48 protein-coding genes (2 of these 48 cut by a window edge) are annotated in these 57,097 nt (G+C 72.7%); 28 read left to right on the forward strand and 20 right to left on the reverse strand.

Translation table 11 applies throughout. From position 1 onward, the window contains the following. Positions 1–719, reverse strand: partial view of a TadA family conjugal transfer-associated ATPase gene (locus AC5PYY_RS14990; RefSeq protein WP_493897585.1) — the 5' portion only. It extends 511 nt beyond the left edge of the window; only the first 719 of its 1,230 coding nucleotides appear in the window; its start codon is at positions 717–719; the stop codon falls past the left edge of the window. Positions 720–922: 203 nt separating this feature from the next. Here AC5PYY_RS14990 and AC5PYY_RS14995 point away from each other — a divergent pair, with 203 nt between their 5' ends. After that, entirely contained in the window at positions 923–4,813 is a 3,891-nt protein-coding gene (locus AC5PYY_RS14995) for a type VII secretion EssC family protein (protein WP_493897586.1), read from the forward strand. A gap of 76 nt (positions 4,814–4,889) precedes the next feature. Here AC5PYY_RS14995 and AC5PYY_RS15000 read toward each other — a convergent pair whose 3' ends face one another. Together AC5PYY_RS15000 and AC5PYY_RS15005 are read right to left on the reverse strand one after the other, a co-directional pair. Beyond that, on the reverse strand, positions 4,890–5,300 hold the full coding sequence (locus tag AC5PYY_RS15000) for a hypothetical protein (RefSeq protein WP_493897587.1): 411 nt from the start codon (positions 5,298–5,300) through the stop codon (positions 4,890–4,892). A gap of 313 nt (positions 5,301–5,613) precedes the next feature. After that, the gene (locus AC5PYY_RS15005; RefSeq protein ID WP_493897588.1) at positions 5,614–6,414 is read right to left on the reverse strand and encodes a GNAT family N-acetyltransferase; all 801 of its coding nucleotides are present in this window, start codon (positions 6,412–6,414) and stop codon (positions 5,614–5,616) included. Between the two features lie 366 nt (positions 6,415–6,780). Between AC5PYY_RS15005 and AC5PYY_RS15010 the strand changes: the two genes are divergently transcribed. After that, positions 6,781–7,365, forward strand: coding sequence for a PGPGW domain-containing protein (locus AC5PYY_RS15010; RefSeq protein WP_493897589.1), 585 nt, complete (start codon positions 6,781–6,783; stop codon positions 7,363–7,365). Between the two features lie 47 nt (positions 7,366–7,412). Here the strand turns inward: AC5PYY_RS15010 and miaB are convergent, their stop codons facing one another. Then, on the reverse strand, positions 7,413–8,960 hold the full coding sequence (gene miaB, locus AC5PYY_RS15015) for a tRNA (N6-isopentenyl adenosine(37)-C2)-methylthiotransferase MiaB (protein ID WP_493897590.1): 1,548 nt from the start codon (positions 8,958–8,960) through the stop codon (positions 7,413–7,415). A gap of 203 nt (positions 8,961–9,163) precedes the next feature. Here miaB and AC5PYY_RS15020 point away from each other — a divergent pair, with 203 nt between their 5' ends. Continuing rightward, entirely contained in the window at positions 9,164–9,586 is a 423-nt protein-coding gene (locus tag AC5PYY_RS15020; RefSeq protein WP_493897591.1) for a hypothetical protein, read from the forward strand. 156 nt (positions 9,587–9,742) lie between these two features. On the opposite strand, the gene AC5PYY_RS15025 is transcribed toward AC5PYY_RS15020, so the two are convergent. The 3 genes from AC5PYY_RS15025 to AC5PYY_RS15035 form a co-directional block, all read right to left on the reverse strand. Beyond that, the gene (locus tag AC5PYY_RS15025) at positions 9,743–10,429 is read right to left on the reverse strand and encodes a regulatory protein RecX (RefSeq protein ID WP_493897592.1); all 687 of its coding nucleotides are present in this window, start codon (positions 10,427–10,429) and stop codon (positions 9,743–9,745) included. Continuing rightward, a complete protein-coding gene (gene recA / locus AC5PYY_RS15030; RefSeq protein WP_493899391.1) occupies positions 10,429–11,493 on the reverse strand; it encodes a recombinase RecA in 1,065 nt (354 codons plus the stop codon). Before recA ends, AC5PYY_RS15025 begins: the two co-directional genes overlap by 1 nt. A gap of 311 nt (positions 11,494–11,804) precedes the next feature. After that, positions 11,805–12,932: an NYN domain-containing protein gene (locus AC5PYY_RS15035; RefSeq protein ID WP_493897593.1), complete on the reverse strand. Its 1,128-nt coding sequence runs from the start codon at positions 12,930–12,932 to the stop codon at positions 11,805–11,807. A gap of 267 nt (positions 12,933–13,199) precedes the next feature. On the opposite strand from AC5PYY_RS15035, the gene AC5PYY_RS15040 reads away from it, so the two are divergent. The 3 genes from AC5PYY_RS15040 to AC5PYY_RS15050 all read left to right on the forward strand — a co-directional run bounded on the left by AC5PYY_RS15040 (position 13,200) and on the right by AC5PYY_RS15050 (position 16,137). Continuing rightward, positions 13,200–14,471, forward strand: a complete 1,272-nt coding sequence (locus AC5PYY_RS15040) for an aspartate kinase (RefSeq protein ID WP_493897594.1) — start codon at positions 13,200–13,202, stop codon at positions 14,469–14,471. 5 nt (positions 14,472–14,476) lie between these two features. Next, the gene (locus AC5PYY_RS15045) at positions 14,477–15,643 is read left to right on the forward strand and encodes an aspartate-semialdehyde dehydrogenase (protein WP_493897595.1); all 1,167 of its coding nucleotides are present in this window, start codon (positions 14,477–14,479) and stop codon (positions 15,641–15,643) included. 110 nt (positions 15,644–15,753) lie between these two features. Further along, the gene (locus AC5PYY_RS15050; RefSeq protein ID WP_493897596.1) at positions 15,754–16,137 is read left to right on the forward strand and encodes a VOC family protein; all 384 of its coding nucleotides are present in this window, start codon (positions 15,754–15,756) and stop codon (positions 16,135–16,137) included. A 181-nt stretch (positions 16,138–16,318) separates the two neighbouring features. On the opposite strand, the gene AC5PYY_RS15055 is transcribed toward AC5PYY_RS15050, so the two are convergent. Further along, entirely contained in the window at positions 16,319–16,540 is a 222-nt protein-coding gene (locus AC5PYY_RS15055; RefSeq protein WP_493897597.1) for a DUF3046 domain-containing protein, read from the reverse strand. Next, positions 16,531–17,565, reverse strand: coding sequence for an AEC family transporter (locus AC5PYY_RS15060; RefSeq protein ID WP_493897598.1), 1,035 nt, complete (start codon positions 17,563–17,565; stop codon positions 16,531–16,533). The genes AC5PYY_RS15055 and AC5PYY_RS15060 overlap by 10 nt, the downstream gene beginning before the upstream one ends. Positions 17,566–17,633: 68 nt before the next feature. Here AC5PYY_RS15060 and AC5PYY_RS15065 point away from each other — a divergent pair, with 68 nt between their 5' ends. Beyond that, a complete protein-coding gene (locus AC5PYY_RS15065) occupies positions 17,634–19,559 on the forward strand; it encodes a carboxyl transferase domain-containing protein (RefSeq protein WP_493897599.1) in 1,926 nt (641 codons plus the stop codon). A gap of 280 nt (positions 19,560–19,839) precedes the next feature. On the opposite strand, the gene AC5PYY_RS15070 is transcribed toward AC5PYY_RS15065, so the two are convergent. Together AC5PYY_RS15070 and AC5PYY_RS15075 are read right to left on the reverse strand one after the other, a co-directional pair. Then, on the reverse strand, positions 19,840–21,789 hold the full coding sequence (locus AC5PYY_RS15070) for an ABC transporter ATP-binding protein (RefSeq protein WP_493897600.1): 1,950 nt from the start codon (positions 21,787–21,789) through the stop codon (positions 19,840–19,842). Further along, on the reverse strand, positions 21,786–23,759 hold the full coding sequence (locus AC5PYY_RS15075; RefSeq protein WP_493897601.1) for an ABC transporter transmembrane domain-containing protein: 1,974 nt from the start codon (positions 23,757–23,759) through the stop codon (positions 21,786–21,788). Before AC5PYY_RS15075 ends, AC5PYY_RS15070 begins: the two co-directional genes overlap by 4 nt. Positions 23,760–23,866: 107 nt before the next feature. Here AC5PYY_RS15075 and AC5PYY_RS15080 point away from each other — a divergent pair, with 107 nt between their 5' ends. The 6 genes from AC5PYY_RS15080 (at position 23,867) to AC5PYY_RS15105 (ending at position 33,589) form a co-directional block, all read left to right on the forward strand. Beyond that, positions 23,867–24,085: a hypothetical protein gene (locus AC5PYY_RS15080; protein WP_493897602.1), complete on the forward strand. Its 219-nt coding sequence runs from the start codon at positions 23,867–23,869 to the stop codon at positions 24,083–24,085. Positions 24,086–24,142: 57 nt separating this feature from the next. Then, positions 24,143–29,245: an Lhr family ATP-dependent helicase gene (locus tag AC5PYY_RS15085; protein ID WP_493897603.1), complete on the forward strand. Its 5,103-nt coding sequence runs from the start codon at positions 24,143–24,145 to the stop codon at positions 29,243–29,245. 158 nt (positions 29,246–29,403) lie between these two features. Further along, positions 29,404–30,297, forward strand: a complete 894-nt coding sequence (locus AC5PYY_RS15090) for a phosphotransferase (RefSeq protein ID WP_493897604.1) — start codon at positions 29,404–29,406, stop codon at positions 30,295–30,297. Further along, entirely contained in the window at positions 30,298–31,335 is a 1,038-nt protein-coding gene (locus AC5PYY_RS15095; protein ID WP_493897605.1) for an ATP-binding cassette domain-containing protein, read from the forward strand. It abuts the gene before it with no gap. A gap of 393 nt (positions 31,336–31,728) precedes the next feature. Then, positions 31,729–32,739, forward strand: a complete 1,011-nt coding sequence (locus AC5PYY_RS15100) for a hypothetical protein (protein ID WP_493897606.1) — start codon at positions 31,729–31,731, stop codon at positions 32,737–32,739. Then, on the forward strand, positions 32,732–33,589 hold the full coding sequence (locus tag AC5PYY_RS15105) for a DNA-formamidopyrimidine glycosylase family protein (protein ID WP_493897607.1): 858 nt from the start codon (positions 32,732–32,734) through the stop codon (positions 33,587–33,589). The genes AC5PYY_RS15100 and AC5PYY_RS15105 overlap by 8 nt, the downstream gene beginning before the upstream one ends. On the opposite strand, the gene AC5PYY_RS15110 is transcribed toward AC5PYY_RS15105, so the two are convergent. Continuing rightward, positions 33,583–34,983, reverse strand: coding sequence for a DUF6395 domain-containing protein (locus tag AC5PYY_RS15110; RefSeq protein ID WP_493897608.1), 1,401 nt, complete (start codon positions 34,981–34,983; stop codon positions 33,583–33,585). The two genes, AC5PYY_RS15105 and AC5PYY_RS15110, sit on opposite strands and share 7 nt — an antisense overlap. Before the next feature lie 52 nt (positions 34,984–35,035). Between AC5PYY_RS15110 and AC5PYY_RS15115 the strand changes: the two genes are divergently transcribed. Then, on the forward strand, positions 35,036–36,214 hold the full coding sequence (locus tag AC5PYY_RS15115) for an alpha-amylase family glycosyl hydrolase (protein WP_493899392.1): 1,179 nt from the start codon (positions 35,036–35,038) through the stop codon (positions 36,212–36,214). Positions 36,215–36,272: 58 nt separating this feature from the next. On the opposite strand, the gene AC5PYY_RS15120 is transcribed toward AC5PYY_RS15115, so the two are convergent. From AC5PYY_RS15120 to rimO, 4 genes are read right to left on the reverse strand one after another with little or no spacing between them, the layout of a single operon-like run. Further along, positions 36,273–36,608 carry a helix-turn-helix domain-containing protein gene (locus AC5PYY_RS15120; protein ID WP_493897609.1) on the reverse strand — a complete coding sequence of 112 codons (336 nt, stop codon included), beginning with the start codon at positions 36,606–36,608 and terminating at the stop codon, positions 36,273–36,275. Continuing rightward, positions 36,589–37,161 (reverse strand): CinA family protein, encoded by a 573-nt coding sequence (locus AC5PYY_RS15125; RefSeq protein ID WP_493897610.1) that lies wholly within the window; start codon positions 37,159–37,161, stop codon positions 36,589–36,591. Before AC5PYY_RS15125 ends, AC5PYY_RS15120 begins: the two co-directional genes overlap by 20 nt. After that, a complete protein-coding gene (gene pgsA / locus AC5PYY_RS15130) occupies positions 37,158–37,769 on the reverse strand; it encodes a CDP-diacylglycerol--glycerol-3-phosphate 3-phosphatidyltransferase (RefSeq protein ID WP_493899393.1) in 612 nt (203 codons plus the stop codon). The genes AC5PYY_RS15125 and pgsA overlap by 4 nt, the downstream gene beginning before the upstream one ends. Continuing rightward, entirely contained in the window at positions 37,769–39,352 is a 1,584-nt protein-coding gene (gene rimO / locus AC5PYY_RS15135; protein ID WP_493897611.1) for a 30S ribosomal protein S12 methylthiotransferase RimO, read from the reverse strand. The genes pgsA and rimO overlap by 1 nt, the downstream gene beginning before the upstream one ends. Before the next feature lie 129 nt (positions 39,353–39,481). On the opposite strand from rimO, the gene AC5PYY_RS15140 reads away from it, so the two are divergent. The 5 genes from AC5PYY_RS15140 (at position 39,482) to AC5PYY_RS15160 (ending at position 43,374) form a co-directional block, all read left to right on the forward strand. Then, positions 39,482–40,240 carry a hypothetical protein gene (locus AC5PYY_RS15140; RefSeq protein ID WP_493897612.1) on the forward strand — a complete coding sequence of 253 codons (759 nt, stop codon included), beginning with the start codon at positions 39,482–39,484 and terminating at the stop codon, positions 40,238–40,240. A gap of 53 nt (positions 40,241–40,293) precedes the next feature. Further along, a complete protein-coding gene (locus tag AC5PYY_RS15145) occupies positions 40,294–41,466 on the forward strand; it encodes an SGNH/GDSL hydrolase family protein (protein ID WP_493897613.1) in 1,173 nt (390 codons plus the stop codon). 53 nt (positions 41,467–41,519) lie between these two features. After that, positions 41,520–41,813, forward strand: coding sequence for a hypothetical protein (locus AC5PYY_RS15150; protein ID WP_493897614.1), 294 nt, complete (start codon positions 41,520–41,522; stop codon positions 41,811–41,813). A gap of 1 nt (position 41,814) precedes the next feature. Further along, positions 41,815–42,966: a dipeptidase gene (locus tag AC5PYY_RS15155; protein WP_493897615.1), complete on the forward strand. Its 1,152-nt coding sequence runs from the start codon at positions 41,815–41,817 to the stop codon at positions 42,964–42,966. A 144-nt stretch (positions 42,967–43,110) separates the two neighbouring features. After that, positions 43,111–43,374: a hypothetical protein gene (locus tag AC5PYY_RS15160; protein ID WP_493897616.1), complete on the forward strand. Its 264-nt coding sequence runs from the start codon at positions 43,111–43,113 to the stop codon at positions 43,372–43,374. A gap of 76 nt (positions 43,375–43,450) precedes the next feature. Here AC5PYY_RS15160 and AC5PYY_RS15165 read toward each other — a convergent pair whose 3' ends face one another. Then, positions 43,451–46,114 (reverse strand): DNA translocase FtsK, encoded by a 2,664-nt coding sequence (locus tag AC5PYY_RS15165; protein WP_493899394.1) that lies wholly within the window; start codon positions 46,112–46,114, stop codon positions 43,451–43,453. 521 nt (positions 46,115–46,635) lie between these two features. Between AC5PYY_RS15165 and AC5PYY_RS15170 the strand changes: the two genes are divergently transcribed. Both AC5PYY_RS15170 and AC5PYY_RS15175 read left to right on the forward strand, forming a co-directional pair. Then, positions 46,636–46,995, forward strand: coding sequence for a 2TM domain-containing protein (locus tag AC5PYY_RS15170; RefSeq protein WP_493897617.1), 360 nt, complete (start codon positions 46,636–46,638; stop codon positions 46,993–46,995). 17 nt (positions 46,996–47,012) lie between these two features. Next, entirely contained in the window at positions 47,013–47,390 is a 378-nt protein-coding gene (locus tag AC5PYY_RS15175) for a 2TM domain-containing protein (RefSeq protein WP_493897618.1), read from the forward strand. A gap of 34 nt (positions 47,391–47,424) precedes the next feature. Here the strand turns inward: AC5PYY_RS15175 and AC5PYY_RS15180 are convergent, their stop codons facing one another. Beyond that, a complete protein-coding gene (locus AC5PYY_RS15180; RefSeq protein ID WP_493897619.1) occupies positions 47,425–48,081 on the reverse strand; it encodes a TetR/AcrR family transcriptional regulator in 657 nt (218 codons plus the stop codon). A gap of 50 nt (positions 48,082–48,131) precedes the next feature. Between AC5PYY_RS15180 and AC5PYY_RS15185 the strand changes: the two genes are divergently transcribed. Beyond that, the gene (locus AC5PYY_RS15185; protein ID WP_493897620.1) at positions 48,132–48,644 is read left to right on the forward strand and encodes a 2TM domain-containing protein; all 513 of its coding nucleotides are present in this window, start codon (positions 48,132–48,134) and stop codon (positions 48,642–48,644) included. 27 nt (positions 48,645–48,671) lie between these two features. On the opposite strand, the gene AC5PYY_RS15190 is transcribed toward AC5PYY_RS15185, so the two are convergent. Then, positions 48,672–49,622, reverse strand: coding sequence for an endonuclease/exonuclease/phosphatase family protein (locus AC5PYY_RS15190; protein WP_493897621.1), 951 nt, complete (start codon positions 49,620–49,622; stop codon positions 48,672–48,674). A gap of 14 nt (positions 49,623–49,636) precedes the next feature. Continuing rightward, positions 49,637–51,322 carry a ribonuclease J gene (locus AC5PYY_RS15195; protein ID WP_493897622.1) on the reverse strand — a complete coding sequence of 562 codons (1,686 nt, stop codon included), beginning with the start codon at positions 51,320–51,322 and terminating at the stop codon, positions 49,637–49,639. Between the two features lie 58 nt (positions 51,323–51,380). Between AC5PYY_RS15195 and AC5PYY_RS15200 the strand changes: the two genes are divergently transcribed. The 6 genes from AC5PYY_RS15200 to AC5PYY_RS15225 all read left to right on the forward strand — a co-directional run. Then, entirely contained in the window at positions 51,381–52,220 is an 840-nt protein-coding gene (locus AC5PYY_RS15200; RefSeq protein ID WP_493897623.1) for an EamA family transporter, read from the forward strand. A gap of 70 nt (positions 52,221–52,290) precedes the next feature. Then, entirely contained in the window at positions 52,291–53,112 is an 822-nt protein-coding gene (locus tag AC5PYY_RS15205; protein WP_493897624.1) for a thymidylate synthase, read from the forward strand. Then, positions 53,109–54,116 carry a dihydrofolate reductase gene (locus tag AC5PYY_RS15210; RefSeq protein ID WP_493897625.1) on the forward strand — a complete coding sequence of 336 codons (1,008 nt, stop codon included), beginning with the start codon at positions 53,109–53,111 and terminating at the stop codon, positions 54,114–54,116. Before AC5PYY_RS15205 ends, AC5PYY_RS15210 begins: the two co-directional genes overlap by 4 nt. A 102-nt stretch (positions 54,117–54,218) precedes the next feature. Then, on the forward strand, positions 54,219–56,150 hold the full coding sequence (locus tag AC5PYY_RS15215) for an alpha/beta hydrolase family protein (protein WP_493897626.1): 1,932 nt from the start codon (positions 54,219–54,221) through the stop codon (positions 56,148–56,150). Next, the gene (locus AC5PYY_RS15220; RefSeq protein ID WP_493897627.1) at positions 56,132–56,734 is read left to right on the forward strand and encodes a GNAT family N-acetyltransferase; all 603 of its coding nucleotides are present in this window, start codon (positions 56,132–56,134) and stop codon (positions 56,732–56,734) included. Before AC5PYY_RS15215 ends, AC5PYY_RS15220 begins: the two co-directional genes overlap by 19 nt. A 38-nt stretch (positions 56,735–56,772) precedes the next feature. Then, a protein-coding gene (locus AC5PYY_RS15225) for a hypothetical protein (protein ID WP_493897628.1) crosses the window boundary here: on the forward strand, positions 56,773–57,097 show its 5' portion. The gene runs 998 nt beyond the window's last position; only the first 325 of its 1,323 coding nucleotides appear in the window; it begins with the start codon at positions 56,773–56,775; its stop codon lies beyond the right edge, outside the window.

The raw sequence follows: 57,097 nt of genomic DNA on the forward strand, positions 1-57,097 counted from the left end.
CGCAGGCCAACCTTCAGCTCGAAGACCTCCTCGCAGGTCACGACCCGCTCCTGGGCTGGGATGGCTGCTGTGAGGCAGTTCAGCAGCGTGGTCTTGCCGGCCTGCGTGCCGCCGGCGACGAGGATGTTGAGCCCGGCGACCACCGCCGCCTCGAGGAACCGAGCGGCCTGATCCGTGAGACTGCCGAGCCGGACCAGGTCGGACAGCTCGTCGGCCGCCACGACGAACTTGCGGATGTTGACCGCCCAGTGTCGACGGGTGATGTCGGGGATGACGACGTGCAACCGGCTGCCGTCCGGCAGGCTGGCATCGACGAAGGGGCTGCTGAGGTCGACGCGGCGTCCGGAACTCCGGAGCATACGCTCGACGAGGTCGTGGACCTGCTGCTCGCTGAGGATCGTCGGCGTGAGCTCGGAGCGTCCGCCCCGCGCCACGAAGACCGTGTTGGGCGAGTTGATCCAGATCTCCTCGACCGCAGGGTCGTCGAGGTAGGGCTGCAATGCGCCGAAGCCGGCCACCGACTCCAGCAGCAACCGCTGCGCCTCGTCCCGGTCGGCCACGGGGACAAGCCCTCCGACGAGCGCCCGGTCGTCGTAGTCGTCCAGCACCTCACCGATGAGGTCGCGGACGGCGTTGTCGTCGTGGGTCGGGTCGAGCCGTCGTCGCCGGATGAGCTCACGGACGTCGTCCTCGATGAGCTGCAGAGCCGTAGCGGACATCCCCACCTCCCCTGTCATGCCGCTGAGGGCCGCCCGGCCCGCAGACCTTTGTAGATGGCGGTCCGTCCTCAGGTAAAGGAACTTTGCCAAATCGAGATCAACTCCCTCCCAACCTAGGTGCTCGGACCGGGCTGTGCGTCGTCCCGGGCGTCGCCTGTGGATAACCCGGGCCGCGCAACCGACGGTCGTCCGACGATGTCTTCATGAGAGTGATGACGACGCTGCGGGTGGACCGGACGGTGCGTCACCTGGTCGTGGAGGCGCCCGAGGGTGCCACGGTCGGCGAGTTGCTCCGTCGGCTACGGCTCCGGTATGCCGCGCCCGTCGCGCTGGTGGAGGACGACGGACCGCCGATGGAGAGCGGGCTGCCTCCCACCGAGCGGCCGCTCATGGACGGCATCGCCCTGAGCGTGAAGGGAGCCGAGCCGGCCGCTACCCAGCGTCCAGGCCATGGTCTCGGAACCTCGGGTGTGCCGTGGGTCGTGGTCGCGACTGGCCCCGACGCGGGCGCAGCCGTGCCCCTGCCACCGGGCCGGGCGGTGACGGTCGGGCGTGATCCCACCTGTGAGCTCACCATCCAGGACCGCGGACTCTCCCGCCGCCATCTGCGCATCCGCCACGACCGGGACGGCGTGCGCATCGAGGACCTCGACTCGACCAACGGTGTCCGGTGGGAGCAGGTCGGCACCGGCGACGTCTGGGCACCGGGTGACCGGGCGCTGGTGGGGAGTTCCAGCCTGCTCCTTCTGCCGCGGCAGCCTGCCCCGGCATACCTCATCGAGCGGTCAGGATCCCTCGAGGTGACCGTCTGGCCTCGGGTGCCGCCCGAGATCGACCCGCAGGAGTTCGCCACGCCTGAGGTGGCCGCGCGGCGCACGGTGCGAGCGCCGAGCGTGTGGACGTGGAGCCTGCCCCTCGTCGTGGCGCTCGCCGTGGCGGTGCTGCTGCGTATGCCGTGGCTGCTGATCTTCGGTCTGCTGGGCCCGGCCATGGTCTTCGGTCACTATCTGGGTGACCGGAGACTGGCGCGACTCGAGCACGAGGAGGCTCGTGCGCAGCATCTGGCCGACGAGACGGCGAACGCTGCCGCGGCCAGGGCGGCCGCCCGCGACGAGCTGACCAGGCTGCGACACCGGGATGCCGGCACTGCTGGCGTCATCACGAGCCTGCTGCCCCGGCCCTCACTGAGCCTGTGGGAGTGTGCGGACGAACCGCTTGCGGTGACCCTCGGAGAGCATCGAGCGCCGTCGACCGTCCACCTGGAGGGCTCTCCGGTCCTGCACGAGGCCGCGCCGCTGGTGCACCAGTTGGACGCCCCGCTCGTGCTCGTAGGCGATCCCGTGGCCCGCGACAGCCTGGCACGGAGCCTGCTGCTCCAGCTCGCGACGCGGCATCCTCCGGACCAGTGGTCCTTGCTCGTCGAGGAGGCACCTGGGTTCGGCTGGGATCTGCTGGCCTGGCTGCCACAGACGACTGCCCATCCGTCCCACGACCCCGCCACCACCGTGCGGTGGGGCTCCGACCTCGCCCTGGCCGACGACCTGTCGACCGCGCCGCGGTCCGCGACCCGGGTCGTCGTGCATGGGTGGTCGAGCGCCGTTCTCCAGGTCCCGGGCCGATCCGACGTGGAGTTCCGCCCCGCCACGTTGAGCCTGCACCGGGCCCGCCGCCTCGCGAGGAATCTGGCGCCGCTGCGCCGCGGACTGGACGTACAGGCCGGCACTTCCGGGCACAATGCCCTGCCTGGCGCGGGTGCCAGCCTCGCCGATCTTGGCCTCTGGCCGATCGACTCCGGCGCGGTCCTGGAGGCGTGGCGGAGTCCCAGCCTGACGGTCCCGCTCGGCATCGATGGGGGCGGCCAGACGGCGTGGTTCGACCTCACGAGAGACGGCCCGCACGCCCTCGTCGCGGGCACCACCGGATCCGGCAAGTCCGAGCTGCTGCGCACCCTCGTCCTGGGCCTGGCCGTCCGCAGTTCTCCAGCCGACCTGGCCCTGCTCCTGGTCGACTTCAAGGGAGGATCCTCGCTCGGAGACTGCGCCGAGCTGCCCCACGTCACCGGCCTGGTGACCGACCTGGATCCGCACCTCGCGCAACGGGTGCTCCGCTCCCTGCAGGCTGAGCTCGGTCGGCGCGAGCGGGTGCTGGCGCAGGCCGGGATCCAGGACGCCCGTGACTGCCCCGACCTTCCCCGGCTGGTGGTGGTCATCGACGAGTTCCGCGTGCTCGCCGAGGAGGTGCCTGAGGTGATGGCGGGGCTCGTGCGAGTCGCCGCCGTGGGGCGCAGCCTCGGTGTGCATCTGGTGCTGGCGACCCAGCGCCCAGCCGGCGTAGTGAGTCCGGACCTGCGCGCCAACGTCAATCTCCGGATCGCCCTACGGCTGCGCGACGCGGCGGACAGCCTCGATGTCATCGAGTCGCCCGACGCGGCGCAGCTGCCCGAAGGGCGACCAGGGTTGGCCCTGTTGCGGACCGGTGCCGCTGCGCCGAAGACGATCCAGGTGGCCCGCGCCACCGCTCCCGGACGACCGGAAGGCGCGGCCTGGGCGATCGAGGAGTTCCCGGACGCCTGGGCCGCACGTCGCCATCGGGATCGAGCCGCCGCGGCCCCCGACGACGGGCACGTATCCGATCTCGTCGCGGCCCTGCGCTCCGCCGCCGAGGAGGCCGCCCTCACCCCACCGGCGGTGTGGCACCCTCCCCTCCCCGACGTGATCGAGCACCTCCCGGAGCGGCCGCGAGTCTGGGCCATCGCCGACCGACCGGAGCAGCAGCGCCGCGACGACCTCGTGTGGTCAGGGGGGCACCATCTCGCCCTCGTGGGTTCGGCCCGGTCCGGCCGGACCGTCGCGCTCCGGTCGCTGCTGGCCCGGCTGCCGCCCGCGTGGGTGGTGCTGCTCGATCTGGGTCGCGGGCTGGCGGGGACCGAGGCGGCACGCCACCCGGGGCTCTGCGCCCAGGTCGAGCCGGACGATCTCGCGCACGGCCTGCGGGTCCTGGACCATCTCGACCGCGTCGTGCGGGAGCGCCAGGCCTCATCCGAGGCGCTGCCGCCCCTCGTCGTCGTCCTGGACGGCTGGGACCGCTTCGTGGATCTCTTCGGCGAGCTCGAACGAGGCCGCGGCGTCGACATCGCCCAGCGGGTGCTGCGCGAAGGTGCGTCCGTCGGGGTCATCATGCTCGTGACGGGTGACCGCAGCCTGTTGCTCGGGCGCATGGCCACCCTCCTGCCCGAGACCTGGGCTCTTCGCCTCAACGATCCGGCCGACCTGCTCATGACGGGTCTCACGGCTCACGAGATCCCGCGTCATCAGCCGCCGGGGCGCCTGGTGTCGGTGCGCGACCGGATCGAGGCGCAGGTGGTGCTGCCTGCGGCCGAGGGGCTCGGGGCGACCGAGAGGCACGTGTCGGGCGAGGTGAGCGGGGCGGGCGAAGGGGGCGACGCACCCGCGGAAGGCGAGGCGAGCACGGCCGCCGACGAAGCCGTCCTCGCCCAGGCCCCCGACGGACCTCCACCTCTGGTCTGCCGGGCACTCCCCCGCAGGTGGTCCGGGCGGACCGCGGACGGGGCGAGCGCATGGGCGGTCGGGGGCGATGACGCCCTGCCGCTGGCGGTGCCCCCGGTCCCCCTGCTGGTCCTGGGTCCACCGGGTTCGGGCCGCACTGCCGTCCTCGAGGCACTCGACGACAGGCGCGGCAACCCGCTGGTCAGAGGCACGGACCCGCCGGGCCCTGATGAACTGCGTGATGCGCTGGAGCACCCTCCGGAGCACGCGTTGCTCCTGGTCGACGACGCCCACCTGCTCGCCGGGTCCGCCGTGGAGGACGTCATCATCGACGTCGTCTCCCAGGGTCTCCTCCGGCTCGTCGTATCGGCCGAGATCGAGGCGGGCGCGGGCACCTTCCGCGGCCTCGTGCCGCTGGCCGCACGGACCCGCACGGCCGTCATCCTTCAGCCGTCCGCGCCGTCCCAGGGTGCCCTCGTGGGTGTGTCGCTCCCGGTCGGAGACCTACCCGTCCCGGGGCGTGGCGTGCTGGTCCACAGCGGGCGGTGCACCAGGATCCAGGTGGCCGCACCGGCATCTGGCGGATGACCAGCATCCCGGCGAGAGATCGAGCGCGTAGTCAAGCAGCGCGAAGACGACCTGGCGGGCCCAGAACGGCCTGCGGTCAGTCGTCCAGTCGCCCCATGAGGAAGGTCGCGGCCACCGTCGTCACCCCGAGCAGCAGGACACCGAGCGCCACCCACCAGGGCGCGAACTGGAAGAGCGCGAAGCCCAGTGGCACGAGCAGGAAGTTGAACGCGATCGCGGGCGCCTGCGCCCGGGGATGGCGTCGCAGGAGGCCGCGAGCGGCATACCCGAGACCGATGACGAAGACCGCCATCGTCACCACCGACATGATGACGACCAGGAGATCCTGCCCCTGCCCGAGGGCGAGCTCCACGAGGTAGAACACCGCGAACCCGGCGATCACCAGCGCCTCGACCGCCACCAGGGCCGCCGCCAGCCGGCCGGCGGTCAGCTGTCGCGGGGTCGGGTCGGGCACCGGCGTGGGAGCCGAGGTATGCGGGGTGGTCACGTCTTCATCGTAGGTCGCCGTCCGCGTGACCGCGCCGGGGCCGGGCGCTCCTTCGGTGCCCCCGAGCCCCACTGTTGCCCCGAGGCCCCAAGGTTGCCGGCGAGCCCTACCGCTGCAGCTGGAGGGGCCGCGAGCAACCGTGGGGCCAGCCGGTCACCGTGGGGCCGGACCACGCTGCCGGAGTGAACACACCAGGCTGCCGGAGCGAACACACCAGGCTGCCGGAGCGAACACACCAGGCTGCCGGAGTGAACACACCAGGCTGCCGGAGTGAACACACCAGGCTGCTGGACCGAGCACACCAGGCTGCTGGTCAGGCGGGGAGGGTGATGCGGTCCAGCTCGCGGGTGTGGAAGTGGTGGGCGGTGGCGTAGCCGAGGTGCTCGTAGAGCCGGATGGCACCGGCGTTGTCGGAGAAGACGCTCAGCGTCGAGACGCCGGCCTCCGCGACCGCCCGGGCGGTCAGGGTCTCGGTGAGCAGCCCGCCGATGCCGTGCCCGCGCCGCTCGGGGCGCACGACGATGCCGGCGAGGTGCGGCATACCGGAGGCGAGCTCGTGCAGGCCACCGACGGCGACGATCTGACCGACCTCGTCGCGCAGCGCCAGCCACAGGGTCGCGAAGCCGTAGCCGGGGAAACCCATGTAGGGGTTCTCCCCGTGGGTGCGGCCGAAGGCCTCGATCAGGTCGGCGTCGTCGCGGTCGTGCATCTCGACGAGCTCCAGACCCTGCTCCTCCAGCCTGTCCGTGGGGGCGGCGGCCCCGGTGGCCCGCTCGGACCACATGAAGGCCCAGCGCCCCGACCCGGTGCTCGAGTAGGCCGGCGGGACCGACAGGGCGCGGTGGTCCTCGGTGGAGAACCACTCGAGCGCGACCCGGTCACCGGCCGCGTCGACGATCGCGGCGAGCGCCTGGCTCTCGGCGTCGGCGGGGGCTCTTGCCTCCACGACCGCGGCGCCACCCCAGTGGCCCGAGCCCGGGCGCCAGGGACCGACGCAGGCCCAGCCGTGCGGCCCGGCCATGGCCACGATGTCGTTGCTGGTCGCGAAGCGGACGAACGGGTCTCGGTCCGAGTGGATGAGCAGCTCGTCACGGTCGACCTGGCTCCATGTCACGGGGCGCATCTTCCCATATCTTCTGACCGCGCCGTGAGGATACGGCGACATTCGCGTGGCTAGTAGATGACGCAGGCTCACTGTGGCCACACCCCCGACTACCGGGCCTCCACCTCGACGTCCTGCACCCGTTCGACCTGCTCCTGCAGGAGGTCGGCCGGCACCGGGTGCTCGTGCCGCTCGGGGTTCTGCCGCACCTGCGCCGCCTGCTCGTCCGACCCGCATGATCCCGACCTCTCCCGGTTCCGAGGGAAAGCAGTGCCCTTCCATCGGTGTCGGCAGGTGGCAAGACAGGGTGGCGTCCGATCCCCAGGGAATGTCGTCGGCGCTCGCGACCCCGGCCCCGCTCCCCTAGGCTGATCCTCTGTGAACGCCGCCGCCAAACGCCTCGTCCTGGAGACCCTGGGGTGGCTCGTCCTGGTTGCCGGCATCCTCATGCTCCTGCTCCCCGGACCGGGCCTCCTGGGGACCTTCGCGGGTCTGTGGATCCTCTCGACGCAGTACGCCTGGGCCCGGCGGTGGACCAACCCGGTCAAGATGCGCGCGCTGCGTGGGGCGGCCGAGGGCGTCGAGACCATCGCACGCATCAGCTTCTCGGTGCTCGTGACCCTGGGTCTCGTCGGCGTGGCGGTGGTGTGGTTCATCTCGCCGCCAGCGCCCGGGTGGTGGCCGCTGGACGACCGGTGGTGGCTCTTCGGCGGACAGACCGTGGCGATCACCATGATGGTCTCCTGCGCCATCGGGATCGGGCTGCTGATGTACAGCGTCCGGCGCTTCTACGGCAAGCCCGAGGCGCGTGCCGAGATCGACCGGATGGAGGCCGACCACAATGCGGCGCTCGCCCGGCAGGAGCGCGAGGAGGCCGAGGAGGAGACGGCCGAGGCCGCGCGGGAGGCGCAGGAAGCCGACCGCATCGCCGATGCCTCCGAAGACCAGGCCCGGGCCCGCTGATCCCGCAATCCTGCCGCGGCGTCGCGCGGCGTCGCGCGGCGTCGCGCTCAGTCCGTCGCGCAGCAGGGGGCCGTGGTCACGTCGAGTGCTGGCGGCGCCCCGATCGTGGGTATGCCGAGGCTCACCGCAGGCTTGGTCACCGCTCCCGGAGTGGCACCGTCCTGCAGCGCTGCCCAGGCGTCGCCGCCGGGGGTGCGGCGCACGGCATACCGCCCGCCCTGCACACCGGAATCGGCGACCAGGTGGTGCGGCGCGCCATAGGTGACCTCGACCGTGACCGCGTCGCCGGGCCGCGGCGCGGGAGCGTCGCTCCCCTCCGGGACCGCGAAGTGCACCAGCCGGTTGTCCCGCGCGCGCCCCGAGAGCCGGTGGGTCTCGGCGTCCTTGCGCCCCTCCCCCGGGGCCACGAGCACCTCGACCGCGCGCCCTTCGAGCTCCCGGTTGCCGGCCCAGGACATCTCCTCCTGCACCTCGATGAGCCGGTCGAAGCGCTCCTGGACGACCTCCTTGGGGATCTGGTCGTCCATCTCGGCCGCCGGGGTCCCCGGGCGGATGGAGTACTGGAAGGTGAAGGCACTGGAGAAGCGGGAGGCCCGCACGACGTCCAGTGTGTCCTGGAAGTCCTGCTCGGTCTCCCCCGGGAAGCCGACGATGAGATCGGTCGTGATCGCCGCGTCCGGGATCTGCTCACGGACCCGGTCGAGGATCCCGAGGAAGCGCTGGGAGCGGTAGGAGCGCCGCATCGCCTTGAGGATGCGGTCCGACCCGGATTGCAGCGGCATGTGCAGACTCGGCATGACGTTGGGCGTCTCCGCCATGGCGCTGATGACGTCGTCGGTGAAGGCCGCCGGGTGCGGGCTGGTGAAGCGCACCCGCTCCAGGCCCTCGATCTGGCCGCAGGAGCGCAGCAGCTTGCCGAAGGCCAGCCGGTCGCCGAACTCCACGCCGTAGGTGTTGACGTTCTGGCCTAGCAGAGTGATCTCGACGACGCCCTGGGCGACGAGGGCCTCGATCTCGGCCAGGATCTCGCCGGGGCGCCGGTCCTTCTCCGTGCCGCGCAGACTCGGCACGATGCAGAATGTGCAGGTGTTGTTGCACCCGACCGAGATGGACACCCAGCCGGAGTAGGCCGAGTCCCGTCGGGTGGGCAGCGTCGAGGGGAAGGTCTCGAGCGACTCCAGGATCTCGACCTCGGCAGCCTTGTTGTGCCGAGCGCGGTCGAGGAGGGCCGGCAACGAGCCCACGTTGTGGGTGCCGAAGACGACGTCCACCCAGGGCGCCCGCTCCACGATCGTGGAGCGGTCTTTCTGCGCGAGGCACCCGCCGACGGCGATCTGCAGGTCCGGGTTGGCCTGCTTGGCCGGTCGCAGCTGGCCGAGGTTGCCGTAGAGCTTGTTGGCGGCGTTCTCCCGTACCGCGCACGTGTTGAAGACCACCACGTCGGCGACCTCGGGGCGCTGCGGCTCGGGCACGCTGGCCAGATCGACATACCCGGCCGTCTCGAGGAGACCGGCCAGCCGCTCGGAGTCGTGGACGTTCATCTGGCACCCGTGGGTGCGCACGTCGTAGGTCTTGGTGCTCGCTGTCACTGCCATCGCACCCTCCAGGATACGGCGTCGAGGTGGCCCGGCAGGCATCCGAGCCAGCCCGGAGGGCATCCGAGGCGGCCCGCGGCGACTGCGGCATCCGGCCACCGAGGACACGCGGGCCGTCGGCGGCCCCGAGCCGGCCAGACCCTGCCGCCCGGACGTCCGCGGCGCTACAGTGCTCAGCACGACGCAGGCGAAGGAGCACCGTCATGAGCGACCAGGCCGACCGGGAGACCATGGGCGACGATCTCGGCGTGTGGAGCGTAGACGCTGAGGATCAGCTCCAGCCCGAGGACACGCTCGACGGGCAGGGCGACGTGCTCGACCGGGGATACGTCACCAGCGACCACTACCACGGGTCGAGCGCGTTCGGAGTGACGGCCGCGGAGCAGTCGCAGGAGGAGACGATCGACCAGCGCGAGCGCCAGGAGGAGTCCCAGCGCTGGGCCGAGCGGCACCGTCCCGACGGCGAGGCGGAGCGCATCGCGCACGAATGCCGCACCACGAGCTGGGACTCCCCCGAGGAGTCCGCCATGCACTACCACGACCCGGACGACAACCCGGCCGATTCCGAGCTCACCGAGGTCGAGTGGGACCCGTCGGACGAGGTCCCCCGCGACGAGGAGGAGTAGGAGTAGCGCGCGGGCCGCGATCTTGGTGCGGCCGGGTGGCTGCGGGGGTTGGCGGAAGCATCGTTGGCGTCTGCGGGCAGGGACGACCAAGGGCCTGGCATGCATGCCAGTCTCGTCCGCGACCCATCCGGCTCCGTGCCTTGCTCCTGGTGGGAATCAGTCCCTCCCGTGCTCCGGTAGCCCGTCGAGCGCCTCCCGGATGACCTGGTAGGACACGCCGGAGCCGTAGCCCTTGCGCGCCAGGAAGCCGGCGAGCCGCCGCGTCTGGACCTCTCGGTCGAGGCCGCGCATGGTCCGCAGTCGACGGGCGACGAGGGCGCGCGCCTGCTCGCGCTCGTGCTCGGGATCGACGTCCTCGAGCGCGGCGTCGACGACCTCGTCGGCGACGCCCTTGTGGCGCAGCTCCTGCCGGAGGGCACCGGCGGCCAGCCCCTTGGTCTCCTGCCGGGAGCGCACGAACATCTCGGCGTAGGCCTCGTCGTCGACCAGGCCTACTTCTCCCATGCGGTCGAGCACGCGGGTGGCCACCTGCGGGTCGCAGTCCTTGTCGCGCAGCTTGTCCTCGAGCTGGCGACGCGTGCGGGGCCCCATGGCGAGCTGGCGCAGCACGATCTTGCGGGCCACCGCGTGCGGGTCGGGCTCGGCCTCCCGCGTCGTCGTCCGCCCCGATGGGCCCGCTGCCTCGGCAGGGCCGGCACGACCGTCTAGGCCCTCCCGGCCACCGGCCCCGCCTTCAGGCCCGGCACCAGGGTCGGCACCTCCGCGGAGACCGTAGGCGCTGGCAGCCGACTCGGCGGCCGCCAGCGCTTCCCGGGCCGCGGACAACCGGTCCGCGGTCGCCATCAGAAGTCGACCGAGACCTCACCGGTGACCGGGTCCACCCCGTCCGGCAGGTCGTCGGAGGCGACGGCGGGCGCGGCGCCGATCCCGAGCTTGGCCTTGATGTCGCGGTCGATGGTGTCCGCGATGTCGGGATTGTCCTTGAGGAACTGCCGGGCGTTCTCCTTGCCCTGACCCATCTGGTCGCCCTCGTAGGTGTACCAGGCCCCGGACTTGCGGACGAAGCCGTGCTCCACGCCCATGTCGATGAGGCCACCCTCGCGCGAGATCCCCTGGCCGTAGAGGATGTCGAACTCCGCCTGCTTGAACGGCGGCGACACCTTGTTCTTGACGATCTTGGCGCGAGTCCGGTTGCCGACCGCGTCGGTGCCGTCCTTGAGCGTCTCGATCCGCCGGACGTCGATCCGCACCGAGGCGTAGAACTTCAGCGCCTTGCCACCGGTCGTGGTCTCCGGCGAGCCGAACATCACGCCGATCTTCTCGCGGAGCTGGTTGATGAAGATCGCGGTGGTGCCGGTGGAGTTGAGGGCTCCGGTGATCTTGCGCAACGCCTGGCTCATGAGCCGCGCCTGCAGGCCGACGTGGCTATCGCCCATCTCGCCCTCGATCTCGGCCCGGGGCACGAGTGCGGCGACGGAGTCGATGACGATGATGTCGAGCGCCCCGGAGCGGATCAGCATGTCGGCGATCTCGAGCGCCTGCTCACCGGTGTCCGGCTGGCTCACCAGCAGGGCGTCCGTGTCGACCCCGAGCTTCTTGGCATACTCCGGGTCGAGCGCGTGCTCCGCGTCGATGAAGGCGGCGATGCCGCCGCCCTTCTGGGCGTTGGCGACCGCGTGCAGAGCCACCGTGGTCTTACCGCTGCTCTCCGGGCCATAGATCTCCACCACGCGTCCACGGGGCAGCCCGCCCACGCCGAGCGCCACGTCGAGAGCGATGGCACCGGTCGGGATGATCTGGACCGGCGGACGGTCCTCGTCACCGAGACGCATCACGGAGCCCTTGCCGTGCTGCTTCTCGATCTGGGCCATGACCGTGTCCAGGGCCCTGAGCTTGTCGTTCTGCATCCCGGCGGACCTGGTGGATCCGGCCGTCTTGCTTGCCTGCGGCATGTCCTGCTCCTTCGTCTCGTGGCGGGCGCGCCTACCTTCGACCGACCTCTGCGGGACCATCCGGTTGGGTGGCTCCGATGTCTGCGTCAGACGCTAGGCGCCCCCTCCGACAGACCCCACCGGCACCACACGATCTGTGGACGACGGGACCCGCCCGGGGCACCATGTGGATGACCCTAATCGAAAATCTGTACGAGACCTCACTGCGACACGCAGCGGCGTGTCGACGGGTCCAGACGGGAGCGGCGAGCAACCGCCACCCGCGCTCAGGGCGCGGTCACGACATACCCGGAACCGCGCCGCTCCAGGTCGACCAGGCCGGCGGCCGAGGCCCCCTTGACGAACTGCAGGAAGGAGCCGTAGCCGAGCGGCTTTTCCGAGAACCCGTCACGACGCTGGCGGACCTGGTCCTTCAGGCCCGAGAGCGCCACGCCCGAGCCGTCGTCGAGCCCTGAGACGGTCTCACGCAGCAGCAGGAAGGCGTCCTGCCGGCCGCCCTCCTCGGGCAGCGTGACCTCCGGATCGCCCTTGGCGGGGCCGGGGCTGAGCTCGATGATCCCGCGCCCGGCGAGGTGGTCCAGCAGCTCACCGAAGGCGCGGAAGCCGTGCGCCGCCTCGGAGAAGGTCGAGTCCTTGCGCACGAGCGTGCGCTTGAGCACCGAGGCCGTCACCGCCCCGCCCGAGCTCCGCTGCAGCCCCGACACGGTCTGCGCGACGAAGGAGGCCAGGTCGCTCGAGGGCTGATCGACCGCCGTCTCCTCGGCGTCCTCGACCACGTCCTCGACGTCCTCCGCGTCGGCGGCGGCGTCCTCCCCTGGGGCCGAGCCTGCACCCCCGCCGGAACTGGCGGCGTCTCGGCGCCCGCGACGGGACCGGCCGCGTCCGCGAACACTCTGCTCGGCGTCCTGGGCCTCGGCCGGCACGACGCCGTCCAGGTCGTCGTAGTAGAGGAACTCGTCACAGGCGGGCGGCAACATCGTCGAGGTCGAGTCGCGGACCCCGAAGCCGATCACCCGCTTGTTGAGCTCGCGCAGCTTGTGCACGAGCGGGGTGAAGTCGCTGTCGCCGGTGCAGATCGCGAAGGTGCTGATGTAGTCGCGCTCGTAGGCCAGCTCGATCGCGTCCACGGCCATCTTGATGTCAGCGGCGTTCTTGCGGGAGGCGCCCATACGCTGAGTCATCTCGATGAGCTCGACGTGGTTGCGCGTGAGCATGCGCCGGTCCTCGTCGAAGTAGGACCAGTCGGCGTACGCGCGCCGGGTGACGACCCGGCCGCGCTCCGCGAGGGCGTCGGCGACGGGCCGCAGGTCGAAGGGCACGCCGAGGTGGTCACGCGAGCCGAGCGCGAGGTTCTCGTAGTCGATGAGCAGCGCGATCCGGTCCTCGTCATCCATGGCCCCGAGGGTATGTCGTACGCGGGCCCGCGACCATTCGCGACGCCCGGTCGGGCGTGGGGCAACCCTTCGCGACGCTCGGTCGGGCCCAGGGCAACCCTTCGTGACGCCCGGTGGGGCGTGGGGCAACCCTTCGCGACGCTCGGTCGGGCGTGGGGGAACTTCCCCGGCGTCAGGCGCACCGCCGCTCGCCCCCTAGACTGGCGCCCGGGGTCGGGACGCCGGCGTCTCCCCTGCCCACGCCATACCCCCTGCACAGGAAGTCCCATGGCTCTGCTCGTGATGAAGTTCGGCGGCTCCTCGGTCGCCGACGCCGAGGCGATGCGCCGCGTCGCCCAGCGGGTCGTCGCCGCCCACCGGGCGGGCGACCAGGTCGCCGTGGTCGTCTCCGCCATGGGCGACACGACCGACGACCTGCTCGACCTGGCCGGCCAGATCTCCCCCGGCACGCCGCCGCAGCGGGAGATGGACATGCTGCTCTCGGCCGGCGAGCGCATCTCGATGGCGCTGCTCGCGATGGCGATTGAGCAGCTGGGGGTGCCGGCGCGCAGCTACACCGGTGCCCAGGCCGGGATGCGCACCGACACCGCGCACGGTCGCGCCCGGCTGCTCGACGTGCAGCCCGACCGCGTCCGCCGCACGCTCGACGACGGCGCGGTCGCGATCGTGGCCGGCTTCCAGGGCATCTCCACCGACGACGACATCACGACGCTCGGTCGGGGCGGCTCGGACACCACGGCCGTCGCGCTGGCCGCCGCGCTCGGCGCCGACGTGTGCGAGATCTACACGGACGTCGACGGTCTCTACACCGCCGACCCCCGCATCGTCCCCAGCGCGGAGCGGGTCACGCGGATCACCATCGAGGAGACCCTGGAGATGGCGGCGCACGGCGCCAGGATCCTGCACCTGCGCGCGGTCGAGTACGCCCGTCGCTTCCAGGTGCCCCTGCACGTCCGCAGCAGCTTCTCCGACCGGGAAGGCACCTGGATCCTCGTCGGACGACCCCTCACGGAGGACACCATGGAAGAGCCCATCATCTCCGGCATCGCCCACGACAAGTCGCTCGGCAAGGTGACGGCAGTCGGCATACCGGACCGACCGGGCGCCGCCGCCGCGGTCGTGGGCGCCGTCTCGAAGGCGGGGGTCTCGATTGACATGATCGTGCAGAACGTGTCCACCTCCAACGCCGAGACATCCGACATCTCCTTCACGCTCCCGGAGACCGATGGCCAGACCGCCGTCGCGGCCGTGCGCGAGCTGCAGGAGCAGATGGGCTTCGCCGACGTGCTCTTCACCAGCCACGTGGGCAAGCTCTCGCTCGTCGGGGCCGGGATGCGGTCCAACCCCTCGGTCGCGAGCCGACTCTTCTCCGCGCTCGCCGACGCGGGCGTCAACATCGAGATGATCAGCACCTCCGAGATCCGCATCTCGGTGATCTGCGACCAGTCCGATCTTGAGGACGGGGTGCGGGCGGTGCACACGGCGTTCGACCTGGACGCCGCGGAAGAGGCCGTGGTCTACGGCGGGACGGGACGGTGAGCACGATGAGTGAGGTCGATGTGAGCGCGCAGTGTGAGCCGTCGCAGCACCCAGACACGACCGGGACCGAGGCGTCGGCCGGGCGCCGGCTGCACGTGGCGATCGTCGGTGCGACGGGCCAGGTCGGTGCGGTGATGCGTCGGCTGCTCGCCGAGCGGGACTTTCCGGTCGCCTCGGTGCGCTACCTCGCCTCGGCCCGCTCTGCCGGAGGCACCCTGGAGTGGTCCGGGTCGGCCCGCGGCGCCGAGGGGTATGACGTGGCGCGCGACATCGAGGTCGAGGACGTCGCGACGGCCGATCTCTCGGGCATCGACGTCGCGCTCTTCTCCGCCGGCGGCAGCGCCTCGAAGGAGCATGCGCCCCGGTTCGCGGCTGCTGGTGCCGTCGTGGTCGACAACTCCTCAGCGTGGCGGATGGACCCGTCGGTCCCGCTCGTCGTGAGCGAGGTCAACCCCGACGACCTGGCCCTCGCGGTGGACGAGGGTGGCCGCCGGATCGTGGCCAACCCCAACTGCACCACGATGGCGGCGATGCCGGTGCTGCGGCCCCTGCACGCCGAGGCCGGACTGGAGCGGTTGCGGGTGGCGACCTACCAGGCGGTGTCGGGTTCGGGCCTCGCCGGAGTCAGCGAGCTCGCGGACCAGGCGCGCGCCGCCCTCGGCGGCGATCTTCCGGTGGAGGCGCTCACGCACGATGGGTCAGCCCTCCGGCTCCCCGAGCCGGCAGCCTACGTCGCGCCGATCGCCTTCAACGTCCTGCCGATGGCGGGCGACCTCGGGGCCGACGACGAGACGACCGAGGAGATCAAGCTGCGCAACGAGTCGCGCAAGATCCTCGGCATACCGGAGCTGGCGGTGTCGGGCACCTGCGTGCGGGTGCCGGTGTTCACCGGCCACAGCCTCGCCGTGCACGCCGAGTTCGCCGAGCCGATCACCCCGGAGCGCGCGACCGAGCTGCTCGCGGAGGCGCCAGGCGTGGCGCTGGCGGACGTGCCGACGCCGCTGCAGGCGGCCGGTCAGGACCCGTCCTACGTCGGGCGCATCCGGGTGGACCAGTCCGTGCCGGACAGTCGCGGCCTGGTTCTCTTCATCAGCAGCGACAACCTGCGCAAGGGCGCGGCCCTCAACACCGTCCAGCTGGCCGAGGTGCTGCTGGAGCGCGCCCACCTCTGACCGGCAGCCCCGTCTGCCGACTCCGGCAGCCCCGTTTGCTCACTCCGGCAACCCGGTCTGTTCACTCCAGCAGCCCGGACTGCTCGATCCGGCGCGCCTAGACTGCCGAGATGGCCTCGACCCGCCTCTACAGCACCGTCTTCGACTGCCAGGATGCTCTCGCGCTCTCGCGCTTCTGGGCCGCCGCCCTGGGGTGGGAGTTGCGCCAGCAGGAGCCGGGGTGGGCCAGCGTCGGTGATCCCGACGGGACCCAGCGCCTCGGCTTCGGGCCGGTGCCGGAGGGCAAGGCGTGCAAGAACAGACTCCACCTCGACCTGCTGCCGGAGCAGGGGGTCAACCGCGCGGCGGAGCGGGCACGTCTGGAGAGTCTCGGCGCCCGGCTCCTGGAGACCGTCAGGGCGGACGGAGTCGTCGCCCACGACGTGATGGCCGACCCCGAGGGCAACGAGTTCTGTCTCCTCGAGCCGCACCCGGGCTACTTCGCTGCGGAGTGACCAGACCACCCTCGGTGCGCCCATCGAGGCTCTCGGACCGAGCAGACGAGATATCCCGGGGCTCTAACGTGTCAAGCGGCGGTTGGTTGGCGGTGTGCCCAGGCGGGGCTGCCGGAGTGGACAGACCGGGCTGCCGGAGCCGGCAGACGGGGCTGCCGGATAGGGCAGACGAGGCTGGCGGTCAGGATCGGGGTGGGGTGTCGGGGAGGTGGTGGTGCTCGGGGGAAACCTGCATGTCCCGGCACACGGCCTCCCACACCCTCCGGGCAGGTTCACCCTCCTCCAGGGCTGCCTCCGCGGTGCGCCCCCCGAGACTGCCGAGCGTCTGCGTGCGGGCCACGATCGCGCCATACCCCTGGCCGAACTCCTGCTCGACCAACGCCCAGAACTCGCTCAACCGCATTGGTTCAGGCTACGTGGCCCAGGACGCGCAACCGGTCGGAGCCCCGCATCAGAGGCACGACGGCGGAGCGCGCCCACCACCGACAGGAGCGGCAGGCTGCCCACCGGCTCCCTCAGGTGAGCACCGCGGTGACGAGCAGCATGACCGGCAGCGAGAGCATCGTCGTGAGGAAGACACCGTCCCTGGCGATGCGTTCGCCGCGGCCGTAGGCCACGGCGAGCACGTAGACGTTCTGCGCCGTCGGCAGCGACGCCATGACGACCGCGGCCAGCACCTCCTCGGCGGCGAGCCCGAGCACGGGGCCGGCCACCAGACCCGCCACCACCGGCATGAGGAGGAGCGACGCCGACCACCGCGAGGGGCTCGGCGAGGCCGCCCTTGCCCGGCAGCGGCGAGAGCCGCAGCGAGATGCCGAAGGCGATGAGCATGCACGGCACCGCCAGGCCCCCGATGAGCTCGACCGGTGCCAGGAGCAGCGCCGGAGGCGTCCACCCCACGAGGTTGACCATCAGACCGAGCACCGTGCCGATGGTGAGCGGGTTGGTCGCGGGCGAGCGCAGCACGCGGCGCCACTTCACCCGTCCTCCCTGGGTGGCATCGAGCGCGGCCAGCCAGGCGGGCTGGAGGAAGAGCAGCTGGAGGAAGAGGATCGGTGCCGACCACGAGGCGTCGCCGAGCACGTAGATCGCGATCGGGATGCCCAGGTTGTTGGCGTTGACGTAGCTGGCTGCCATGCCCCCCATCACCGCGTCCGTCCACCGCCGCTGCAGCACCAGCCGGGCGAGCACGAGGTATGCCGTCGCGCACACCGCGACCGCGATCACGGTCGCGACGAGGAAGCCGGAGAAGATCACCCGGACGTCCGCGCGCGACACGATGAGGAACAGCAGCGCCGGCGAGCCCACCCAGAACGTCAGGCGCGCCAGCATCCGCTGCTCGTCGCGCCCGAACAGGCCCGTGTGCGCCAGCAGCCAGCCCACCGCGACCACCGCCGCGATCAGCGAGAACCCCTCCAGGACAGCCACCACGAGGGTCCATGATCCGCCATGGTGGATGCCAGGGGGACCACACCCCTGCTGCTAGCGTTCGGCCCATGGCAGAGCCCCGGGACACGCCCGACCCCTCGGACCCTGAGACCGACGTCGACGAGGTCTTCGGCGAGGGTGGCGTCACCCCGGACCTGCTCGACCGTCGACCGGTCGTCCCCCGCACCGTCGCCAGCCTCTACGAGTCCCGGCCCGGGCTCAACCCCACCCGGGCGATCAACACCTTCGTCGACGCGGTCTCTCTGCAGGAGCGCTTCGGCCACCTGCGCGTCGTCGACGACCTCATCGGCCTGCAGCGCCGCGTCGGCGACACCATCGAGCGCTACACCGACAAGCTCCGCAACGCCGAGGCCCGCAGCGAGCGCAGCGAGTCCGCCCGCTTCGGCATCGGCCACTTCGGGGACGAGCGCGCGGTCGTGTATGTCGTGGACTGGGCCTTCTTCGCCGGATCGCTGGGTGAGGTGGCGGGCGAGAAGTTCGTCCAGGCGGCCGAGCTCGCCGAGCGCGAGGGGCTGCCGCTCATCAGCATGGGTGCCTCTTCGGGGGTCCGGCAGCACGAGAACGTCCTCGGCCTGGTGCAGATGCAGCGGATGGCGGCCGCCGCCAACAAGTTCCAGCACACGACCAACCGGCCCTACATCTCCGTCCTCGCCGGCCAGGTGTGGGGTGGGATGTCGGCCAGCGCGGTGCCGGTCGCGGACCTCATCGTGGCCCTGGAGGGCACGGACTACGGCTTCGCCGGCCGCCGCGTCATCGAGACCTTCGAGGGTCGTGAGGTCCCCCGCGGACTCCAGAGCGCCGAGGCCAACTCCCTGGACCGCAACGTCGACGTGCTCGTCAAGGACGTCGACGAGCTCATCGAGTTCGTCGCCCAGGTCCTCCGCTCGGGCCGCACCGGCCACCGGCTGCGTGACGGCGACGGCGGCGAGGACCTGCCCGAGACCGGGTCCCGGCAGGTGACAGCGGGACCTGAGGGCTTCTCCGCGGCGCTGTGGGAGCGGCAACAGGTCGAGGAGACCGTGGACATCCCGCGCGACCGCCGAGACCGCGCGAGCGGCTCGCCCCGCGAGGCGCTCATGGCGCGCTACAACGAGATCGCCGCCGGCGCCGGGCGCCTGGACACGGAGTTCCTCCTGCGGCATGTCTTCGACTCGGCCGTCCCGTTCTACAACCACGTGCGCTTCGAGGACGACAAGACCTACCCCAGCATCATCGCGGCCCTGGCGTCGCTGGCCGGGCAGTCGTTCATCGTCATCGGTGACCAGCCGTCCTACACCATCACCGGCGGCTACGTCGGCAAACGGCCGCCGAACCCCAGCCCGGAGGACTTCGAGTATGCCGTCCGCATGATCACCGCGGCGGAGCGGTGGGAGTTGCCCGTCGTCTTCTTCACCGACACCCTGGGGGCGATGCCCTCGATGGCGGCCGAGCGCCGGGGGCAGTCGCGGGCGATCGCGCAGAGCATCAAGCGGGCCGCGTCGCACCCCTTCCCGACGGTCTCGGTCATCACGGGGGCGATGGGCAGCGGCGGCGGCCTGGCCACGACGCCCTTCGGTCGCGAGACGATCATGTTCGACAGCGCGCTGGGCTTCGTGTCCGAGCCCCGGTCGACCGCCTCCATCCTCTACAGCGTCGCCAACCCGAGCGTGGAGCAGGTCGGGATGACGCTGGAGACGATGAAGGCCTCCGCCCTCGACCTCAAGGCACAGGGCCTGGTCGACACGATCGTGCACGACGCGGACAACCCAAAGGCGACGGTGCGGGAGCTGCGGGCGGCTATCATCGCCGGCTACAACTCCCAGCACGGGCTCAACCCTCGCCGCCTGCGCCGCCAGGCCGACGAGCGGCTGCGGCCACGCACCCTGGGCAAGCTGGCGACCGAGGAGCGGCACACCCAGGAGGAGCAGCAGCAGCAGTCGGCCGACGCACCCTCGATTCCCAGTGCGCCGGAGGGCGACGCGACCGCCGACTGACCTGCATCGTTGGTCAGCCGGTCCAGGACCGCCGGCGAGCGACTCAACCGCGCAGTGACCTGCACGTAGGTCAGCCGGTCCAAGCAGGCCCGTGGCTGGCGGCCTGTCGCACCTAGATGCTCGCCCGGCGTGTCGGGCCCAGGACAGGTACACCCTGCGGCGTGTCGCTCGCCCCGACGTGCATCCCGCAGCAGGTCTGCCGCAACAGATATAGCGCCGCCGGCTGGTCGCAGCAGACGTGCCGCGCCAGGCACGCCGCAGCAGGAGCACCCCGACGGCGTCAGCTGGTCCAGGCGCGCCAGAGCGCGGCATACTCCCCGTCGGCCGCGATGAGCTCGTCGTGGCTCCCGAGCTCGACGATCCGGCCGTCCTGCACGACCGCGATCCGGTCGGCGTCGTGGGCGGTATGCAGCCGGTGCGCGATCGCGACGACCGTGCGCCCGGTGAGCAGCGCGCTCATGGAGCCCTCCAGGTGGCGGGCGGTCCGCGGGTCGATGAGGCTGGTCGCCTCGTCCAGCACGAGCGTGTGCGGGTCGGCGAGGATGAGCCGGGCAAGTGCAATCTGCTGCGCCTGCGCGGGAGTCACCTCGTGGTGACCCGACCCCAGGACGGTGTCCAGGCCCTGCGGCAGCGCCCGCACCCAGCCGAGCGCGTCCACCGTGGCGAGCGCGCGCCATACCCCGGCCTCGCCGGCGCCGTCGCGCGCCAGCTCGACGTTGTCGCGCACCGACCCGCGGAAGACGTGGTGCTCCTGCGTGACCAGCGCGACCTCGGTGCGCAGCAGCTCCAGCGGAAGCTCGGTGAGTTCCACCCCGCCGACCGCGACCGTCCCGCCCGTCGGCGCGTGGATGCCCGAGATCAACCGTCCCAGGGTCGACTTGCCGGACCCCGAGGGTCCGACGATCGCCAGCCGCTCCCCCGGCTCCAGCCGCAGGTCGATGCCGTGCAGCACGTCGTGGCCGGGGCGGTAGGCATAGCGCAGCCCGTGCCCGACCAGCGTGCTGCCCTCGGGCCGGTCCTTGCCCGCGGTGCGGTCCGGCGGCACCTCGGCGATCCCCAACAGGCGGGTCGTCGAGGCGACACCGACCTGCAGCCGGTCGATGGTGCCGACGAGCCGGTCGAACGGGCCGTAGAACGTCTCGATGTAGAGCATCGCCGTGGTGATGTCGCCGATCGTCACCGCGTCGCGGGAGTAGAGCCAGGCGCCGACGACCAGCGTGATGACCCGCGGCAGCGAAAAGGCCATGTCCATCACGGCGAAGAGCACGTTGCGCAGCACCAGCCCGTAGCGCTCGGCCTGCGAGGAAACCTCGATGTCGTCGACGCCGGCGGAGCGCCGGTCCTGCTGCATCCGGTAGGCCTCGACCGTCCGGGCACCCTCCACCGTCTCGGTGAGCGTGGTGTTGATGTCGCTGTAGGTCGCGCCCTCCAGCAGGTAGCCGGCCGGCGCCTGCTGCAGGTAGCGCCGGACCTGGAACAGCGACAGCGACGCGGTCACCAGGGTCGGCAGCGCCAGCGCCCACGAGTTGAGCACCATGAAGACCACGGTCAGCAGCACCGTGACGACTCCGATGATGAACTCAGGGAGCGCCCAGCGCACCGCCCCGCTCATCGAGCCGACGTCGCGGGTGACGCGGGTGACGAGGTCGCCGGTGCTGGCCGACTCCACCTTGCCCAGCGGCAGCCGCAGCACCGCCCGGATGACGTGCTCGCGGGCCTGGGCGAGCACGCCCTGGCCGAGCACCGCCGCGAGCCCCTTGGCGGCGAAGGTCAGGACCGCCTGCGCCACCAGGACCACGACGACGAGCAGCACGAGATCGCGCACCACGCCCGGCGCCGGATCGCCGCCGGACAGGTCGACGGCGTCGACGAGCCGGCCCAGGAGCAGGGGCACGGCCAACCCGGCCGCGGCTGCCAGACCGTTGGCGAGGGTCACGAGCACGACGAGCCGGGAGCGCTCGCGCAGCAGCCCGCGCAGGTAGTCCACGACCGTGCGCGACCTCGCCACCGGCAGGCCGCGGTCCGGGTCCAGCGCCGTCATGAGGTGCGCCTGCGCCCGCTCGCGGCGCAGCGCGTGCCGCTGCCACAGCAGCCGGTGCCGGTCCCGGAGGCCGGTGGTGCCGGGGTCCGGTGGGTGCAGGAGATCCGGCACGACCGGGGCCCGGTCGTCCGCGTCGCGCCAGGTGCGCGCGGAGCGCGCGCGCAGCTCGGGGTCGAGCAGGTCGCTCACGGGGTCACCTCCGTGTCCTGGGCTGTCGTGCCGGTCGTTGTCGATGTCGATGTCGATGTGCCTGTGGTGCTGTCGGCCGCCGCGGTCTCGGCGTCGTCGCGCAGCACGGTCGAGCGGTATGCCTCGTGCTCGGACACGAGCTCGTCGTGCGTGCCGGTGGCGACCACCTGGCCGTCGACGAGGAAGGCCACCTCGTCGGCGTGGTGCAGCAGGAGCGGGGATGCCGACATGACCACCGTCGTCCGGCCGCGGCGGTGCGCGGGCAGCCGGTCGGCGATCCGGGCCTCGGTGTGGGCGTCCACGGCTGACGTCGGCTCGACGAGCACGAGCACCGGGGGGTCGGCCGCGAGCGCCCGGGTGAGCACCAGCCGTTGGCGCTGGCCACCGGAGAGGCCGCGCCCGCGCTCGTCGAGCACGCCTTGCCAGCCGCCGGGCAGGATGTCGTAGACGTCCTCGGCCGCGGCGGCGTGCAGCGCGGCCTCGGCCCGCTCGCGGCGCAGCGTGCGGTGCGGGTCGACGGCGTCCTGCAGGGTGCCGGCGAAGACGTGCGCGGCCGTGTCGCTCACGAGCACCAGGGAGCGCACCTGGTCCAGCGGAAGGTCGGCCAGGTCGGTGCCGCCCAGGGTGACTCCCCACGCCCCCTGTGCGCGCTCGGCGTCACGGCTCTCCAGGTCGGCGCGGACCCGGGAGCGCTGCGCGGCGGCCCGGCGGGCGGCGCGACCGGTGGCCTCGTCGTCGCCGGAGGGGACGGTGTCGCCGGCGGGCAGGTAGCGGCCTAGGCGGTCGGCCAGGCGGGCGCTCTCGTCGGGCAGCGCGCTGACGACCACCGTCAGCCGGCCAGGCCGCACCCGCAGCCCGGAGGACGCGTCGACGAGCTCACCGGCCACGAGCCCGCGGAGCTGGTCGGGCTCGAGCGGGGCCCGCTCCGGCCACGGGTCGGTGGTGCCGAAGACGCCGATCGTCTTGCGCGCGGAGACCACCGAGCGGGTGATCTGCTGGGCCGCCTCGAAGACGACGCGGATCGGCTGGACCAGGAAGAGGGCATACCCGAGGAAGGTGATGAGCTCGCCGATCTGGAGGTCGCCGTCACGCACCCGCTGCACGCCGAGCACCATGAGCGCGACGACGAACAGGCCTGAGAGCAGCACGCCCACGGCCTCGACGAAGGCGCCCCACGAGCCGGCCTGCACCCCGGCCTGGCGCACCCGCTGGCTCTGCCGGGCGTAGTTGGCGCCGAAGATCCGCTCGCCGCCGATCCCGCGCAGGATGCGCAGGCCCGCGACGATGTCGGTCGCCATCGAGGTCAGCTCGGAGTCGCGGCTGCGCTCCCGGGTCTGCGCGGCGGCCATCGGGCGCAGCAGGACCGAGGAGACGAGCGCCAGCACCGGCGCCACGAGCAGCACGACGAGGCCGAGCGGCACCGAGATCTGCAGCACGATGACCGCGACGAGGATGTAGGCGACGACGTTGCCGACCAGGCGGGAGAAGATCTCGATGAAGTGGCCGAACTGGTCGCCGTCGCTGCCGTTGACGCTGAGCACCTCACCGGTGGGTGCGCGCCGCGGCATGACGTGCCCCAGCCGGGTGACCTGGTGGGTGACCAACCGGGTCTGGCCGTAGCCGGCATACAGCCAGGAGCGGACGACGACGGTGTGGTAGAAGACACCGCTGCTCGCGCCGACCAGGGTGATGAGCAGCAGGACGCCGCACCACAGCGCGGTGCGACCGGCGTCGCCCACGCGGATGCCCTCGTCGACCGCCTGCCCGAAGACCCACGGCGTCAGGGCGGTGGGCAGCATCCAGAGCAGGCTGCACAGGCACCCGACGAGGACGAGGTCGCCCTGCTGGCGCAGCAGCCACCACAGGAAGCGCACCGGCCCCCGGGTGTCGGGTATGCCGATTCCTGCCCGGTGACCGGCCCCGTCGCGGGCATCGGTCCAGGCGGTGACGGTGGGTGGGAAGTCGCGCATGGCGTCTCGCAGCGTAGGCGGGACCCCTGACAAGCCACCACCAGTTTTTGCCGACGACCGGCTGGTGAGAGGATGAGCGTGTCGATCTGTGGTGCACAGGAGGAAACGTGAGCTCTACGCAGGACCTGGCCTGGTGGCAGAAGCTGCTGATCGCCCTCAAGCTGTGGCGCCCGCCGCACCGCACCGAGCACCACGAGAAGAAGGAGCTCGAGCGTCCGGAGATGCCGCCGGTCACCGGCGCCTACGGCAACCGCGTCGTCACGGCCACGCGGCGTCGGCTCGTCCCGCAGCGCGCGGACAAGCCGATCACCAGCACGATGGACTGACCGGGAAGGTCTGTCGGTGCCCCGTGACACAGTGACGGGGTGAGCGATCCCCATCCCGTGGCTGTGTCACGTGGCACCGCCCCCGGCACGTCTGCCGTCCTTGACGCCGGCGAGGTGCTGAGCCGGTTCTCTCCTCCCACCCGCGCGTGGTTCGACGCGTCCTTCGCCGGGCCGACCCCAGCCCAGCTCGGTGCGTGGGACGCGATCAGCCGCGGCGAGCACACCCTCGTCGTCGCCCCCACCGGCTCCGGCAAGACGCTCTCGGCCTTCCTGTGGGCCATCGACCAGATCACCGCGCACCCGCGGGCGGCGCGACCGGCACGTCCCGCCCGCGGTCGACGCGGGAAGGGCGGGCAGGAGCCCGCCGCTCAGCCGGAGGAGCCGGGCCGCTGCCGGGTGCTCTACGTCTCCCCTCTCAAAGCGCTCGCCGTCGACGTGGAGCGCAACCTGCGCAGCCCGCTGGTCGGCATCGGCCACGCCGCACGCCGCCTGGGCCAGGACGCGCCCTCGGTCAGCGTGGCGGTGCGCTCCGGCGACACCCCGGCCACCGAGCGCCGCGCCTTCGCCAAGGACGGCGCCGAGATCCTCATCACCACCCCCGAGTCGCTCTTCCTGCTCCTCACCTCACAGGCCCGCAGCGCCCTCACCGGGGTCGAGTCGGTCATCGTCGACGAGGTGCACGCCGTCGCCGGCACCAAGCGGGGGGCGCACCTCGCGCTGACCCTCGACCGGCTGGACCACCTCCTCCCCCGCCCCGCGCAGCGGATCGGCCTGTCGGCCACGGTGCGCCCGGTCGAGGAGGTGGCGCGCTACCTCGCCGGCGGTCGCCCGGTGAGCACCGTGCAGCCGCCGTCCACCAAGAGCTGGGACCTCGAGGTCGTCGTCCCGATCCCCGACATGGCCGACCCGGGCGCCACCGAGCGGCCGGACGCACCCGGGGGCGGCCCGGCGCAGCGGGGCACGGCGTCCGACGACTGGACCGGACAGAAGGTCGACGCCGCGGACGACGACGCCGAGGGCGACGACACCGGCGACGCGACGCTCGACGAGGGTCTCGATGACACCGGGGGTGCCGACTCCGGCGACGACCTCCCCCTCGGCACCGGGCCGGTGCTGCCCGACCTGGAGGGTGGCGGGCAGCTCGAGGAGGACGTCTGGGCACCAGCCCCCGACCCGGAGGAGCGCGCCTCGATCTGGCCGCACATCGAGCGCCGGGTCACCGACCTGGTGTCGGCACAGACCTCGACGCTGGTCTTCACCAACTCCCGGCGGCTCGCCGAGCGCTTCACCTCCCGGCTCAACGAGGAGTGGGACGAGCGGTACAGCGAGGATGAGCCGGAGGAGGACGCCGAGGCCGGCGACCGGCATACCTCGCGCTCGCCCGCCCAGGTGATGGCCCAGTCCGGCTCGGGCGGGGCAGCCCCGCCGGTGCTCGCGCGGGCCCACCACGGGTCGGTGAGCAAGGAGCAGCGCGGCGAGATCGAGGACGCGCTCAAGACCGGGCAGCTGCCCGCCGTGGTCGCCACCAGCAGCCTCGAGCTCGGCATCGACATGGGTGCCGTCGACCTCGTCGTGCAGGTCGCGAGCCCGCCGAGCGTCGCCTCCGGGCTGCAGCGCGTCGGCCGCGCCGGGCACCAGGTCGGCGCCACCAGCCACGGCGCCTTCTTCCCCACGCACCGGGCCGACCTCGTGCAGACCGCCGTCGTGGTCGACCGCATGCGAGCCGGCGCGATCGAGCAGCTCTCGGTCCCCAGCAACCCGCTCGACGTCCTCGCCCAGCAGGTCGTGGCGATGCTCGCGATGGAGGACTGGTCGGTCACCGACCTCTTCGAGCTGGTGCGCCGCAGCGCCTCCTACGCCGCACTGCCCCGCTCGCTCTTCGACGCGGTGCTCGACATGCTCGCCGGGCGCTACCCGGGCGAGGACTTCGCCGACCTGCGCCCGCGGATCGTGTGGGACCGCGTCACCGACACCCTCAGCGCGCGTCGTGGCGCCCAGCTGCTCGCGGTCACGTCCGGCGGCACCATCCCCGACCGCGGGATGTATGCCGTCATGCTCGCCACCGGCGAGGGCCCCGGCCGCCGGGTGGGCGAGCTGGACGAGGAGATGGTCTACGAGTCGCGCGTCGGCGACGTCTTCACCCTCGGCACGACGAGCTGGCGGATCGAGGACATCACCCACGACCAGGTGCTCGTCACGCCCGCACCGGGTCAGATCGGCCGGCTGCCGTTCTGGAAGGGCGAGTCGCTCGGGCGGCCCGCCGAGCTGGGCGCGGCCGTGGGCGAGTTCGTGCGCCGGATCGCGGGCCAGCCGCAGGAGGACGCCCGGGGCGAGCTCGCCGAGCGTGGGCTGGACCGCTTCGCCGCCGACAACCTCGTCACCTACCTCGCCGACCAGCGCGAGGCCGTCGGACACCTCCCGGACGACCGGACCATCGTCATCGAGCGCTTCCGTGACGAGATCGGCGACTGGCGGGTCGTCGTGCACTCGCCCTGGGGCAGCCCGGTCCACGCCCCCTGGGCGCTGTGCCTGGCGGCCCGGATGCGCGAGCGCTTCGGCACCGAGGTGCAGGCGCTGGCCGCCGACGACGGCATCGTGCTGCGCCTGCCCGACCTCGGCGGCTGGGACGACCCGGGCGAGGGCATACCGTCTGGCGGGACGCCGGGAGAGGGCATGCCCTCCGGCAGCGACGCACGGCGCGACGGCGGCGACGCCGCGCGGCTGGACGCCGAGATCGCCGAGCTGCTGACCCTCGACCCGGACGAGGTCGCCGACCTGGTGACCCAGGAGATCGGCGGGTCGGCGCTCTTCGCCTCCCGCTTCCGCGAGTGCGCCGCGCGGGCGCTGCTGCTGCCGCGGCGCAACCCGGGCAAGCGGCAGCCGCTGTGGCAGCAGCGGCAGCGCTCGGCCCAGCTGCTCGAGGTCGCCGCGCGCTACCCGACCTTCCCCATCGTCCTGGAGGCGGTGCGCGAGTGCGTGCAGGACGTCTACGACGTCGACGCGCTGCGGGAGCTCATGCGCTCCCTGGCCTCCCGCCAGGTGCGGCTCGTCTCGGTCGCCACCCCGCGGCCCTCGCCCTTCGCGTCCTCGCTGCTCATGGGCTACATCGCGCAGTTCCTCTACGAGGGCGACTCGCCGCTGGCCGAGCGGCGAGCGGCCGCCCTCTCCCTCGACGCCGGGCTGCTCGCCGAGCTGCTCGGCCGGGGCGAGGGCGCGGCGCTGCGCGACCTGCTGGACCCCGAGGTCGTGGCCCGGACCGAGGCCGAGCTGCAGCGGTTGGCGCCCGACCGGCAGGCGCGCGACGCCGAGGAGGTCGTCGACCTGCTGCGCGTGCTCGGCCCGCTGAGCCGCGAGGAGGTGCGCGCCCGCACCGTCGAGGAGCGGCGCGCGCAGGTGGACGGCTGGATGGACTCGCTGGTCGAGGGGCGACGCGTGATCGAGGTGCGGGTCGCCGGGGAGCAGCGCCTGGCGGACGCGCAGGACGCCGCCCGGCTGCGCGACGCGCTCGGCGTGGCGATGCCGGTCGGGGTGCCCGCCGCCTTCCTCGAAGGGGTGGAGGACCCGCTCGCCGACCTCGTCGTGCGGCACGCGCGCACCCACCCGCCCTTCACGCTGGAGTCGCTCGCGACCCGGCTGGGGCTCGGCAGCGCCGTCGTGCGGGACGCGGTGCGGCGGCAGGTCTCGTCGGGCCGGCTCGTGATGGGGGCGCTCGCGCCGTCGGGCACCGGGGAGGACGATGTCTGCGACGCCGAGGTGCTGCGTCTGCTGCGCCGCCGTTCGCTGGCGGCGCTGCGGCAGGAGGTCGAGCCCGTCACCCAGGCGGCGTATGCCCGCTTCCTGCCCCGCTGGCAGTCCGTCGGCGAGCTGCGCGGGCTGGACGGCACGCTGCGCGCGGTCGAGCAGCTCGCCGGCGCCCGGGTGCCCGCCTCCGCGCTGGAGTCGCTCGTGCTGCCCGCCCGGGTCGTCGACTACACGCCGGCGCTGCTGGATGAGCTGATGAGCTCTGGCGAAGTCCTCTGGCAGGGGCACGGCTCGCTGCCCGGTGACGACGGCTGGGTCTCGCTGCACCTCGCCGACACCGCGCACCTCACGATGGCGGTGCCCGAGGGGGGTCAGGCTGATGCGCTCGTCGAGGAGGAGCGGGCCGGGGCCGTGCTGGAGGTGCTGGAGCGGGTCGTGGGCGGCGCCTACTTCTTCCGCGCGCTGAGCGACGCCGTGGGCTCGCTCGACGACCAACGGCTCGCAGGCACGCTGTGGGACCTCGTCTGGGCCGGCCGCGTGAGCGCCGACACCTACGCCCCGGTGCGGGCGCTGCTCGCCGGTGGTCGCACCACGCACAAGTCGCGGCGTGCCCCCTCGCGCGGGGGGCGGTGGTCGCGCACCTCGGTCGCCCTGTCCGCCTCGTCGGCGTCGTCCGGCTCCCGGACGGGCCGTCCGTCACGCCCGAGCCGGTCGGGGCCACCCACGACCGTGGGCCGCTGGTCGCTGCTGCCGCCGGTCGAGACCGACCCGACGGTGCGCGCCCTGGCGGGCGCCGAGCAGCTGCTCGACCGCTACGGCGTCCTCACCCGTGGCTCGGTCGTCGCCGAGGGCGTGGCGGGCGGGTTCGCCGGGGTCTACCGCGTGCTCTCGGGGGCCGAGGAGGCCGGTCGCGTGCGGCGCGGGTACGTCGTCGAAGGGCTGGGTGCCGCGCAGTTCGGCAGCACCGGTGCCATCGACCGGCTGCGTGCTCTGGACCGGCAGCGCTCGGAGAGCCCGGCGCCCGGCGAGGCGGAGGCCGTGCTGCTGGCGGCGACCGACCCGGCCAGCCCCTTCGGCGCGAGCGTGCCGTGGCCCGCGCTCGACGACGAGGTGACCCACCGCCCGGCCCGCAAGGCCGGGTCGATGGTGGTGCTGGTCGATGGCTCGCTCGCGGTCTACCTGGAGCGCGGTGGGCGCAGCGCGCTCACCTTCGCCCCGCCGCCCGAGGCGCAGCCGGAGCAGGTCTGGCGCTCGGTGGCCGGCGCCCTGGTGGCCGCGGTGCGTCGCGGCACACTCGGCGGCATCACGATCGCCAAGATCGACGGTGGCGGCGCCCTGTCCTCGACGCATCCGCTGACCGGGGCCCTGGCGGACGCCGGCTTCCACACTGCCCCGCAAGGCCTGCGGCTACGCCGCTGACCCGGGCGCCACCCCGGCGTGGCCCCGGTCATGCACGCCAGAGCCGGGAACTCGCCCGACCCGAGCGGCCCTGGCGTTCACGTGAACGCTGGAGCCGTTCGCGGCCCGCGAGTCGCCGGCACGATCAGTGCGCCTGAAAGGCGCCCTAGCCTGGGGCGATGCACGAGCCGCCGCAGGACGTCAGCACCGACGAGGTGCTGCAGCGGGTGCGGACCCTCTGGGATCCCGAGGTGACGGCGCTGGAGCACCTGGCCGTCGGTTTCGGCGGCTGGCACTGGCGGGCGGACGCACAGGGAGAGCCGCGGTGGTTCGTGACCCTCGACCCGCCGCTCTGGCACACCGTGGAGTCCGCCGAGGCGACGTATGCCGCGGCCGCCTCCCTCGCGGCCACCCTGACCTGCGTGCACGCGTCCGTGCCCTCCGCGCAGGGGCGCTTCACGAGCCCGCTCGGGCCGGGATGGCTGAGCCTGACCCCGTGGGTGACCGGGCGCCGACCGACGACGATCGACGCCGACGCGGTGCGGGCCGTGCGCGACTTGCACGCGGCACCGTCACCCGAGGGCATCCTGACCTGGGAGCCGGCCGTGCGCCCCGAGCTCGTCGACGAACTCGGGGCCTGGACAGCCGAGCCGTGGACCGCGGGGCCGCTCGGCGAGCCCGCCCGGCGCGCGCTGCGCGCCGGGTGGGCGGACGTCGGGTGCGGGCTCACGGCATACCTGCGCCTCCTCGACCGGCTCGACCCCTCCGCCTATGTCCCCACCCACGGCGAACCCGGCGTGCACAATCAGTGGCGGGCCGACGACGGTCGCCTGCTGCTCCTCGACTGGGAGACGCTGCGGCTCGCACCTCGAGAGCGCGACGTCCTCGCCGGGTATGCCGACCTCCTCCCGCACGACCCGGCGTTGCTGGACCTCGTCCGGCTGGAGTGGCAGCTCAGCGAGGTGGGCTCCTATGCCGAGTGGCTGCGCGGCCCGCACCAGGACGACGCCGACACCCGCACCGCGCTGGGCGGGCTTCGGGAGGAGCTCGCCGGGCTGGCTGCGACGCGATGAATGCGTGGCGGCGAGCCGCCACGGCACGTAGGGTGCGGCCCATCTGGAATCGCAGGGGTCCGCGACCTCGTCGTCCAGGTCGAACGCGCCGGCGAGGCGCTGGCGCGCGGCGACGACGGCACCGGTGCTGCCCTCGCCACCGCGCTGGAGTCGGCCCGACGGCACGACGCGTGGGAGATCGACCACCGGACGGACAACGTCGTGCACGGGCTCGGTCTCGCACACCTTCCCCGCCGGCGCACCGCAGCCGACCTGTCCGGGGGTCAGCTGTCCCGGCTCTCGCTCGCCTGGACGCTGCTGCGCAACCCCGACACGCTGCTGCTGGACGAGCCCACCAACCACCTCGACGACGCCGGGACGGCCCTGCTCACCGAGCTGCTCAGCACCTGGTCCGGCCCGGCGCTGCTCGCGAGCCACGACCGGGCCTTCCTCGACGAGACGGCCACCACGATCCTCGACCTCGATCCCGCGCCGCTGGCCCAGGCACGGGTGGCCGACGACCACGACTTCCCCGGCTCGGGGTTCGGACTCACCCGGTCCACCGGCAGCTACACGGCATACCTGCAGCAGCGACGGGACGAACGGGAGCGGTGGGTGCGCCGCTACCCCGACGAGCAGCAGGAGCGGGAGCGGCTGCGGCGAAAGGTCCGCGAGGAGCACACGGTCGGTCATGCCGATCGGGCGCCGCGCACCGAGGCCCGGGCCAGCAAGAAGTTCTACGCCGACCGCAACGCCAAGGTGGTCGCCCGGCGGGTGAACGACGCCAGCACCGCCCTGGCCCGCCTCGAGCGGGAGCAGGTGCGCAAGCCACCGGCCCGGCTGCGCTTCCACGGTCTCGGCGCACCGGGCAGCACCCGGCGGGACGGCGCGGGCCCGATCCTCACCGCGACCGACGTCACCGTGGCCGGGCGGCTGCGACCCGTCTCGCTCGCGCTCGGCACCCCAGGCCGACTGCTCGTCACCGAACCGAACGCGTCCGGCAAGTCCACCCTGCTCGCCCTCCTCGCGGGGCAGCTCGAGCCCGACGGCGCTCGCTGACGACAGCCCCGCGGCTGCGCGTCGGCCTGCTCACCCAGACCGTCGCCCGAGCGCACGACGGGCTCACGGCGCGGCAGTCGTATGCCCGGGCCGTCGGTCAGGAGCTGGCGGCGCGTCACCCATTGCCGAGCCTCGGCCTCGTCGCCGGTCGCGACCTGGACCGCCGGGTGCGGGAGCTGTCGATCGGGCAACGGCGGCGACGGTCCTGGCCGACCCGCCGGACCTGCTGCTGCTGGACGAGCCCACCAACCACCTGTCCCTCCTGCTCGTCTCCGAGCTCGAGCTCGGCCTGCCCGACTTCCCGGGTGCCGTGGTGGTGGCCAGCCACGACCGGTGGCTCCGCGAGGACTGGGTGGGTGAGCGGCTCGAGCTGCCCGGCGAGACACTGGAGCGGTGACCACGACCCCCATCACCCGGCGCACCGGGCTGAACCGCACCCTGCTGCTGCGGGCAGGTGCGCCGTGGCACCGGCACCGGGCGGGACGGGTCCTCGGTGCGACCGGGCTGTCCGGCATCGTCGCGGACGCCGCGGCCCGGGCGGCGGTGGCCCTCGACGACGCCCCACGGGTCATCCTCGACCGCACGCTGGTGGCTGGGGAGCAGTGGGCCGAGGCCGTCGCGGAGCAGTGGACGGACGCGCTGGCGCACCTGCTGCAGACGTTGCGCTCCCCCACCGACGACGACCGGGCGGCACGGGAGGAGTGGGGCGAGGAGGACTGGGCGCGCTGGGCGTCGGTGCGGCAGGTCGTGCTCTGCGGCGGGGTCGTCGCCGGCGAGCTCGGGCGTCGGGCATCCCGGGACCCGCGCGTCGTCGCGCAGCGCGCCGAGCTGGCCCCCGAGCCCGGCCGCGCACCCCTGCTGGGTCTGGCCGCCGGGCTGGCCGACGGGCTCGTGCTCGACCTTGGTCACAGCAGCATCAAGGCCGCGGCGGTCCGCGACGGTGTCCTCGCGAGAACAACGGGTATGCCGGTGCCCTGGCGGCCGTTCGACACCAGCACGTGGCCGTCGCCGGACACCGTCCTGGGTCTCGTGGTCGAGGCCGCGCGGGACGCCATGGACCCATCCGCTCCCGGCAACAGAGACCTGGAGGTGCGCGTGGCGATCGCCAACTACGTCGTCGACGGCCTGCTCGACGACGACCCGACCTACGGCACCCTGCGCTCCCGCGGGCCGGACCCACGCCGGGTCCTCGGGAACGCGCTGACCCGGGGCCTGCGTCGCCCCTGCGCGGTGACCGTACTCCTCAACGACGGTGCCGCCGCCGCACTCGGGGTGCGGAGCACGCAGCCCGCCGCGGACGCGCGAGAGGGCCCCGGCCGCCACGACGACCAGGGCCGGGGGGAAGCGACGACCGCCGTCATCAGCATCGGAACCTCGCTCGGTCTGGGGTTCGCCGATGCCTGAGGGTGACGCGGTGTGGCGCACCGCCCGACGGCTGCACCAGGGGCTGGCCGGCGTGGCCCTGGAGGGATCGGACCTCCGGGTGCCGGCGCACGCGACCGCCGACCTGTCCGGCCGCCGCACCCTCGAGGTCGTCCCCCGCGGCAAGCACCTGCTGCACCGGGTGGAGGGGGACATCACGGTGCACAGCCACCTGCGGATGGAGGGCTCCTGGCGGGTGCACCCGGTGGGGCGGCGGCACGCGCTGGGGCGACGGCATACCGTGCGGGCGCTGCTGTGGACGCCGCAGCGGGTCGCGGTCGGCGACTCCCTCGGGATGCTCGAGCTGGTGCGGACCAGCGAGGAGCACCGGGTCGTGGGGCACCTCGGCCCCGACCTGCTCGACCCCGCGTACGACGCGGACACGGCCCTGGGCAACGTGCGCGCAGACCCGGGCCGCACCATCACCGAGGCCTGCCTGGACCAGCGCAACGTGGCGGGCATGGGCACGATCTTCACCGCCGAGCCGCTCTTCCTGCTGGGGATCAACCCCTGGACGCCCGTCGGGGACCTCGCCGAGGAGCAGGTGGTCGAGCTGCTGGCGACCGCCCGGCGGCTGCTGGTGCTGAGCTGCCGGACCGGCCGCACGACCATCACGGGCCGTGGGGACGTCAACGGCGACGACGCGTGGGTGCACGGCCGGATGGGGCTGCCGTGCAAGCGCTGCGGCACGACGATCCGGCTCGCCCCGATCGGCCAGCAGCCGCAGCAGCGGGTGATGTTCTCCTGCCCGACCTGCCAGGGCGGCCTCGCCCCCACCGACGACGGTCGGCCCCAGTCGCCGCTCGGCCACGGCCGGCGCCCGACCTACTGAGGCCCGCGCCCGACCCGCCGACGGCCCGAGAGGGCGCGGCGCACCCGGGCGCGCACGACCCGACGCACCCGGCCGACGGCACGCGGCAGCAGGTCCTGCGGGGGGTGGGCGGCGAACCACGCCTCCAGCCCGCCCTGCGCCCGCGAGCGGTCCAGGCCGCGCACGTCGTAGGAGCGCACGGCGGCCTCCTCCTCGGCGCTCATGGGCGGCGCGACCCGGTGCAGGCGCTCGGCCACCTTCCGCCGATAGCGCTCCGGCACGAGCGCCAGCGCGGGCTCGTAGGACCGGTCCAGCCAGTCCATCGGGTCCGGGCCGGTCTTGGCCGCGACCAGCCGCATCAGGGCGCTGTCGCCGCCGTCGGCGAGGTAGCGGTGGACCGTCCGAGCGATCACCGGCTCGACCTTGATCGGGTCGGCCAGCAGATGGCCCCGCGGCTCCTGCCCACGCCACTGCCGCTCCAGCGCCGGGGCGGAGGGCCAGGCGCCGGTGACCGCGCCGGCGAGCAGGGTCTTGCGGGCGCACTTGGCGCACCGCCCGCAGGGACGCCCGAGCCGACGGCCGCGCACGCACGACTGCGCCGCCTCCCCGAGCGGATGGGTGTGCACGATGCGGCTGGTCACGACCTCGGACACCCCGGCGACCGGCACGCACACCTCCAGCCCCACCGCGGCGAAGACCCCGCCCCACTCCTTGAGGAAGGGCGAGTCGGCGAAGTCGCGGTAGTAGCCACGCTGCAGCCGGTAGGTCGCCTCCAGCGGCGCGCCCCAGGCCACGGCGTCCAGCCGGTCGCGGTCGGCGTGGAGCAGCAACGGCACCGCCGTGGTGAAGTCGTGCGGGAACCCCATGGCGGCGCGGAGGTACTCCACGTCGCTGCGGACCACCTCCACCGGCCACCCCTGGGTGCGCAGCCGCTCGCACGACTCCTCGGCTGCCCGGGTGACGAACATCGTGGCCCGCGGGTCGCCTCGCGGGGCCCGCCGCAGCAGGTGGTAGGACCGGGTGCTGCCCGGCATGACCGCGAGCGTCGCGACGCTGTCGGTGCCACCGCTGAAGCACAACCCGGGCGCCCCGTCTTCCTCGGCGGGTCTCCCGCGCGGCGCCAGGTCACGGTCCACCGACGTCAACCGCAGGCCCGGCCCCTCGCGCAGCGCCCGGGCGAGGACAGGACTCGCCGGCACCGACGTGGTCACCGGGACCTTCCGAACGATCCAGGGCCGGGCCGAGAGGACAGCTGAGAGCACGAGCAGGTCGGGGTGCACCTCGCCCAGGCGCACACCCACCTCGAAGCACGCGGTATGCCGCGCCAGGGCGCCCTTGCGCTCGTCCGGCTCCCCCGCGCCGGGCACCAGCCGGACCTGCACGCGGCCGGGCTCGTGCGTGATGTCGAGGTGCATCAGCGCGCTCGGGCGACGGTGGCGGGCATGACCCCGGAGCGTACCCGCCCGGCTGCGCGGCCTCGGCGTCGACATCCTCTGGCTCATGCCGATCAACCCGATCGGCGAGCAGAACCGCAAGGGCGGGCTCGGCTCCCCCTACGCCGTGCGCGACTACCTCGCGGTGAACCCCGAGTTCGGGACGCTGGAGGACCTGCGCGGCTTCGTCGCCCGCGCCCACGACCTCGGCATGCGGGTCATCGTCGACTGGGTCGCCAACCACACGGCCTGGGACAACGTGCTCGTCGACGAGCACCCGGAGTGGTACCGCACCGACTTCAAGGGCGACTTCGTGCCGACGCCGTGGTGGGACTGGGACGACGTCATCGACCTCGACTACGACCAGCCCGGGCTGCGGGAGTACATGGCCGACGCCATGGCTCACTGGGTCCGCGAGGCCGACGTCGACGGCTTCCGCTGCGACGTCGCGGGCTACGTGCCGGTGGACTTCTGGGAGGCGGCGCGGGCCCAGCTGGAGCAGATCAAGCCGGTCTTCCTGCTCGCCGAGTGGGAGAACCGCGACCTGCACGTGGGTGCCTTCGACGCGACGTATGCCTGGTCCTGGAACGAGACGATGCACCACATCGCGGACGGCCGGGCCAGCGCCACCGACCTCAAGGTCTATGACGCCTGGAACGAGCGTGCCTACCCGCGCGACATCATGCGGATGCTCTTCGTCTCCAACCACGACAAGAACGCCTGGGAGGGCACCGAGCACGAGCAGTTCGGCCCGATGCTGGAGGCGGCGGTCGTCATGTCGGTGGTCAGCGAGGGGATCCCGCTGATCTACAGCGGGCAGGAGGCCGGCAACGACCGGCGGCTCACCTTCTTCGACAAGGACGAGATCGTCTGGCGCGAGGACCCGCAGGGCGAGCTCTACCGTCGCCTCTTCGCGCTGAAGAAGCAGCACCCGGCGCTGTGGAACGCCGCCTGGGGCGCGCGCATGGTGCGGGTGCCCAACGACGGCGAGGACCGGGTCGTCAGCTTCGTGCGGGTGCACGAGTCGGGGGACGCCGTCGTCGCGGCCTTCAACCTCAGCGGCGCCCCGGCGTCGGTCACCCTCGGGGTGGCGCCGGGTCAGGACCTCGCCTACGTCGACGCCACGGACGGCAGCACGGTCGAGTATGCCGAGGGCTCGGTCTGGCAGCTCCCGGCCTGGGGCTACCGGGTGGGGGTCACGCCGCAGGAGTGAGGCACCAGCGGTCGCTCGGCGAGGGCCGGTCAGACGAGCGTGGTCAGGTGTGCGTCGCTCAGGCGGCGGAGACGACGGTGTCGCGGCGGGAGACCCGGCGGTGGTCGATCGGCTTGGCCAGGCCCTCGGTGAGCACGGTCGTCATCTGAGCCTCGGCAGCCTCGGCGAGACTCACCCGGTCGGCCACGCTGGAGAGCAGCTCGGAGAGGGGGACGTCGAGCGCACGGCAGATCGAGGCGAGCAGCTCGGAGGAGGCCTCCTTCTCGCCGCGCTCGATCTCCGACAGGTATCCGAGGGAGCAGGCGGCCGAGGCGCTGACCTCCCGCAGGGTGCGCCCCTGGGTCTGCCGGGTCTCGCGCAGTGCGTCGCCCAGCTCACGTCGTAGCAGTGCCATCGTCATCCCTCCTCCGGTCCGTCCTGGTGCCTCGGTCTGCGTCTACCGTACCCCGCGCGTCCGACAGGCGTGCGTCGAGCGTGTCGAGCAGCAGCTCCAGCGCCGCGGTCACGGTCTGGTCCCGGATCTGCCCGCGGGACCCGTGACAGGTCAACACCTGGTGCGCCACGGCTTGTTCCCCCGCGGCCAGCGCCAGGTGCACGGTGCCGACCGGTCTGCCCTCGCTCGGATCGGGGCCCGCGACCCCTGTCGTGGACAAGCACCAGTCGGCCCCGGTCGTGGCGCATCCGCCGACCGCCATCGCCACGGCGCACTCCCGGGACACCGCACCCTGCTCCCGGAGCACCCCCGCGGGGACCCCCAGCACGGACTCCTTGACGGACACGGCATACGCGACGACTCCCCCGCGCACCGCCTGGCTCGCTCCCGGCACGGAGGTCAGGGCGGCGCAGACCAGGCCACCGGTGAGCGACTCCGCCGTCGCGACGCTCTCCCCCCGCTCGGTCAACCGCCGCACGAGCGTCGCCGCCAGGCGGTCGACGGGGTCGCTCACGTCGAGGTCTCGGTGCGCGGCGCGAAGGCCTGCCGGACGTAGTCGATGCCCGTGACGACGGTGACGACGGTGGCGACATACATGATCCACAGCCCGAGGGTGTCGAGCACGCCCCCCAGCGGCGCGAGGACGACGGCGATCCCGACGGCCTGGAGCACGGTCTTGAGCTTGCCGCCCCGGCTCGCGGGGATGACGCCCCGCCGGATGACGACGAAGCGCATGAGCGTGATGCCGATCTCGCGCACCAGGATCACCACGGTCACCCACCAGGGCAGCAGCCCCAGGACCGACAGCCCGATGAGGGCGGTGCCGACGAGGGCCTTGTCGGCGATGGGGTCCATGAGCTTGCCGAAGTCGGTGATGAGCCCCTGCCTGCGGGCCAGGTGTCCGTCGACCCAGTCGGTGGCGATCGCGACGAGGAAGACGACGAGCGCCCACCAGCGCAGTGTGAGGTCCTCACCCCCCTCGGTGAGCAGCAGCCAGCCGAAGACGGGGACGAGCAGGATCCGCAGGACGGTGAGGGCGTTGGGCAGGTTCCACGGCGACACCCGCGGGGGCACGTCGGCCGTGGCGAGGTCCGGACCGTCGGGGTCGTGGGGGCCGATCATCACGCCTCCACCCCTGCTCCTGCTCCGGTATGCCGCGCGCCCGGGTCTGCGTCGGAGGTGCCGGTCGGCACAGCCACCAGGTCGACGCCTTCGCTCGCGACGACGCGGGCGGTGACGATCGCCCCCGGCGTGAGCTGCGGGCGACCGCCGTCGGCGGTCACGAGATAGGTCACGCCGTCGACGTCAGGGCCCTGCTGCCCGGCGCGGCCCACGAGCCGCGCCCCGGAGCCGCTACTCCCGAGGCCCTCCCCGTCGAGATCCGCGAGATCATCGCCCTCGGCGAGCTCGTCGTCCTCCACCGCCTCGACCAGGACCTCCACGGTGGTCCCGATCCGCTCGGCGGCGCGCTGCGCGGTGAGCTCCTCGACCAACGCGCCGACCTCCTCGACGCGGGACCGGATGGTGTCCTCGTCGAGCTTGTCGGCATACCCCTCCGCCTCGGTGCCGTCCTCGTCGGAGTAGCCGAACACCCCGACCACGTCGAGCCGCGCCTCGGAGAGGAAGGCGGTGAGCTCGGCGAGGTCCTCCTCGGTCTCCCCGGGGAAGCCGACGATGACGTTGGTGCGGATGCCCGCCTCCGGGACGCGGTCGCGCACCTGCTGCAGCAGCGACAGGAAGGACTCGCGGTCACCGAAGCGGCGCATCCGGCGCAGCAGCGGACCGGACGCGTGCTGGAAGGAGATGTCGAAGTACGGCACCACTCCCGGGGTCCTGGCCATGGCGTCGAGCAGGTCCGGTCGGATCTCGGCCGGCTGCAGGTAGGAAACCCGCACCCGCTCGATCCCGGGGACGTCCGCGAGCTGCGGGAGCAGGGCGTCGATGAGGCGCAGGTCGCCGAGGTCCTTGCCGTAGGACGTGGTGTTCTCGCTGACGAGGAAGACTTCACGCACCCCGCGCTCACCCAGCCAGGCCGCCTCGGAGCGGATCTCCTCGGGCGTCCGGGAGACGAAGGCTCCGCGGAACATCGGGATGGCGCAGAACGCGCAACGCCGGTCGCACCCGGAGGCGATCTTGAGGGGAGCCCAGGGGCGACCGTCGAGCCGGGCACGCACCACCCGGGGACCGGTCGCGGGTGCCACCCGGGTCAGCTCGCGCTGCTCCGCCTCCTGCTGCTGGTGCCCCGGCAGGACGATCTCGGCGGCGGCGGCGCCCCGCTCCCGGGGCGAGATGGGCAGCAGCTGCCGCCGGTCGCGCGGCACGTGGCTCTGCGGCCGCTCCCCCGCCAGGATGCCGCGCAGGTGGCCGGACATGTCGGCGTAGGAGTCGAAGCCCAGCACGGCGTCCGCCTCGGGCAGCTCCGCCGCGAGCTGCTCGCCATACCGCTCGGCCATGCACCCGACGGCGACGACCTTCTGGGTGCGGCCGGTGCGCTTGAGGTCGTTGGCCTCCAGCAACGCGTCGATGGAGTCCTTCTTGGCCTGCTCCACGAACCCACAGGTGTTCACCACGGCGACGTCCGCCTCGGCGGCGTCGTCCACGAGGGTCCACCCCTCGGCGGAGAGCCGACCCGCGAGCTCCTCGGAGTCGACCTCGTTGCGGGTGCAGCCGAGGGTCACGACGGCGACGCTCCGGGTGGCTGACATGGCCCCGAGTCTAGGCAGCCTGGGCCGGTGGACCTAGCCAGGACCCAGGCCCGCGCGCCGAAGTTGGGGCCCTGAGCCCACGACACCGGGCGGGCCGGGCTGACAGTGTCGGGACAGGAGGTGAGGTCGATGACGGCACGCACGACGGTCCCGCTGCTGGCGGCAGCGCTGCTGCTCGTGGCCTGCGGTCCGACCACGCCGTCCGAGCCCGCGTCGGAGGGGACACCGGCCGGGAGCTCGACGGACTCCGCCGAGGAAACGGCGGAGCCGTCGGGCGCCTCGGGTGCTGCGGCGGGGGGGTCCGCAGCACCAGAGGAGCGCTCCGCCGTGACCGGCGGCGAGCCGGGGGTGGCCCCCGGCGGCGACGGGTCGGCGCTCGCCGTTCTCCCTGACGTGCTGGACCTGCCGGCCGGCTGGCGACCAGCACCTGCCGACGGTCCGCACGCCCGGACGACCGTCTGCGGGGTCGACCTCGACCCGGTGCGTCCGGCAGACGCGGCCCAACGGCGCTGGGTCTTCGGGGAGGCGCAGTACCTCGAGGCCGAAGGGCACCTCTTCTCCGGGACCGAGGGTGGCGCGGCTGCGCAGACCGCCGTGGACACGGTGCGGACCTGTGCGGGCTACGGCCTGCGCCCCGACGGGACCGAGACAGACCTGGGCGAGGGTGCGTACAACGTCGAGATCGAGGTGATCCCGGACCCACCGGCCGGATGGACCGCCTGGACCGAGACCACCACCGAGACCGGCATGGTGCGGCACATCGCCCTGGCTCCGGACGACTCCGGGTGGCTCTGGATGTCCCACTGGGACTGGCTCGGGGACGTCGGCCCCGAGCTGCTGCTGAGCGTGCTCCCGGAGACGGGACTGAACGAGGCGTCACCAGGGTGAGGTCGGCACCACCTGGGGGATCTCGGACCCGAGATGAGCGACGCGGGACGGACATGGCCAGATCCCGGCTGGTCGAACGCGGCGCCGGAGCCGTGGAGTGGCTCGGAGCAGTTGTCGTCGCGGTGCTGATCGTGCTGGGCCTGGTCGTCGCGGCGCCCGGGGTCGGTCAGTCGATCGCCGCGGGCGTGGATCGAGCCATCTGCACGCTGACACAGCTCGGTGGAGGCGGGGGTGGCTGCGGCACCGCCATCAGGGACATCGAGCCGACGGGCGACCCCTACCTCTCCAGGGCATGGACCCGCGCCGACGTCACCCGCGGCAACCTCGTCTTCCTCGGAGACAGCTACGGGGCGGGCGAGGGAGCGGAGAACTACGCCTCGGGGACCGACGAGGAGGGCGAGCACCCCTGGTACGACTTCTGGAGCTCGGGCGAGCCCCCCGCCAGGAACACCTGCCACCGGTCCGGCAACGCCGCCTTCCACGCCACCAGCGACGCGTGGTTCGGCGGCGACAACTCCTCCTTCGTCTCGTGCTCCGGCGCCACCACCAGCGACTACTGGGAGGAGACCCAGGGCAACTCGGAGGACCCGCAACGAGACGCGCTCAACGAGGACACCTCGATGGTGGTGGTCTCGATGGGTGGCAACGACATGGACTTCAGCGCGGTCCTGAGGAGTTGCATCCTCGGCAGCGGCGTGTGCTGGGAGGAGTGGGACACCCCCGCCGATCCGGACGACCCGGAGAGCCTCAGCCCCTACGAGCAGAACCTGATCGACCTCTTCGGCACCGAGCCCGGCGGCGGCAACCTCGGCGAGATGTATGCCGACATCCGCGCCCGGACGGGAGACGCGGCTCACGTCGTGATCGTGGGCTACCCCCAGCTCTTCGACGACGACTACGGCGCTCGCCTCAACACCTCGCCGGGCATGTCTAGCTACCCCTTCCAGGAGCACGGCTGGCTGTGGCCGGAGCAGACCACCTGGCTCAACGACAAGAGCGCGGACCTCAACGCACACCTGCGCGCCCACGCGGAGTACTACGGGTTCACCTTCATCGATCCCACCGAGGCGTTCGCTGGCCACGGGGTCGGCAGCGACGACCCGTGGCTCCTCTCGCTGGGCTTCACCGGCCCTCGCGGTATGCCACCGGAGGCGTTCCACCCCACGGCCCGAGGGCAGGAGGAGATCGCCAGGCTCATCGACGAGCACCTGCGCAGCCTCCCGTGACCCGGTCGCGGCGCAGCTTGCCCGACATCGCCTCGTCGGGTGAGGATCAGGGGATGAAGACAGGAATCGGCCTCGTGATCGCCCTGATCGCTGCAGGGTTCTTCCTCGAGTCCTGGTTTATGGGCTATCTGCCTGGTGACCCCGACGGGATCGCCGCCCGCATGCGCGACGTCATGTCCCTGTCGTGCGTCTGCGGGGGCCTCGCCCTCGCCTCGCTGCTCCCGATCGGTCCGGGCCGATGGATCCTGCTCGCGCTCTCCTCGCTCGCGCTTGTTCTCACCATCCTGTACCGCCTGGAGATCCTCTCGGGCCCGTTGTTCTCGCAGTTCACCTCGGCGTCGAGCTGACATGAGCGCGGGTTCCCCACCCCTCGACATCGCGGCCGTGCTGCGGCCACACCCCGTCGTCGACGGGCACAACGACCTGCCCTGGGCGCTGCGAGAGCTCCGCGGCGCCGACGGTGCCCTCGACCTCGACCTGCGGGTCGACACGTCGGCGCACGGGCTGCATACCGACCTCGGGCGCCTGCGTCGCGGCGGCGTGGGAGCGCAGTTCTGGTCGGTCTACGTGCCGTCCTCGCTGCCCGAACCGGAGGCCGTGGTCGCCGCCCTGGAGCAGATCGACCTCGTCCACCGCCTCGTCCAGAGGTATGCCGATCGGCTGGCCCTGGCGACCACCGCCGACGAGGTGCAGCGCGCCGTCGGCGCGGGGCGGGTGGCCTCGCTGCTCGGGGCCGAGGGTGGGCACAGCATCGGCTCCTCGCTCGGGGTGCTGCGGCAGCTGCACGCGCTCGGGGTGCGCTACCTCACCCTGACGCACAACCACAACACCCCATGGGCGGACAGCGCGACCGACGCACCGGAGCACGGCGGGCTCACCGGCTTCGGCCGCGACGTGGTGCGTGAGCTGAACTGTCTCGGCATGCTCGTGGACCTCTCGCACGTGGCTGCGGCGACCATGCGGGACGCGCTGGCCACGTCCCGCGCGCCGGTGATCTTCAGCCACAGCAACGCCCGGACGCTGTGCAGCTCTCCCCGCAACGTGCCCGACGACGTGCTGCAGACCCTGGCCACCCAGGGCGGGGTGTGCATGGCGACCTTCGTGCCGCAGTTCGTCGCCGAGGACGCCTGGGCGTGGACGGTGGGGTCGCGCGAGGCGGCGCGGGCCGCCGGCATCGACCCCAACGACCACCCCGCGATGACGGCCTTCAGCCTGCGGCGCCAGCAGGAGCACCCGCGACCGGAGGCGACGCTGACGCAGGTGGCCGACCACGTCGACCACCTCCGGGACGTCGCGGGCGTCCGGCACGTCGGTCTCGGCGGTGACTTCGACGGCACCGAGCAGGTCGTCGTCGGTCTGGAGGACGTGTCGACCTATCCGGCCCTGCTGGCCGAGCTGGCGAGCCGCGGATGGTCCTCCGCCGACCTCGCGGCGCTCACCGGCGGCAACGTGCTGCGGGTGGTGCGGGACGCGGAGGCCGTGGCGCGCGACGCGGCCTGACCGCCCCGGGGCCGGTCAGTCGGATGGCGCACCCGCGCCATGGCGGTCCCCCGCCCGCCCGAACCGTTGAGTCCGTGCCCCGCCGCCCGTCAGCATCGAGGGAGCGGCCACGACCGTGCCGCCCCACCACACTCGAGGACTGACATGCCTGCCCGACGACGCGCGGCGTTCACCGTCGCACTCCTGCTTCCCCTGACGGGGGTCACGGCCACGGCGGCCGTCTCGGCTCCTGACGACCCGACCGGCCCCCCGGACCTCACCGCCCCGGCCGAGGCCGACGGGGACGCGTGGACCGGCACCTTCCGGCCGGACCGCAGCGGCGACTGGGTCTCCCTGCGCGCCACGGCCGCCGACGACGCCGGCAACACCGTCGAGCAGGAGCTCATCGGCGCCTTCGGGCTCGACTGAGGCTCCCCGTGGCAGCGGCCTCCGTCGCTCCCGCGCAGGCGGGAGTGATGGAGGCCGCGGTGTGTCCGGCGCCGGCTCAGTCCCGCCCGGTGAGGCCCCAGGCGTCCTCGCTCTCCGGCGCCTCGTCCTCCTCGACGTAGCTGCCGGAGATGGGGTCGTCGTCGTAGCGGCTGCCGCCGGAGGCGCTCGGTCCGGGCGCACCCGCGGTATGCCCCGCGCCGCCGTCGTCCTGCCCGTCGTCGACGACCTCGGCCGGGTCGGCGTCGAAGGGAGCGCTGTCGGTCTCCACCTCGGGGTGGGGAGGGTCCTGGCCCTGGAGCAGCGCCAGCGTGGCCTCGAGGTCGTCCGGCTTGACGAGGACGTCGCGGGCCTTGCTGCCCTCCGAGGGCCCGACGATGCCCCGGCTCTCCATGAGGTCCATGAGCCGGCCCGCCTTGGCGAAGCCGACGCGCAGCTTGCGCTGCAGCATGGACGTGGAGCCGAACTGGGTGGTGATGACCTGCTCGGTCGCCTGCAGCAGCAGGTCGAGGTCGTCGCCGATGTCCTCGTCGATCTGCTTCTTCGCGGGGGCCGCGATGACCTCCTCGACGTACTTCGGCGTGAGCTGACCGGTGACGTGCGCGACGACGTCGTGGATCTCCGACTCCGCGACCCAGGCGCCCTGCACGCGCATCGTCTTGCTGGCGCCCATGGGCAGGAAGAGTGCGTCGCCCTGGCCGATGAGCTTCTCCGCACCGGGCTGGTCGAGGACGACGCGGGAGTCGGCCAGCGAGGAGGTGGCGAAGGCCATCCGGCTCGGCACGTTGGCCTTGATGAGCCCGGTGACCACGTCGACGGACGGGCGCTGCGTGGCGAGGACCAGGTGGATCCCCGCGGCACGCGCGAGCTGGGTGATGCGGACGACCGACTCCTCGACGTCCCGCGGCGCCACCATCATGAGGTCGGCGAGCTCGTCGACGACGACGAGGAGGTAGGGGTAGGGCTGCAGGACCCGGTCCGACCCCGGCTTGGGCGTCACCTTGCCGGCCCGGATCGCCTTGTTGAAGTCGTCGATGTGCTTGTAGCCGAAGGCCGCGAGGTCGTCGTAGCGGTGGTCCATCTCCTTGACCACCCACGCCAGCGCCTCGGCGGCCTTCTTGGGGTTGGTGATGATGGGCGTGATGAGGTGCGGGATGCCCTCGTAGGCCGTGAGCTCGACCCGCTTGGGGTCGACGAGGATGAGGCGCACCTCATCGGGCGTGGAGCGCATGAGGATCGAGGTGATCATCGAGTTGACGAAGCTCGACTTGCCCGAGCCGGTGGCGCCCGCGACCAGCATGTGCGGCATCTTGGCCAGGTTGGCGATGACGTAGCCGCCCTCGACGTCCTTGCCGACCCCCATGACCATGGGGTGGGTGTTGTTGCGCGCCGCCTGGCTACGCAGCACGTCACCGAGGTTGACGTTCTCCCGGTCGGCGTTGGGGATCTCCACGCCGACCGCGGACTTGCCGGGGATCGGGGAGAGGATGCGCACATCGGCGCTGGCGACGGCATACGCGATGTTCTTGGAGAGCGCGGTGATGCGCTCGACCTTGACGCCGGCGCCGAGCTCGACCTCGTAGCGGGTGACCGTCGGGCCCCGGGTGAAGTCGGTGACCTGCGCGTCGATGTTGAAGTCCTCGAGGACGCCGGTCAGCGCCTCGACCACCCGGTCGTTGGCCTCCGAGCGCTCCTTGTGCGGGCTGCCGGGCTTGAGCAGGGTCGAGTCGGGGAGGGTATACGTGACGTCGCCGGCGAGCTGGAGCTGCTCCACCCGCTGCGGCAGCTGGGCGGTCGGCGGGGCCTCCAGCTCGGGCTTGGCGGCGGCCTTCTGCTTCACCTTGTCGACCGCGCTCTGCGGGGAGGGACGCTTCTGCCCGGGGCGCAGGGCGGGGATCTCCTCGGTGGTCTCGTCGTCCGCCGGGGCCCCGCCCTCCGCGACCGTGGCCCGACGCGACCCCGCGCGACGGCCGGAGGGGGGCGGCACGTCGCCGGTGGCGTCGACGTCGGAGGGCTCGTCGGTCTCGCGTCGGGCCGCGCGAGGGGCCCGACGCGGGGCCTTGCGCGGGGCGCGCTTCTCGACGACGGCAGCCTGCTCGAAGGCGACGTCGCCGTCCCGGGCGCCGTCGACGTCACCGGCGCGGCGGCGACGCCGAGGCAGCCGGTTGCCGTCCTCGTCGACCTCGTCGAACCGGGCGGAGTCGAAGAGATGCTGCTCGACCTCGCGGAGCCGGTCGGGGATGCGGTGGACCGGCGTGCGGGTGAGCACGAGGAAGCCGAAGAGGCCGAGCAGGCTGAGCACGATGTAGGCGCCGGTCACGGTGATCGCCGCCGCCGGGATCGACGAGGCGAGGAAACCCAGGATGCCGCCGGAGTTCTGCAGCGCGCGGGCCCCCTCGGCGTAGTCAGGGTTGCCGGTGGCCAGGTGCGTGATGCCGCTCGCGGCGACGAGCAGGGCGGTGGTGCCGATGCTCATCCGGTTGGTGGCCTGCTGCTCGTCGGGGGCCCGGAAGAGCCGCATCGCGAAGAAGAGGAGCACCACGGGAAGCACGAGCGCGACGCGTCCGAAGGTGCCGGCGGCGCCGGCGTGGACGATGTCACCGAACCTGCCGTCGAGTTGCCACCACTCGCGCAGGGCCACGACCAGGGCGAGCGCGAGCAGCACGAAGCCGGCGCCGTCGCGGCGGTGCTCGGGCTCGAGGTCGCGGGCGGTGTCGGTCATCGCGCGCACGGTGCCTCCGGTGGCCCCGGCGATGCCCCGCACGGCACGGCCGGGCAGCGAGGGTCCGGCCTGGGCGGACTGGCTGGCCCGGCCTCGGGAGCCGGAGCCGCCCTTGCCGGCCGACGCGCCTCGGCCCGAGGTGCGCTGCGTCGAGCTCGCCCTGCTCGCGGGTCGGCGGGTGCCACCGCCGGAGCTGGCGCGGGTCGGGGAGGTCGCAGTCTTGGCCACGGTCGCACCGTACCCAATCTTCACGCCCGTCACAGCCGTCCCACGCCCGTGGGGGCCGAATCCGCGGCCCGGACCAGACCGACCACGGCCTAGCACGACCTTCATCGCCGTCTTTCACGATGGAGGTCGTGCTATCCCGTGGTCACTCGGGCAGGGGCCTGTGCGAAAGGGCCGCGGACGGAGGATCTGCCGTGGGTGTCACGGCATACCCCTGACGTCTGTCACTGCCGGGCGCGCGTCCTGCGCCGTAGCGTCGAGGACGACGATCAGGCACCACGCGGGAGGACACCGAGATGAGCAGCCAGCCGACGATCACCCAGGGCACCCAGGGACCCACCACTCCCCCGCCCCTGCCCACGCCCGGCACCGGCGGGCGCGAGGAGATCCCGGGCGCCGGGGCCGGCGGGCCGGGGCAGGAGGCCCCGGCACCCGCGCGGCACCACGGGGTGGGCTGCCGCGGCGGTTTCGGGACCCGCCTGGGCAAGTATGTCGTCGGCATCGGCCTGCTGGTGGCGATCTGGGCGATGAGCGGCGGCGGCTCGTTCTGGCCGCTCTGGGCCATGATCGGGTGGGGCTTCTTCGTGGTCTTCGGCGGCGGGCGCGACGGGCGACGGGGACACCAGCGGCGCACCAGCAGGCCGAGCTCGGCATGAGCGGTAGCCTGACCGACATGAGCGAGCCGCTGTCCGGCCCCGGCGACGCCGTCGGCGAGCCCGGCCCTGCCCCGCTGCAGCCCTACCGGCCGAGCATGGAGCTCGACCCGGAGATGCGCAAGCGGGCGCTGGCGCGGATCGAGGCGCGTCAGGAGTGGCGGCAGCACGCCACCGTCTACGCCCTGGTCATGACGCTGCTGACGGTCATCTGGCTGGTGACCAGCGGCATCGGCAGCTACTTCTGGCCGGTCTGGGCCATGATGGGCTGGGGCATCGGGGTCGCCATCCATGGGGCCGGCCTCGTGCTCGACAGGGAGCCCACGGAGGCCGACATCGCCGCCGAGGCCGCTCGCCTGCGCAAGCGCCTCGGGCGACCCGACCACCCGGAGGACTGACCGACGGTGGGCGCGGCGCCCGCCACCGAGCGGCTCACGTCCTGCGCTCCGCCTTCAGGCTGAGGAGCCCGTCGAGGATCAGGTCGAGCACGAGCTCGAAGCTGCGCTCGGTGTCGCCCTCGAGGTGCTGCTGGACGTGGGCGATCGTGTGTGGATGCGCCTCGGGCGACAGGGACGCGAGGAAGCCCTCGATGACGGCCGAGACGTCCTCGCTGCCGGACGGCCCCATCGTGTGCTCCTGGAGGGTGTAGCCGAGCACGTGGTTGTTGACCGCGTGGAACCCGTGATGGGCGAGGTCTGGGGACAGGTCGCTGTCGGCGAAGGCCAGCAGCAGCGCCTCCATGTGGTCGATGCGCTCGGGGCCGGGGAGGTGACGCTGCCACAGCATCGGCACCCAGGGACGCCGGACGAAGGCCTCCCGCGTGGCGATCGCCAGCGACCGGATCCGATGCACCGGGGGCGAGCTCAGATCCGGGATCTCGATGGTGCCCGCGACCGCGTCGACCATGAGCCCGAGCAGGTCCTCCTTGCGCGCGACGTGGTGGTAGAGCGCCATCACCTTGAACCCCAGCCGGTCGGCCAGGCGTCGCATCGACAGGGCATCCACGCCGTCCTCGTCGGCGAGGGCCACCGCCGCCGCGACGATCGCCGGGGTGTCGAGCCGTTCCCGTGGAGTGCTCCGTGCGTCCATGGCTCCTCGATCTGCCCTGACCGGCCGGCCCGGACGTCACGACGCTCGCGGTGGGTGATACCGTCTTCGGCGAGGCACCGGGCGGTGGGTGCGCCGGCGGCGCTCGCTTCGACGTGGTCGTCGACAACGTCGGCAACCGCACGCCCCGGGAGATCCTCTCGATGCTGCACCCCGGGGCCCGGGCTAGGCTGGGGCACATGACCGAGGACCCGTCGGCCAGCCCGCCCCCGCTGCCGGACTACCGGCCGCCGTCGCCGCAGCCCGCGACGCAGCCGGACGCCGCCGACCGCCAGCGCGCGCGCAAGCGGCTGCAGGCCCGGCGCGAGTTCCGGACGCACTTGGCCGTCTACTGGCTGGTGATGACCCTGCTGGTGCTCATCTGGCTCCTCACCGGGGGGTGGGGCTCCTACTTCTGGCCGGTCTGGCCGATGCTCGGATGGGGCCTCGGAGTCGCCATCCACGGGGCCACGCTGGTCACCGACCGCGAGCCCACCGAGGAGGAGATCGACGCCGAGGCGGCCCGGATCCGGGCGCGGCGGACCCAGGGCCGGATCGAGGACTGAGCGCCCGGACCGCTCGACCGGAAGACCTCAGGGCGAGAGCCGGGCCCACACCGCGAGGTGGTCGCTGCCGGTGACCTCCCACGCGCCGGCGTCGACCACGTCCAGGTCCCGCACCAGCACGTGGTCGATGTGCACGAACGCCGGGAGCATCGACTCCTGCGGCCAGGTCCGCACCCACCCACGGCCGGCATCGCGGTGCGCGTCGCGCAGGTCGGCGACGGCCATCAGCGCCCGCAGCCCGGGGTGCCCGGTCGAGGCGTTGAGGTCACCGGCCACGACGACCGGGCCGGCGGGCACCTGCGCGACCATGTCGCCCAGCTGCGTCAGCTCGGCGCGCCACAGCGTCGCGGGTGCCGCGGTGGGCGGCACCGTATGAGTGCCGACGACATGCATGGCCTCGCCGGCCGGCGTGGTCGTGGTCACCACGACCTGGTCGAAGCCGAAACCACCCGTGACCGGCACCGCCTCGTGCGGTCGACGGCTGAGCACCAGGGTCCCGCCCGCGTCGTGACGTGGCGCCCCGCTGCGGTGCTGCAGCGCCGTCGCGAGCGGGGACCCGGCCAGGTCCTCGAGCGTCGCCGGGGTCGCCTCGAGCAGGACCAGCACGTCGACGTCCTGCGCCTCCACCAGCGCCGCGAGGTCCTCGACCGACCCCTGCCCGAACTCGAGGTTTGCGGCGGCGACGACGACGTCGTCCGCACCGGCAGGGACCCTTGACCCGACCAGCCACGGGACGGCGAGCGCCACGTGCACGCCGCCCAGGGCGAGGGTGAGGAGCAGCAGCGCCCGGGCGTGGGTGAGGGCGCTCAGCGCGGCGAGGAGCAGCAGCGAGAGCCCCACCAGCACCAGGCCGGACTGGAGCACCGGCACCGGTCCGGGGAGGTCGACCCAGCGCAGGGCGGTCAGGAGCGCGGCCGCCGCCCACCAGCACCAGCCCAGGCCCGGGGCGAGCTCGCGCCAGGGGCGGCGCGCGGGCATACCTCCTGGGCGGGTCAGGCGTCGATGACGATGGGGATGATCATCGGCCGCCGGCGCAGCTTGCCCCCGAGGAAGGAGCCGACGGTGCGCCGGATCACCTGCTGCAGCTGGTAGGCGTCGTGGACGCCGTTGCGCTGGGCCTCGCGCAGCGCCTCTTCCAGCCGCGGGCGGACCCGCTCGAAGACGTCCTGCCCCTCGGCGAAGCCGCGGGTCTGGATCTCCGGGCCGGCGGCGATCGCGCCGGAGGAGGCGTCCCGGACCATGATGATGGTCACGAAGCCCTCGTCCCGCAGGATCCGGCGGTCCTTGAGCATGGTCTCGTCGGCGGCGCCGACCAGCGAGCCGTCGACGTAGACGTAGCCGCAGTCCACCGCGCCCGCGATCCGCGCTTTCCCGTCGACGAGGTCGACGACCACGCCGTCCTCGGCGATGACGACGTGGTCCCGCGGGACCCCGGTCTGGACGGCGAGGTCGCCGTTGGCGACCATGTGCCGCCACTCGCCGTGGACCGGCATGACGTTGCGGGGCCGGACGATGTTGTAGCAGTAGAGCAGCTCGCCGGCGCTGGCGTGGCCGGAGACGTGGACCAGGGCGTTCTCCTTGGAGACGACCGTGGCACCCAACCGGGTGAGGCCGTTGATGACGCGGTAGACGGCGTTCTCGTTGCCCGGGATGAGGGAGGAGGCGAGCAGGACGGTGTCGCCCTCGCCGACGTCGATCTTGTGGTCGCCGTTGGCCATCCGCGACAGTGCCGCCATCGGCTCGCCCTGGGAGCCGGTGCAGATGAGCACCTGCTGGTCGTCGGGCAGCTGGGTCAGCTTGCCGAGGTCGACGAGCACCCCGTCGGGCACCCGCAGGTAGCCCATGTCGGTCGCGATGCCCATGTTGCGCAGCATCGACCGACCGACCATGGCGACCTTGCGGCCCGACTCCTCGGCCGCGTCGAGCACCTGCTGCACGCGATGCACGTGCGAGGAGAAGCAGGCGACGATGATCCGACGCTCGGCGTTGTGGAAGACCCGCTCGATGGCGGGGGTGATCTGCCGCTCGGGCGTGGTGAAGCCGGGGACGTGGGCGTTGGTGGAGTCGGTCATGAACAGGTCGACCCCTTCCTCCCCCAGCCGGGCGAAGGCGCGCAGGTCGGTGATCCGGCCGTCCAGCGGGAGCTGGTCCATCTTGAAGTCGCCGGTGTGCAGGATCGTGCCGCCGGAGGTGCGGATGAAGACCGCCAGGGCGTCCGGGATCGAGTGGTTGACCGCGACGAACTCGCACTCGAACGGGCCGAGCTGCTCGCGGTCGCCCTCTTTCACGCCGAGCGTGATCGGGGTGATCTTGTGCTCCTTGAGCTTGGCCTCGATGAGGGCCAGGGTCAGCTGGGAGCCGATGAGTGGGAGGTCCGGCTTGAGGCGCAGCAGGTAGGGCACCGCGCCGATGTGGTCCTCGTGGCCGTGGGTGAGGACGACGGCGACGATGTCATCGAGCCGGTCCTCGATCGGGCTGAAGTCCGGGAGGATGAGATCGACACCGGGGTGGTGCTCCTCGGGGAAGAGCACGCCGCAGTCGACGACCAGCAGCTTGCCCCGGTGCTCGATGACCGCCATGTTGCGGCCGACCTCGCCCAGACCCCCGAGAGGGATGACGCGGACGCCCCCGTCCGGGAGGGGCGGGGGCGCGGTCAGCTCAGGGTGGGGGTGGCTCATGGACGACAGCGTAACGGGGGAGGATGGGTCTCCCCGACTGCACCAAGGAGACCTCTGCATGGGTGTCGCGCTCGCGCTCGCCGCCGCCGTGGCCTACGGCCTGTCCGACTTCATCGGCGGCGTGGCCTCGCGCCGGACGTCGCCGTGGCCGGTGGCCGTCATGTGCGCGGTCGGGGGCATGGCGGGAGCGGTGCTCATCGCCCTCGGCCGTCCCGGGGAACCTGCCGCCGCTGACCTGGCCTGGGGCGGCCTGGCCGGGATCGGCAGCGGGCTGGGCGGCGCCTTCCTCTACCGCGGGCTCGCCGCGGGGCGGATGGGGGTGGTCGCGCCGGTGTCGGGCGTCGGCGCTGCCGTGCTGCCGGTGGCCGTCGCGCTGCTGACCGGCGAGCGCCCTGGTGCGCTCGTCTGGGTAGGCATCGCGGCGGCGCTGCCGGGGATCTGGCTGGTGAGCCGCGAGCCGACCGGCCCCGAGGCGCCGGGTCGGCTGGCCGACGGGCTGGTCGACGGCGTGCTGGCCGGGATGGGCTTCGGGCTGCTCTTCGCCGCCATCGGGCAGGTGCCCGAGGTGGCCGGGTACTGGCCGCTCGCGGTGACGCAGTCGGTGGCGCTGGTGAGCGTGATGGTGACCGCCTCGCTGCTGGGCGACAGCTGGCGACCTCGCACCCCCCTCGAGGTCGGCGGAGGGGTGGTCGCCGGGGCCATGGCGACGGTCGCCGCGCTGTGCTTCCTGCTCGCCACCCAGACGGGCTTGATGACGGTCGCCGCCGTGCTGACCGCCCTCTATCCAGCAGTCACGGTGCTCCTGGCGGCGCTGCTGCTGCGGGAGCGGATGCAGGCCGGCCAGGCGGTCGGCCTGGCGCTGTGCCTGCTCTGCGTCGCGCTGGTGTCGGCCGGCTGACACGGACTCCTGCTGACCCACGCTCTTCCGCCGACCACCCGTGTCGGTGGCCGCGGCTACGCTGTGCGGCATGCAGGCATACCTCGATCTCCTGGAGCGGATCCGCACCGAGGGGGTGCGCAAGGGGGACCGCACCGGCACGGGGACGCTGTCGGTCTTCGGGCACCAGATGCGCTTCGACCTGACCGAGGGGTTTCCTGCGCTGACGACGAAGAAGCTGCACCTGCGCTCGATCATCGGTGAGCTCCTGTGGTTCCTGCGCGGCGACACCAACGTGCGCTGGCTGCAGGAGCGCCGGATCACGATCTGGGACGAGTGGGCCGACGAGCAGGGCGACCTGGGCCCGGTCTACGGCCACCAGTGGCGCTCCTGGCCGACCCCGGACGGCGGGACGATCGACCAGATCCAGCGGCTGATGTCCGGGCTGCGCAGCAGCCCGGACTCGCGGCGGCACATCGTCTCCGCGTGGAACGTCGCGGACGTCGACCAGATGGCCCTGCCGCCGTGCCACACGCTCTTCCAGTTCTACGTCGCGCCCGCGGCCGAGGACGATGCGGATCAGCGCGGGTGGCTGTCCTGCCAGCTCTACCAACGCAGCGCCGACACCTTCCTCGGGGTGCCCTTCAACATCGCGTCGTATGCCCTGCTGACCCACATGGTCGCCCAGGTCACCGACCTGCGGGCCAAGGACTTCGTGCACACGCTCGGCGATGCGCACCTCTACCTCAACCACCTCGACCAGGCGGCCGAGCAGCTGACCCGAAGCCCTGGACCGCTGCCGACGCTGTGGCTCAACCCGGAGGTGCGCGAGATCGACCGTTTCGAGCTGGAGGACGTCGAGGTGCGCGACTACGTCGCCGCGCCGACGATCACAGCGCCGATCGCGGTATGACGCAGCCGTCGACCCCGTCGTCGGTGGCGGACGCGGGGCAGGGTGCACCCCGCGACGAGGCGGCACGTCGGTCCCGTCCGGGTGCGCTCGTGCCCGCGACCTACGTCGTGCTGCGTCGTCAGGGACCCTCGGGGACCGAGGTGCTGCTGCAGCTGCGCCGGGGCACGCCCTACATGGACGGCTGGTGGGCCTGCGGGGCCGCAGGCCATGTCGAGCCGGGCGAGAGCTTCTGGCGCGCCGGGGTCCGCGAGGCCGCCGAGGAGATCGGTGTCGAGCTGGTCGAGGACGACCTCGAGCACGTCGCGACGGTGCACCGGACCATCGCGCTGCCAGACCCTTTCGAGCAACGGGTCGACGTCTTCGTCGCCACCGACCGGTGGGTGGGCGAGCCGCGCGTCGCCGAGCCCCACCGGGCCGCGCATGTGCAGTGGTGGCCCCTGGACGACCTGCCCGACCGCGTCGTGCCGCACGAGCGGCTGGCGCTGGAGGCGCTGGCCGCAGGTCGGCGTGCGACCCTGCTCACGCACGGCTTCGCGCAGCGGCTCACGCTCATCGCGGCCGTCGGGCGCAACGGGGTCATCGGCGACGGCAGCGCGATGCCGTGGCACCTCCCCGAGGACCTGCGCTTCTTCAAGGACACCACGATGGGCGGCGTGCTGCTCATGGGGCGCGGCACCTGGGACTCCATCGGGCGGGCCCTACCCGGGCGTCGGACGATCGTGGTGACACGGCAGCGCGACTGGTCGGCGCCGGGGGCAGAGGTCGCGCACTCCCTGTCGGAGGCTCTGCTCATGGCCGGGGACCGTGAGGTCTTCGTCGCGGGTGGTGGCCAGATCTACGCCCAGACCATCGAGCACGCCCACCGGCTGGTGCTTACCGAGGTCGACCTCGAGCCCGAGGGCGCCACGCGTTTCCCGGAGGTTGACCGCCGCCGCTGGCAGGAGGTCTCTCGCACACCCGGCTCCGGCGACATCACGGCCTGGGCGATCTGGGAGCACCGCTGACGCAGGCCTGTGCGGAGGGTCCCGTGAGACTCGGGCACGGTGACGACTCTCGCGGGACCGTCTCCTCCGACGCGCTGACGGCACCGGCGTAGGCTCGCGCGGGTGAAGCCCGCAGACCTGACGAAGATCCGCACGCTGTCCTCCCCCACCGTCCGCCCGGACGGCTCCGACGTGGTCTTCGTGCTGAGCAGGCCCGATGTCGACGACAACCGCTACCGCACCGATCTGTGGCGCCTGGACACCACCGAGGACGGCGCCGAGCCACAGCGGCTGACCCGCTCCACCCGCGACTCGTCCCCCGCCTACTCCCCCGACGGCTCGATGCTGGGCCTCCTGCGCGGGGGCGAGGACGGGCCTGCGCAGCTGCACGTGATGCCGGCCGACGGCGGCGACGCCCGACCCCTGACCGACCAGCCGCTCGGGGTCAGCTCGTTCTCGTGGTCGCCGGACGGCACTCAGATCGTGTATGCCGCCCGCGTCCCCGAGGAGGGTCGGTACGGCACGGACGAGTCGATCAAGCCCGACCAGGAGGCGCCGCGGCTCATCGAGCACAGCACCTACCTCGCGGACGGGCTCGGCTACGTCCTGGACCGCCCGAGCCAGCTCTTCCTGCTCGACCTGGCTGACCTTCCGGAGCCGGACGGTGAGGACGCCGAGGACCTGCCGACGAGCACGCAGCTCACCCGCGGCGCGGGCGACGACACCTCGCCGGTCTTCATACACGGCGGCACCCGCGTCGCGTTCATCGCCTCCCGGGACCGGCGCGGCACGTGGGTGCCCGACACCCTCGTTCACGACGTCTGCTCGATCAGCCTGCAGGGCAAGGGATTTCGGCGGCACACCGACGGCACCGGATCGGTCGGCAGCATCACGGTCGGGCGGGACGGCACCGCGATCTACGGCGCCAACCCGCTCGGTCCGTCGAAGCAGGACTTCGTCGCGCGCAACGCCGTGCTCCGCCGCCTGGACGGGCCCGGGGTCGCCCTGACCGACGCCGAGACCGACCACCTGGCATGTCCGCCGGTCATCACGTCCTCCGGCACCGTCCTCGCCGCTCTGGAGCACCGCGGCGACACCGTCGTCCGTGAACTCCCCTCTGGCACAACGCTTCTCGACGGCCACGTCTCGGTGACGCACCTGGCGACCGGCGGCGACCTGGTGGTCGCCGTCGCCGGGACACGGACGGCATACTCCGAGCTGTTCGTCGGGCGGGAGGGCGAGCCGCTGACCCGGCGCACCGACTTCGCCCGCCACCTCACCGACACGGCCGCCCCCCTCGAGCCCGAGGAGCTCGACGCGACATCGGGCGACGGCTACCCGGTGCACGGCTGGCTGTTCCGCCCCACCACCAAGCCCCGGCGCAAGGCGGGCCACCCGGTGATCCTGCTCATCCACGGCGGTCCCTACGCGCAGTACTCCGGCAACCTCTTCGACGAGGCGCAGGTGCTCGCCGGCGCCGGGTATGCCGTCGTCATGGGTAACCCTCGTGGCGGCACCGGCTACGGCGCCGCGCACGGGCGGGCGGTCAAGGAAGCGATCGGCACCGTCGACGTGGCCGACCTCACCGCGCTGCTCGACCACGCGCTGACGCTGCCGGGTCTGGACGACTCGCGGGTGGGCGTCATGGGCGGCTCCTACGGTGGGCTGATGACGACCTGGCTGGTCGGGCACACCGACCGTTTCACCGCGGCGATCAGCGAGCGCGCGGTCAACGCCTGGGACTCCTTCGCCGGGACGAGCGACATCGGCTGGTTCTTCGCCGACGAGTACGCCGGGGCCTACCAGCACGAGCAGTCGCCGCTGACCTGGGCCGACAACATCACGACGCCGACCTTCGTCATCCACTCCGAGCGCGACTTCCGCTGTCCGCTGGAGCAGGCGCAGCGGCTCTACGCGAGGCTCACGAAGAACGGCGTGCCGACCAAGCTGCTCATCTTCCCCGGCGAGGGGCACGAGCTGTCCCGCTCCGGCCAGCCGCGCCACCGGCTGCAGCGCTTCGAGCACATCCTGGACTGGTGGGCCGAGCACCTGTGAGCACCCGCTCGCTGAACGACCTCACCTGGCCGCGGTATACCGAGCGGCTGCTGCTGCGTCCCGCCGTGGCCGAGGATGCGGCGGCGGTCTACGCCTACCGGTCGCTTCCCGAGGTGGCCCGGTGGATCACCGCGCAGGTGAGTGACCGCGAGGCGCATGCGCGGCGCTTCGCCGAGCAGACCGCCGGCACTCTCGTGGTCGAGCTCGACGGCCAGATCATCGGCGACCTCATGCTGGCCTTCGAGGACGCGTGGAGCCAGGCCGAGGTGCGCGAGCGGGCCGCCAGGACGCAGGCGGAGCTGGGCTGGGTCTTCGCGCCCGCGCACCAAGGCCACGGGTATGCCACGGAGGCCGTCCGCGCGCTCGTCGACAGCGCCTTCGAGCTGGGTGTGCGGCGCGTGACCGCCGGTGCCTTCGCCGACAACGTCGCGTCGCTGCGCATCATGGCCAAAGTCGGCATGCGGCAGGAGGCTCTGCATGTCAAGGACTCCCTGCACCGGGACGGAACCTGGCGAGACGGGGTCGCCTACGCCTTGCTGGCGGAGGAACACCGGCCCGCACATGAGCACCCACAACGTATCTGACAGCGTCTTGCGTCCTCCTCAGGGTTAGGAGGTGTGCCATGCGACGACACCTGGTGGCAAGCGCCATCATCGTGGCACTCGCGGGGTGCGGCGATGCCGAGGACACAGGCCTCACCGACAGCGCGGGGGAGAACGCCGAGGGGAATGTCTCGTCAGAAGGAGACGACACGTCGGAGAAGCCCTCATCGGGAGAGGACGACTCTGCGCAAGAGTCCTCCCCCGAGGGCGACGACCCCTCAGGCGGCGACGACGTGCAGGGTGACGACGAAGCGGAGGAGGTGTCGGATGCGGTTCTCTCCGACAGCGCCGATGAGGTGCTCGACCTGGCCTTCGGTCGTCTGGACGCTGCGACCTACGACGGGA

The sequence above is a fragment of the Serinicoccus sp. JS2-9 genome (genome assembly GCF_059025165.1).

What these genes read in the sequence shown, in the direction of transcription:
- AC5PYY_RS15055 (WP_493897597.1), bottom strand. Translation starts at nt 16,540, where the DNA reads ATGCGGTTGAGCGAGTTCTGGGCGTTGGTCGAGCAGGAGTTCGGCCAG.
- recA (WP_493899391.1), bottom strand. Translation starts at nt 11,493, where the DNA reads ATGCAGAACGACAAGCTCAGGGCCCTGGACACGGTCATGGCCCAGATC.
- AC5PYY_RS15160 (WP_493897616.1), top strand. Translation starts at nt 43,111, where the DNA reads ATGCCTGCCCGACGACGCGCGGCGTTCACCGTCGCACTCCTGCTTCCC.
- AC5PYY_RS15045 (WP_493897595.1), top strand. Translation starts at nt 14,477, where the DNA reads ATGAGTGAGGTCGATGTGAGCGCGCAGTGTGAGCCGTCGCAGCACCCA.
- AC5PYY_RS15165 (WP_493899394.1), bottom strand. Translation starts at nt 46,114, where the DNA reads ATGACCGACACCGCCCGCGACCTCGAGCCCGAGCACCGCCGCGACGGC.
- miaB (WP_493897590.1), bottom strand. Translation starts at nt 8,960, where the DNA reads ATGGCAGTGACAGCGAGCACCAAGACCTACGACGTGCGCACCCACGGG.
- AC5PYY_RS15145 (WP_493897613.1), top strand. Translation starts at nt 40,294, where the DNA reads ATGGCCAGATCCCGGCTGGTCGAACGCGGCGCCGGAGCCGTGGAGTGG.
- AC5PYY_RS15190 (WP_493897621.1), bottom strand. Translation starts at nt 49,622, where the DNA reads ATGCCCGCGCGCCGCCCCTGGCGCGAGCTCGCCCCGGGCCTGGGCTGG.
- AC5PYY_RS15105 (WP_493897607.1), top strand. Translation starts at nt 32,732, where the DNA reads ATGCCTGAGGGTGACGCGGTGTGGCGCACCGCCCGACGGCTGCACCAG.
- AC5PYY_RS15095 (WP_493897605.1), top strand. Translation starts at nt 30,298, where the DNA reads ATGCGTGGCGGCGAGCCGCCACGGCACGTAGGGTGCGGCCCATCTGGA.
- AC5PYY_RS15050 (WP_493897596.1), top strand. Translation starts at nt 15,754, where the DNA reads ATGGCCTCGACCCGCCTCTACAGCACCGTCTTCGACTGCCAGGATGCT.
- AC5PYY_RS15210 (WP_493897625.1), top strand. Translation starts at nt 53,109, where the DNA reads ATGACGCAGCCGTCGACCCCGTCGTCGGTGGCGGACGCGGGGCAGGGT.
- AC5PYY_RS15170 (WP_493897617.1), top strand. Translation starts at nt 46,636, where the DNA reads ATGAGCAGCCAGCCGACGATCACCCAGGGCACCCAGGGACCCACCACT.
- AC5PYY_RS15140 (WP_493897612.1), top strand. Translation starts at nt 39,482, where the DNA reads ATGACGGCACGCACGACGGTCCCGCTGCTGGCGGCAGCGCTGCTGCTC.
- AC5PYY_RS15040 (WP_493897594.1), top strand. Translation starts at nt 13,200, where the DNA reads ATGGCTCTGCTCGTGATGAAGTTCGGCGGCTCCTCGGTCGCCGACGCC.
- AC5PYY_RS15175 (WP_493897618.1), top strand. Translation starts at nt 47,013, where the DNA reads ATGAGCGAGCCGCTGTCCGGCCCCGGCGACGCCGTCGGCGAGCCCGGC.
- AC5PYY_RS15200 (WP_493897623.1), top strand. Translation starts at nt 51,381, where the DNA reads ATGGGTGTCGCGCTCGCGCTCGCCGCCGCCGTGGCCTACGGCCTGTCC.
- AC5PYY_RS15075 (WP_493897601.1), bottom strand. Translation starts at nt 23,759, where the DNA reads ATGCGCGACTTCCCACCCACCGTCACCGCCTGGACCGATGCCCGCGAC.
- AC5PYY_RS15110 (WP_493897608.1), bottom strand. Translation starts at nt 34,983, where the DNA reads ATGCACCTCGACATCACGCACGAGCCCGGCCGCGTGCAGGTCCGGCTG.
- AC5PYY_RS15025 (WP_493897592.1), bottom strand. Translation starts at nt 10,429, where the DNA reads ATGGCGACCGCGGACCGGTTGTCCGCGGCCCGGGAAGCGCTGGCGGCC.
- pgsA (WP_493899393.1), bottom strand. Translation starts at nt 37,769, where the DNA reads ATGATCGGCCCCCACGACCCCGACGGTCCGGACCTCGCCACGGCCGAC.
- AC5PYY_RS15120 (WP_493897609.1), bottom strand. Translation starts at nt 36,608, where the DNA reads ATGGCACTGCTACGACGTGAGCTGGGCGACGCACTGCGCGAGACCCGG.
- AC5PYY_RS15035 (WP_493897593.1), bottom strand. Translation starts at nt 12,932, where the DNA reads ATGGATGACGAGGACCGGATCGCGCTGCTCATCGACTACGAGAACCTC.
- AC5PYY_RS15155 (WP_493897615.1), top strand. Translation starts at nt 41,815, where the DNA reads ATGAGCGCGGGTTCCCCACCCCTCGACATCGCGGCCGTGCTGCGGCCA.
- AC5PYY_RS15205 (WP_493897624.1), top strand. Translation starts at nt 52,291, where the DNA reads ATGCAGGCATACCTCGATCTCCTGGAGCGGATCCGCACCGAGGGGGTG.
- AC5PYY_RS14995 (WP_493897586.1), top strand. Translation starts at nt 923, where the DNA reads ATGAGAGTGATGACGACGCTGCGGGTGGACCGGACGGTGCGTCACCTG.
- AC5PYY_RS15180 (WP_493897619.1), bottom strand. Translation starts at nt 48,081, where the DNA reads ATGGACGCACGGAGCACTCCACGGGAACGGCTCGACACCCCGGCGATC.
- AC5PYY_RS15065 (WP_493897599.1), top strand. Translation starts at nt 17,634, where the DNA reads ATGGCAGAGCCCCGGGACACGCCCGACCCCTCGGACCCTGAGACCGAC.
- AC5PYY_RS15150 (WP_493897614.1), top strand. Translation starts at nt 41,520, where the DNA reads ATGAAGACAGGAATCGGCCTCGTGATCGCCCTGATCGCTGCAGGGTTC.
- AC5PYY_RS15090 (WP_493897604.1), top strand. Translation starts at nt 29,404, where the DNA reads ATGCACGAGCCGCCGCAGGACGTCAGCACCGACGAGGTGCTGCAGCGG.
- AC5PYY_RS15020 (WP_493897591.1), top strand. Translation starts at nt 9,164, where the DNA reads ATGAGCGACCAGGCCGACCGGGAGACCATGGGCGACGATCTCGGCGTG.
- AC5PYY_RS15195 (WP_493897622.1), bottom strand. Translation starts at nt 51,322, where the DNA reads ATGAGCCACCCCCACCCTGAGCTGACCGCGCCCCCGCCCCTCCCGGAC.
- rimO (WP_493897611.1), bottom strand. Translation starts at nt 39,352, where the DNA reads ATGTCAGCCACCCGGAGCGTCGCCGTCGTGACCCTCGGCTGCACCCGC.